Genomic DNA, 55663 nt, shown 5'->3' with positions numbered 1-55663 from the left:
TTCCACTGCAATTGCCAGCCGCGGGCGGGCAGGCCGTCGGGCAGGGCTGCGTTCAGCTTGCCGCCGAAGAAGCCCAGCTCGCTTATCTCCACCAACCAAGTGCCGGCCTCGGCATGGCGTAGTTGTGCGCGTGGCTGTTGCGGGCGAAGGCGCGCTTCACTGCGGCGCTCCAGCAGCGTCAGAAACTGTGACGCCAGGGTTCGTCCGCCGCTGACCTGCTCGGGGACCGGTTCGCCGCGCAGGAACGGCTGGTACAGCGCGGCGCAGGCTTCGCGGCGCTCGAACTGGGCCAGGTGATCGGCGCTCTGAATCAGGCTGTAGCGCCCCTGTGGGCAGGCGGCCGCGAACAATGCCTGCTCCCACGGCTGGGTGAAATGGTCGAACTCGCCGGCCAGTACCAGCGTCGGGCATTGCGGGTGCTGGCGGAAACCGGCGAAGTCGAGCAGGCGCTGGCTGTTCTGCCGGTAGCGGGCGATCTCGGCGGCCGACAGGCGTTGCATCTGTCGCAGCAGGGCCTTGCGAAACGCCGGGGCGACATCGGTGTGCTGCAGCTGTTGCGGGTTGAGCAGGTTGTTCAGGGCGGCCTGGGCGAAGGCCTGCTGGCGCCCTTCGGCGAGCAGGTTGAGGCCCTCCTCGAGAAGGCGCCGCGAGCCCGGGCGGCCGAAGGCGGTAATGCCCGACAGCAGCAGGCGGGCGCAGCGCTGCGGATGGCGGCTGGCGAACAGGGCGGCCAGGGTTGAGCCATAGGACAGGCCGATGGGCATCAGTGCTGGCAGGTTTAGACTGTCGGCAAAGCCGGCGATCAGATCGGCCAGTTCTTCCAGGCTGAGCTCGCCGGCTTCCTGAAGGTTGCCGCCCTGGCCAGGCAGATCGAGGAGAATCACCGGGTGTTCGGCCAGCAGTTCCTGCACCTCATTGGCGAAGGAGCGAAAGCTCTGGAAGGCGCCGCCGAGCATCAGGACCGGTTCGCGGGAGTCGCCAGGCGAGCTGGAAAACGCCAGGTAGTGCAGGCGCCACGGACCCAGTTCGAGCACATCCGGGGCTGCGCCAAGCAGGCTGGGGTTGAAGTCGGTGCGGTAGCGCATGGGCGGTCTCCGGCACTCCTGTGCCTTGTTGTTGTGTGCTGCCGTCGGCCTGAAACGCTATTGCGACGGAGGCTGTGAGGGTCAAGGTAAACATCGTCGGTGTTTTTGTTTACCCATCCTTCGGGTGGGGGAGGGTCTGCGGCGAGCGGCGGGTGTCACCGTTTCGCTGTCTTGGCCCTGTTTGCGGGGCTGGCGGGGTGACGCGAAGGTGCAGCGGGATGCACTGTCTACCATCTGGCCGGCATGGCTGGGCTTGCCGGGGCTGCGCGGCTATAATCGGCCGTTTTCCTTGAATGTCAGGCTTGATTGACCATGACCGAGTCCGTGCTCGACTACATGACCCGCCTGGGTCAGGCTGCCCGCGAAGCCTCGCGTGTGCTGGCCCGCGCCAGTACCGCCCAGAAGAACCGTGCCCTGCAGGCGGCTGCTGGCGCCCTGGATGCTGCCCGCCCCGAGCTGGTGGCGGCCAATGAGCTGGATCTGGCTGCCGCCCGGGCCAATGGTCTGGAACCGGCCATGGTTGACCGTCTGGCACTGACCCCTGCCGTCATTGACTCGATGATCGAAGGCTTGCGTCAGGTGGCGACCCTGCCGGACCCGATCGGCGAGATTCAGGGCATGCGTTACCTGCCGTCCGGCATTCAGGTCGGCAAGATGCGCGTGCCGCTGGGCGTGATCGGCATCATCTACGAGTCGCGGCCCAACGTGACCATCGATGCTGCCAGCCTGTGCCTGAAATCCGGCAACGCCACCATCCTGCGCGGCGGCTCCGAGGCCATTCATTCCAATCAGGCGATTGCCCGCTGCATCCAGCAGGGGCTGGCCGAGGCCGGTCTGCCGGCGGCGGCCGTGCAGGTGGTGGAAACCACCGACCGCGCCGCAGTTGGTGCTCTGATCAGCATGCCGGAGTTCGTCGATGTGATCGTGCCGCGTGGTGGCAAGGGACTGATCGAGCGCATCAGCCGAGACGCCAAGGTGCCGGTGATCAAGCACCTCGATGGCGTGTGCCACGTGTATATCGACGTGGCCGCCGATCTGGACAAGGCCATTCGCGTCGCCGACAACGCCAAGACCCAGCGCTACTCGCCGTGCAATGCCATGGAGACCCTGCTGGTGCACAGCGCGATTGCCGATCGCGTGTTGCCGCCGCTGGCGGCCATCTACCGCGACAAGGGCGTCGAGCTGCGCGGTTGCGAGCGTACCCGCGCGTTGTTGGGTGGCGATGTGCTGGTCGCGAGCGAGGATGACTGGTACGCCGAGTACAATGCGCCGATCCTGGCGATTCGCATTGTCGATTCGCTGGATGCGGCCATCGAGCACATCAACAAGTACGGCTCGCAGCACACCGACGCGATCATCACCGAGAACTTCACCGATGCGCGGCGCTTCCTCACCGAGGTGGATTCCAGCTCGGTGATGGTCAATGCCTCGACCCGTTTTGCCGACGGCTTCGAGTATGGCCTGGGGGCGGAGATCGGCATTTCCACCGACAAGCTGCATGCCCGTGGTCCGGTCGGTCTGGAAGGCCTTACCAGCGAGAAGTATGTGGTGTTCGGCGACGGGCACATTCGTACCTGATGGGGCGTACCTGATGGCCCGGCGCATCGGCGTCCTCGGCGGCACCTTTGATCCGATTCACATCGGTCATCTGCGTGGCGCACTGGAAGTGGCCGAACTCCTGGCGCTGGATGAGGTCCGACTGATCCCCAGCGCCCGTCCGCCGCACCGGGATACGCCACAGGTCACCGCCGAGCAGCGCCTGCAGCTGGTGCGTCTGGCGGCAGAGGGAGAACCGCTGCTGCGGGTGGATGACCGTGAGCTGGCCAGGGCGACGCCGTCCTGGACCATCGACACCCTGGAGTCGCTGCGCGCGGAGCTGGGTGTGGATGACCAGCTGTTTCTGCTGCTGGGCTGGGATGCCTTCTGCGGCTTGCCCAGCTGGCATCGCTGGACTGAACTGCTGCAGCACTGCCATCTGCTGGTGCTGCAACGCCCGGATGCCGACACTGAAGCGCCGGAAGCACTGCGTGATCTGCTGGCGGCACGCAGCGTGAACGAACCGGCAGCCCTGTGCGGGCCGGCCGGGCAGATTGCCTTTGTCTGGCAGACGCCGCTGGCGGTGTCTGCCACTGATATTCGTCGCCGTCTGGCGACAGGCCGCTCGGTGCGCTTTCTGCTGCCCGATGCGGTGTTGCACTACATCGATGCGCACGGACTGTACCGGGCGCCGAACTGATTACCGAGGACGTGTTACCCATGCAAAACGAACAACTGGTCCAGCTGGCGGTTGCCGCACTGGAAGATATGAAAGCTCAGGACATCACCGTGATCGATGTGCGGGGCAAGACCAGCGTCACCGACTTCATGGTGATCGCCAGCGGCTCCTCCAGTCGCCACGTCAAGTCGCTGGCCAACGAGGTGCTGGAAAAGGTCAAGGAGCAGGGCGTGCGCCCGATCGGCAGCGAAGGCCTGGAAGGTGGTGAGTGGGCTCTGCTCGACTTGGGTGATGTGGTCGTGCATGTGATGCAGACCGCTACCCGCCAGTTCTATGACCTCGAGCGTCTGTGGCAGGGTGCCGAGCAGAGCCGTGCCCAGCATGGTCCGGAACACGAGTAAGCCGCTGCCGTGCGCATTCGCCTGATTGCCGTCGGCTCGCGCATGCCGCGCTGGGTCGAGGAGGGTTGGCAGGAGTACGTCAAGCGCCTGCCGCCGGAGTTGCCTCTGGAACTGGTGGAAATTCCGCTCAACACCCGTGGCAAGAACGCCGATGTTGCCCGCCTGATCCGTCAGGAGGGTGAAGCCATGCTGAGCAAGGTGCAGCCCGGCGAGCGCATCGTCACCCTGGAAGTGCACGGCAAGCCGTGGAGTACCGAACAACTGGCGGCCGAGCTGGAGCGCTGGCGTCTGGATGCGCGTACGGTCAACCTGATGGTCGGCGGTCCGGAAGGGCTGGCGCCGGAGGTCTGTGCGCGCAGTGAGCAGCGCTGGTCGTTGTCACCGCTGACTCTGCCGCATCCTCTCGTGCGTATCCTGCTCGGTGAGCAGATCTACCGGGCCTGGACTGTCTTGTCCGGGCACCCGTACCACAAATAAGACCGCCGCCGATGCCGCAGCCGATCCGCCTCAAGGACCACGAACGAGACGCCCGTCTGGTCAGACGGCGCGTGGTGGTCGGCGCCGCGCTGGTGCTCATGCTGACGCTGGTACTGGTGGCGCGGGCCTATTACCTGCAGGTCATTCAGTACGACCACCACACCACCCTGGCGGAAAACAACCGCATCCATGTGCAGCCGATTCCGCCCACCCGCGGGCTGATCTTCGACCGCAACGGCGTGATCATCGCGGACAACCGGCCGAGTTTCAGCCTGACCGTGACCCGCGAGCGAGCCGGTGACTGGCAGGCGGTGCTGGATACCCTGGTTCAGGTATTGGAACTGACCGCCGAAGACAGGGCGATCTTCGAGAAGCGCTTCCGTCAGGGGCGACGGCCGTTCGAGCCGGTGCCGATTCTCTTCGAGCTGTCCGAGGAGCAGATTGCCCGCATCGCGGTGAACCAGTTCCGCCTGCCAGGCGTTGAGGTGACTGCGCAGTTGGTGCGGCACTATCCGCTGGGTGAGCACTTCGCTCAGTCGGTGGGGTATGTCGGGCGGATCAACGAGCAGGAGCTGAAAAAACTCGATCCGGTGGACTACAGCGGTACTCACCATATCGGCAAAACCGGTGCGGAAAAGTTCTACGAGAGCGTCCTGCATGGCCGAGTGGGCTATGAGGAAGTTGAAACCAATGCCCGCGGCCGTGTGTTGCGGGTGCTCAAACGGACCGAGCCGCAGTCCGGGCGTGATCTGACTCTGAATCTCGACCTCAAGCTGCAGCAAGCCGCGGAGGCGGCGCTGGCCGGGCGGCGCGGTGCGGTGGTGGCGATAGAGCCAGCCACCGGCGGCATCCTGGCGATGGCCAGTCAGCCGAGCTTCGACCCGAACCTGTTTGTTACCGGCATCAGCTTCAAGGATTATGCGGCGCTGCGTGATTCCATCGATCGTCCGCTGTACAACCGCGTGCTGCGCGGTCTGTATCCGCCGGGCTCGACCATCAAGCCGATGGTGGCTGCTGCGGGCCTTGATGCCGGGGTGATCACCGAGCGCAGCCGCATCTTCGATCCGGGTTATTACCAGTTGCCCAACTACGACCATAAATACCGCAACTGGAACCGCAACGGTGAAGGCTGGGTCGATCTGCAGCTGGCGATCATGCGTTCCAACGACACCTACTTCTATGATCTGGCGCTCAAGCTCGGTGTTCGCCGGCTACATGATTACCTGTATGGCATGGGTATCGGGCGCCGTGTGTCCATCGACCTGGGCGAGGAGGCCGAAGGGCTGATGCCGTCACCGGAGTGGAAGCGGGCACGCTACCGTCAGGCCTGGTACCCCGGTGAAACGCTGATTCTCGGTATCGGTCAGGGTTACATGCAGGCCACCCCTCTGCAGCTGGCTCAGGCCACGGCGCTGGTAGCCAACAAGGGACGCTGGGTACGCCCACGGCTGCTCCGTTCGGCCTCGGGTCTGACGCCTGAGCAACTGATGGCCGCTGGTGAGATCCCTCTGGTGGAGACACCACCGGACGTGGTGCTCAAGGATATGAAGTACTGGGATATGGTCAGCAACGGCATGCAGCAAGTGCTGCACAATCCGCGCGGTACAGCGTTCAAGGTCGGTTCTCAGGCCCTCTACCGCATCGCTGGCAAGAGCGGTACAGCGCAGGTGGTGGCGATCAAACAGGGCGAAAAATATGATCGCAGCAAGATTCATGAGCGTCATCGCGACCATGCGCTGTTCGTAGGCTTCGCTCCTGCGGAGAACCCGCAGATTGCCGTAGCGGTGATGGTGGAAAATGGCGAGTCCGGTTCCGGCGTCGCGGCGCCGGTGGTCAAACAGGTGATGGATGCCTGGCTGCTGGATGACAGTGGCCAGCTGAAGGCGCAGTTCCGTCCGGCGTTGCCTGCCGTGGAGAGTCACTGATGGGTAATTTTGACCGCACCCTGTCCAGCGAGGATGTGGTTCGCCGCCGCGCCACGCTGCTGCAGCGCCTGCATATCGATGGCTGGCTGCTCCTGATTCTCCTGGTGCTGGCGGCTGGCGGGCTGTTTGTCCTTTATTCGGCCAGTGGCAAAAACTGGGGCATCCTGCTTAAGCAGGCCAGTTCCTTTGGCCTCGGCCTCCTGGCGATGTTCATCGTGGCCCAGATCGAGCCCCGGTTCATGGCGCGCTGGGTGCCGCTGGCCTACCTGGGTGGCACAGGCATGCTGCTCTATGTGGAGCTGTTCGGTTACACGGCGATGGGCGCCACCCGCTGGATCCATATCCCCGGAATGATCCGCTTCCAGCCTTCGGAGTTCATGAAGCTGATCATGCCGGCGACCATCGCCTGGTACCTGGCGCGTGGCAGTTTGCCGCCGCGGTTCAAACATATCTGTATCAGTCTGTTGCTGATTGGCATTCCCTTTGTTCTGGTGCTGATCCAACCGGACCTGGGGACGTCCATGCTGATTCTGGCGTCCGGTGCTTTCGTTCTGTTCATGGGCGGTCTGCGCTGGCGCTGGATCCTGACCGCGGTGACGGCGGCCGTGCCGGTCGCGGTGGCCATGTGGCATTTTGTTCTGCACGACTATCAGAAGCGCCGGGTACACACCTTCCTTGATCCGGAAAGCGACCCGCTGGGCTCTGGCTGGAACATCATCCAGTCCAAGGCGGCGATCGGCTCGGGCGGGGTGTTCGGCAAGGGCTGGCTGCAGGGTACTCAGTCACACCTGGATTTTTTGCCGGAAAGCCACACGGACTTTATCATTGCCGTGCTCGGCGAGGAGTTCGGTCTGATTGGCATCTGCCTGCTGCTCATGGTCTATCTGGTACTGATCGGACGCGGGCTGTTCATCACGGCGCAGGCGCAGACGCTGTTCGGTAAACTGCTGGCCGGCAGCATCACCATGACGTTCTTCGTCTACGTATTCGTTAACATCGGCATGGTCAGTGGCCTGTTGCCGGTGGTGGGGGTTCCCCTGCCGTTCATCAGCTATGGCGGCACCTCGTTGGTGACCCTGATGACGGGCTTTGGGGTTTTGATGTCGGTCCACACGCACCGCAAGTGGATCGCGCAGGCATAACAAGGTTGGTTAATTTGAAAGACACATTTGGCGTGCGCAAACACCTCCGGGCTCTCGGCCTGGCCCTGCTCGGCAGTCTGGCCAGTCAGCCGTTGCTGGCCGCCGACTATGAGGGCGTACCGCAGGTCAGTGAGTTCATTGCCGGCATGACCCGTGATCATGGTTTTGCCAGTGAGCAGCTCACCGCGCTGTTTGCTCAGGCAGAGCGCAAGCAGGCCATTCTGGATGCCATCTCGCGTCCGGCCGAGCGGGTCAAGCCCTGGAGCGAATACCGGCCGATCTTCATCACCGATGCGCGGATTCAGAAGGGTGTGGCGTTCTGGCAGCAGCATGCCGAGGCACTGGCCCGCGCCGAGCAGAGCTACGGTGTACCGGCTCAGGTGATCGTCGCGATCATCGGCGTGGAAACCTTCTACGGTGGCAATACCGGCAGCTGGCGCGTGCTCGATGCCCTGTCGACCCTGTGTTTCGATTACCCGCCGCGCTCGCCGTTCTTCTGTCAGCAGCTCAAGGAGTTCCTGCTTCTGGCCCGCGAAGAGCAGGTTGATCCGCTCACACTCAAGGGTTCCTATGCCGGCGCGATGGGTTTGCCGCAATTCATGCCGAGCAGCTTTCGCGCGTATGCGGTGGATTTCGACGGTGACGGTCACATCAATATCTGGACCAATCCGGTGGATGCCATCGGCAGCGTGGCCAGCTACTTCAAGCACCATGGCTGGGCTCAGGGTGAGCCGGTGGTCAGCCGCGCGGATGTGCGTGGCGAGCAATACGAGAAGGGCCTCACCGTGGGGCTCGACCCGCAGCTGAATGTCGGCCAGTTGCGCACGTTGGGCTGGTCCAGCCATGATGCGCTGCGCGACGACCTGACAGTCAGTGCCTTCCGCTTTGATGGCGCGGCCGGCCCTGAATACTGGCTGGGGCTGCCGAACTTCTTTGTGATCACTCGCTACAACCGCAGCAACATGTACTCGATGGCCGTGTATCAGTTGTCCGAGGCCTTGCGTGCCGACCGGGAGAAAGCTCAGTGAGATTGCCGACGCTTGCACTTTACGCCGCTCTGGCCGCCCTGCTGGCCAGTTGCTCGAGCAGTCGTGCGCCGCAGCCCGTGCAGCCGGGAGCTGGCCCGATCAGCGGCCCGGGTGACTATGCCAGGCCACACCGCGATGGCTCGCCCTGGTGGGATGTCGATGTGTCGAAGATCCCCGATGCCGTGCCGATGCCGCATTACGGGCGCTACAAGGCCAATCCCTATTCGGTGATGGGCAAGACCTACTTCCCGTTGCAGGACGCCCGCCGTTACCGCGCCACGGGCACCGCCTCCTGGTATGGCACCAAGTTCCATGGCCAGGCTACCGCCAACGGCGAAACCTATGACCTGTACGGTATGACGGCGGCGCACAAGACCCTGCCGCTGCCCAGCTACGTCAAGGTGACCAATCTCGACAACGGCAAGAGCGTGATCTTGCGCGTCAACGACCGTGGTCCGTTCTATTCCGACCGCATCATCGACCTGTCCTTCGCCGCCGCAAAGAAGCTCGGCTATGCCGAAACCGGTACCGCGCGCGTGACGGTCGAGGGTATCGACCCGCATGAGTGGTGGGCCCAGCAGGGCCGTCCGGTGCCGCTGGTGCTGGCTGCCCCGCAGCAGGCCTCGAACAAGCCGCTGTCGCTGCCGGCTACCTCGGCTCAGCCTGTGCCGGCTCCGGTTGAGCAGTACACGCCGCCGCTGGAACAGCATGCCGCCGCTGTCCTGCCGGTGCAGATCGACGCAAAAAAAAACGCTTCAGCCGGGCTGTCTGGCCTGTATCTCCAGGTGGGCGCCTTCGCCAATCCGGACGCTGCGGAGCTGCTCAAGTCGAAGCTGGGCAGTCTGACGGCTGCCCCGGTGTTTATCAGCTCGGTGGCGCTGAATCAGCAGATCCTGCACCGCGTACGCCTGGGGCCGATCGACACGCAGGATGAGGCGCTGAAACTGCAGGACAGTATCCGCCTGGCCAATCTGGGGCAGCCGACCCTGGTCAAGCCGTAAGTCCGCACCACGATTCGCCCGCATCTTGCGGGCAGCACGGTCGCCCAGGGATGGGAGGCCGATCGACCATCATGAGTAACTGTCAGAGATTCGGATGAACATCAACACCCTGCAACGCCTGCTCCTTACCGTTCTGCTGCTCTGTGCGCCCAGCGCCTGGGCTGTCGATGCACTGCCTTCTCCGCCGCAACTGGCCGCCAAGTCCTACGTGCTGATGGATCACGCCAGTGGCAAGGTTCTGGTGGAGAACAATGGCGACCAGCGCCTGCCGCCGGCCAGCCTGACCAAACTGATGACCGCCTACATCGCGACCCTGGAAATCCGTAAGGGCAAGATCGGCGAGCAGGATCTGGTCACTGTGAGCGAGCATGCCTGGCGCACCGGTGGCGCTGCTTCGGGTGGTTCGACCATGTTCCTGCCGCTGAACAGTCAGGTGACAGTCGACGACCTGCTGCACGGCATCATCATTCAGTCGGGCAACGACGCCAGCATCGCTATTGCCGAGTACATCGCCGGCAGCGAGGATGCCTTCGCCGACATGATGAACGAGACCGCCGAGCGCCTGGGCATGAAGAACACCCACTTCATGAACGCCACCGGTCTGCCGCACCCGGAGCACTACTCCAGTGCCCACGACATGGCCATTCTGGCTCGCGCCATCATCAATGAGGATGCCGAGCACTATGCGATCTATTCGCAGAAAGAGTTCTTCTGGAACAACATCAAGCAGGGCAACCGTAACCTGCTGCTGTACCGCGACAAGACCGTCGACGGCCTGAAGACCGGTCACACCGAGGAAGCCGGCTTCTGTCTGGTGGCTTCTGCCGTCCGCGAAGGCGCTCGCATGATCACCTCGGTCTTCGGCACAGCCAATGAGTCGGCGCGTGCCGCTGAAACCCAGAAGCTGCTGACCTACGGCTTCCGCTTCTTCGAAACCAAGACCTTCTATCAGAAGGGTGCCGAGCTGGCCAAGGCGCAGGTCTGGAAGGGCACTGCCCGTGAAGTGAAGGCGGGCCTGGCCAGCGATCTCAGCCTGACCCTGCCCAAAGGCCAGTTGGCCAAGCTGCAGGCCAGCATGAGCCTGAATCCGCAACTGGTGGCCCCGATCAAGCAGGGCGATGTGATCGGCAGCGTACAGGTCAAGCTGGGTGAGGAAGTGGTGCACAGTGCCGATCTGGTGGCCCTGGAGGCTGTCGAAGAGGGCGGTTTCTTCCGCCGCCTGTGGGACGGTATTCGCCTGTTCTTCTTCGGTCTGTTCAACTGAGACTACTCAGCTGAGACCGAATGGACGCACCTGACCGTGCGTCCGCAAGCTGCAGCCCGGCCTTGAAAATCCCGAGGCCGGGCTTATTTATAGGGAAGCGCCCACTCCGGGCTGACTTCCTTCCGTGCAGCGCTCCCACTCTGGAGCCTGCCTCTGCCAACGGGCCAAAAGCCTGCCGATGCCATGACCGATAGCGACATTCAAGCCCCGAAAATCGAATTCCCCTGTCCGAACTACCCGATCAAGGTGATCGGTGAGGCCGGCGAAGACTTTGCCGATCTGGTCATTCAGGTCATTGGCCGCCATGCCCCAGGCCTCGACAGCAGCACGCTGGTGGTGCGCGACAGCCGCAACGGGCGCTTCCTGTCCGTTCAGGTACTGATCACCGCGACCGGTGTCGAGCAGTTGCAGGCCATCCATGTCGATCTGCGCGCCACCGGGCGCGTGCACATGGTGCTCTAGTGGCACCGCCCCTGCTGGTGCGTCATCTGGGGTTGGCGGATTACCTGCCGACGCTGGAGGCGATGCGTCGCCTGACGGACGAGCGTGACGAGCAGACGGTGGATGAAATCTGGCTGCTGCAGCATCCCCGGGTGTTCACCCAGGGGCAGGCCGGCAAGCCCGAACACCTGCTGGCGCCCGGTGATATTCCGGTTGTGCAGGTCGAGCGGGGTGGCCAGGTGACCTACCACGGCCCCGGCCAGCTGGTGGCCTATCTGATGCTGGACCTGCGACGCCTGGATCTGGGCGTGCGTGAGCTGGTTAGCGCCATGGAGTTGAGCCTGGTGGATGTGCTGGCCGGCTATGGCATCGAGGCGGCGCCCAAGGCCGAGGCTCCCGGTGTCTATGTGAAGGACGACAAGATTGCCTCGCTGGGCCTGCGGGTCAGGCGTGGCTGCTCGTTCCACGGTCTGGCACTGAATGTCGACATGGACATGACGCCCTTTCAGCGCATCAATCCCTGTGGCTATGCCGGCCTGAAGATGGTGCAGATGAAGGATTTGCTGGCGACGCCGCCTGTACTCGACGAAGTGGCGCAACGCCTGGAGCAGGCATTGCGTCAGCGTCTTGGCTACGAGTAACAGGCGTCGGCCAACGGTCTGAGCCTGGCAGGCTCAGTTCAGGTTCAGCGCCGGGATCAGGCTGCTGTCGAGTTCCTGGCCGGGGACCGGAACCGGTGCGGCCAGTCCCAGGTTGTTCTTCTCGAATACCCGGTCGGCACGGTAGCTGGAGCGCACCAGCGGACCGGCGGCGACCTCCATGAAGCCCTTTTCCAGACCGATCTCGCGGAAGCGGTTGAACTCTTCCGGGCTGACCCAGCGCCTGACCGGCAGGTGATTGCGCGTCGGTTGCAGGTATTGGCCCAAGGTGAGGATATCCACGCCAATGGCGCGCAGGTCATCCATGGTCTGCAGCACTTCCTCGTCGGTCTCGCCCAGACCCAGCATCAGACTGGTCTTGGTCAGTACCTGCGGGCGATGCTGTTTGGCGTGCTTGAGTACACGCAGGGTCTTCTCGTAGCCGGCGCGGGGATCACGTACTTCATGGGTGAGACGCTCGACGGTCTCGACGTTCTGGGCAAACACTTCAAGGCCCGAGTCCACGACCTGCTCGATGGCGTGCAGATCGCCGTCGAAGTCCGGGGTCAGTGCCTCGACCACGACCTGTGGGGTGTTCTGCTTGATGGCCCGCACGCAGGCCGCGTAGTGACTGGCGCCACCGTCGGCCAGGTCATCGCGGTCCACTGAGGTCAGCACGATGTAGCGCAGGGCCATCAGCTCCACCGACTTGGCGGTGTTCTGCGGTTCTTCCAGGTCCAGCCAGCCGTTGGGGTTGCCAGTGTCCACCGCGCAGAAGCGGCAGGCGCGGGTGCAGACCGAGCCCATCAGCATGATGGTGGCGGTGCCATTGGACCAGCATTCGCCCATGTTCGGGCAGTGCGATTCCTGACAGACCGTGCTCAGGCGATGTTCGCCGACATTGCGCTTGACCGCCTCGAAGCGGCTGCCACTGGGGGCCTTGACCCGCAACCACTTGGGCTTGGGTTCGAAAACCTGAGCCTCGCTCGACGCGCGGCGCTTCTGACCATCCTTGATCGCGGTAATGCCTTGGGCGGTGCGGAACTTCTCGCCGCTGGCTACGGGTTTGGACGGGGGCGTGTCGGACATCGGCGGTCTGGGCTCCGGGTGAGGCTCAGTGGGCGGGGCGGCTTGTGGCCGCCGCGCAGTTTATCACAGCCTGACCGGCTGGTCGGTTATGGGGTCAGCGCTTGCGCAGTTCAGTCAGCAGCTGCGGTGTCGGGTAGCCATCGGCCGGCCAGCCCAGCTGCTGCTGGGAGCCACGCACCGCGCGGCGGGTGTTGGCGCCGATGATGCCGTCGGCAATCCCCGGATCGAAGCCCAGCCGGCTCAGTTGCTCCTGCAGTTCGATGCGCTCGTGGCGCGAGAGCGGCTTGTCGCCGCGTGGCCACTGCAGGGCGAGCTGCTGGCCGCGAATGGCATCGCTGAGCAGGCCGATGGCCAGCGCGTAGGACGTCGAGTTGTTGTACTTGAGAATGCTGTTGAAGTTGCCGAAGACCAGGAACGCCGGGCCGCGATGCCCTGCGGGCAGCAGCAGATAGCCGCGGTCGCCGGCAGCCAGCCCCTGCGGTGTGCCCTTGATGCCGAGGGCGTTCCACTGGGCGTAGGTCTTGCGGATGCCGGTGTCGGCCAGGGCATAGTCGAAGTTATCCGGCAGGGCGACCTGGAAACCCCAGGGCTTACCGGCCTGCCAGCCGGAGGCGTGCAGATAGTGTGCGGCTGAACCCAGTGCGTCGCTGGCAGAATTCCAGATATCGCGGCGGCCATCGCCGTCGAAGTCCACCGCATGACTGGCATAGGTGGTCGGCATGAACTGGGTCTGGCCCATGGCGCCGGCCCAGGAGCCGATCATGCCGCGTGCGCTGATGTCGCCGGCATCGAGGATACGCAGTGCGGCGAGCAGCTGTTCCTGCCAGAAGCTGGCGCGGCGACCGGCATAGGCCAGGCTGGCCAGCGAGCGGATCACGTTCTTGTTGCCGATGTTGTGGCCGAAGGCACTTTCCATGCCCCAGACCGCCAGCAGCACCTGGGCATCCACGGCATAGCGTTGTTCGATGGCGCTGAGGGTGGCGGCATATTCGACCTGCAGTTGCTGACCTCGTTTTACCCGGCTGGCCGAGACGGCACCGTCCAGATACTCCCACACCGGGCGGGTAAATTCGGGTTGGCTGCTGTCGGCGGCAATGACCGCCGGATCGGGCTCAAGGCCGGCGAGGGCTTGGTCGAGAGTGGCGACGCTGATGCCCTGACTCAGAGCCAGGCGGCGGAAGTCGCTTTGCCAGGCGCTGAAGCTCTCATGGCGGGCCGGTGTGTCGGCCGGGCTGGTTGCGGCGCTCTTGGTCGCTGCGGCAGCGACCGGGGAGGGTGCTTGGGCCTGGCTGGTCGAGTTGCTCGTCGCGGGCGGTGTGCTGCTGCAGGAGCAGAGCAAGGCGAAGGCGATGGCAAAGCCAAGGCGGTTGGGGGACAGCATGGACATGGGTGTTCCTGAACCAGCGGACAGGTCGCTACCCTAGCACGAATGGGCTTTTCAGGCCGCCAGAAACACAGAAGCCTCCCAGTTTTGCTGGGAGGCTTCGCGGCGGTAACTGCCTTTGCCCTTCTTCGGTTGTTCCTGGCGGCAGCGGAACAGTGGTTGGGCAACCAGGGATTTGGCCTGATTCGGTCGTCGTTTGCGGGGCTTGGCCATGCGCGTGTTCCTCGATGAGCACCAGCGGGTTGCTGGCGTGCGGAGCATGCGCGGCTGGTCAAAAAATGTCCAGTTGCCGTTTACTCGGCGGGCAAGTGCAGGCGCTGACCGGCCAGCAGCAGGCACAGGCGGCTGAGACCGTTCCACGGCGAGCCTTCGGCCTGACCCTTGATCTGCGCGTCGATACGCTGGGCATCCCCCAGCATCTGCTGCCAGCGGGCATGCGGATGGCGCTGCAGGGCCTTGGACAGCAGCGGCCGGCGCTTATCCCAGACCGGCGGACGGCAACTGGCGAAGGCTTTGTCCAGTGGTACGCCGGCGGCGAACTGCTGGGCCAGACCCGCCAGCAGGCGGATCTCCCGGGCCAGTGCCCAGAGGATCACGGGTGCCTCGACGCCCTCGCCACGCAGCGCTTCGAGCATACGCAGGCTGTGCTGAGCCTCGCCGTTGAGGGCTGCATCGATCAGGCCGAACACGTCGAAGCGCGCACTGTCGGCCACCGCCGCCTGCACCGTGGCGGCGTCGATCTGGTTGCCCTCGGCCATCAGCTTGAGCTTCTCGATCTCCTGCTGGGCGGCCAGCAGGTTGCCTTCCACGCGGGCGGCGATCAGCTCGACTGCTTCGGGGCTGGCGGCCAGACCGGCGTTGGCCAGGCGCTGGCGAATCCAGGCAGGCAGCTGGCTGCTCTCCACCGGCCAGATCTGCACGAACTGGCTGTTCTGGCCTTCGATCAAGGCCTTGGCCCACTTGGTTTTCTGCGTGCTGCCATCGAGCTTGGGCAGGCTGATCAGCAGCAGGGTGTCCTCGGCCGGGCGAACCAGATAGTCGAGCAGGGCGGCAGCACCCTTGTCGCCCGGCTTGCCGCCATCGATACGCAGCTCGATGAGCTTCTTTTCGGCGAACAATGACAGGCTGGCACCGGCCGCATAGAGCTGGCCCCAGTCGAAGTTCTTGTCGACATGAAATACCTGGCGCTCGCTGAAACCCTGGGCCCGGCAGGCGGCGCGAATGGCGTCGCAGGCTTCCTGGCAGAGCAGGTGCTCATCGCCACTGACCACGTAGACCGGGGCCAGCTGGCTTTGCAGGTGTTTGCCGAGTTGCGCGGGGTTGAGTTTCATTGCGGAGCGAGCTTCGTCAGGAGTGAAAAGGGCCGGTTACCCGGCCCTTGTCTGCTTACTGGCCGATCGGCAGCTGGATCGGCGATTGCTGTGGCTGCTCGGCGCGTGCCTTGGCAGCTGCCGCACGGGCATCGGCTTCGGCCTTGGCCTTGGCGCGGGCGGTGGCTTCCAGCTCGGCCAGGCGCTCCGGGTTGATCAGCTGCAGGCGCATGGCCATCTGCTGAACCAGGTCGCGGCGGATCTCACCACGCAGCTGGGCGGCTTCTTCGTCGGAGCCGATCAGGTTGTTGCCGTCCTGCACATAGACCTTCTGCACTTCCACCTGATCCTGCAGCAGGAGCAGGCCGTCGCGGCTCTTGATCTGGTAGTCCAGAGTGCTGGTCAGCTGGGTTTCCGCGCTGCGGGTATTGGTGGTGTAGCTGGCGGTGCGCTGGCTTTCCTGTTCGTTGGCCAGGTCCAGGGTGTAGGGCGCGGCGGTGCTCACCTTGACCTGGCTGCTCTGCAGCAGGTCGCGCAGTTGCTTGTAGGTTTCGCCGTAGCTGTTGCGCGCGGTCAGGTTGATTTCCTTGATGGCGAACTGGGTGTCGCCGGTGCCGCGCAGCTGAAAGCCGCAGGCGCTGAGGACGGTGGCCAGGCCGATTACCAGCAGATTCCGTTTCATCATTCTTTCTTTCCCCTTGCTGAGTTCCGCCGCAGCGCGGGCTGCGACGGCCTGGATCAGTTGGCGACTATTCAGTTGGCAACAATGTTGACCAGTTTGCCTGGTACCACGATGACCTTGCGAATGGTCAGGTCGTCGAGGTAGCGCAGGACGTTTTCGTTGCCGCGTGCTGCCGCTTCGACTTCTTCGCGGCTGGCGGCGGCCGGGACTTCGATCTGGCCACGCAGTTTGCCGTTGACCTGGATGACCAGGGTCAGGCTGTCCTGCACCAGCGCGCTCTCGTCGACCTGAGGCCACTGGGCGTCGATGATGGCGCCGCTGTTGCCCAGTTCCTGCCACAGCGCATGGCTGATGTGCGGGGTGATCGGGGCCAGCAGCAGGGCTACGGTCTGCAGGCCTTCCTGCAGCAGGGCACGGTCCTGCGCGGTCGCGGTCGGTGCCTTTTCCAGCACGTTCATCAGGGTCATCACGGCGGCGATGGCGGTGTTGAACTTGTGGTGCAGGCCGACGTCATTGCTGGCCTGCTTGATGGCCAGGTGGATGGCGCGGCGCACGGCCTTCTGCTCGTCGCTCAGGCTGGCAACATCCAGTGCACCCGGCAGACCGGCGCTGACATGGCTGTGAGCCAGGCGCCAGACACGGCGCAGGAAGCGGCTGGCACCCTCGACGCCGGAGTCGGACCACTCCAAGCTCATGTCGGGCGGCGAGGCGAACATCATGAACAGGCGGCAGGTATCGGCGCCGTAGGCGTCGATCATGGCCTGCGGGTCCACGCCGTTGTTCTTCGACTTGGACATCTTCTCGGTGCCGCCGATCTCCACCGGCAGGCCGTCGGTTTTCAGCTTGGCGCCGATGACCTTGGCCTTGGCGTCACGCTCGACTTCCACGTCGGCCGGGTTGAACCAGTCCTTGCCGCCGTTTTCCAGGGTGCGGTAGTAGGTTTCAGCGACCACCATGCCCTGGGTCAGCAGGTTCTTGAACGGCTCATTCGAGCTGACCAGACCTTCGTCGCGCATCAGCTTGTGGAAGAAGCGCGCGTACAGCAGGTGCAGGATGGCGTGCTCGATGCCGCCGATGTACTGATCCACCGGCAGCCAGTGGTTGGCGGCCTGCGGGTCGACCATGCCGCCGGTGTATTGCGGCGAGGCATAGCGGGCGTAGTACCAGGAGCTTTCCACGAAGGTGTCCATGGTGTCGGTTTCGCGCTTGGCGTCGGCACCGCACTTCGGGCACTTGCACTGGTAGAACTCGGGCATCTTGGCCAGCGGGCTGCCGGCGCCGTCCGGTACCACGTCTTCGGGCAGGACCACCGGCAACTGGTCTTCCGGCACCGGCACGTCGCCACAGGTGTCGCAATGGATGATTGGGATCGGGCAGCCCCAGTAGCGCTGGCGGCTGATACCCCAGTCGCGCAGGCGGAACTGGGTCTTGCGCGCGCCATGGGCGCTGGCTTCCAGATCGGCAACGATGGCGTCGAAGGCGGCACCGAAGTCCTTGCCATCGTACTTGCCGGAATTGATGGTGGTCAGACCGGCCTTGTCGCCGTACCAGTCCTGCCAGGTGCTGGCATCGTAGGCTTTGCCTTCTGCCGCGTAGACCTGCTTGATCGGCAGGCCGTACTTGCTGGCGAACTCGAAGTCACGCTCGTCGTGTGCCGGCACGGCCATCACGGCACCTTCGCCGTAGCCCCACAGCACGTAGTTGGCGACGAATACCGGCAGCTTGTCGCCGGTCAGCGGATGGATGACGAATTGGCCGGTGGCCACGCCCTTCTTCTCCATGGTCGCCATATCGGCTTCTGCGACCGATCCTGCCTTGCATTCGGCAATGAACGCAGCGATGGCCGGATTGGTTTCGGCAGCGCGCTGCGACAGCGGGTGCTCGGCGGCCACGGCCACATAGGTGGCGCCCATCAGGGTGTCGGGGCGGGTCGAGTAGACCTTCAGCTGGCCTTCGATACCGATGCTGGCAACATCGTAGTCGAACACGATGTCGGCACCGAAGCTCTTGCCGATCCAGTTGCGCTGCATGGTCTTGACCTGCTCGGGCCAGCCTTCCAGTTCGTCCAGGCTGCTCAGCAGCTCTTCGGCGTAAGCGGTGATCTTGAAGTAGTACATCGGGATTTCGCGCTTCTCGATCAGCGCGCCTGAACGCCAGCCACGGCCATCAATGACCTGCTCGTTGGCCAGTACGGTCTGGTCGACCGGGTCCCAGTTCACGGTGCCGTTCTTGCGGTAGATCACGCCCTTCTCGAACAGGCGGGTGAACAGCCACTGTTCCCAGCGGTAGTAGTCCGGCTTGCAGGTGGTGACTTCGCGGGTCCAGTCGATGGCCAGGCCCAGCGATTTCAGCTGGGACTTCATGTAGTCGATGTTCTCGTAGGTCCACTTGGCCGGCGCGACCTTGTTCTTCATGGCGGCGTTTTCCGCCGGCATGCCGAAGGCGTCCCAGCCCATCGGCTGCAGCACGTTCTTGCCCTGCATGCGCTGGTAGCGGGCGATCACGTCACCGATGGTGTAGTTGCGCACGTGGCCCATGTGCAGCTTGCCGCTCGGGTAGGGGAACATCGACAGGCAATAGAAGGTGTCCTTGCCCGGTTGTTCACTCACGACAAAGGATTTCTGCGCGTCCCACTGGGACTGCGCGGCGGCTTCGATATCACGGGGCGAGTACTGTTCGTGCATGGCTTCTGGCGCTGGGAAAGGGGCTTACGGATAAACGCGGTAGGATACATGAGGCAGGCACTGCGAGGGAAATGCCGCCAGGCAGTGTCGGTTGGCTGACGGTTCTGTCGGTGGTGAGTGCGAGTCAGCAAATTTTTTGTCTTATTGGTCAGATTGTTGTGCCGTTTGTCGCGCTGCGACTGCGTCACGAAGAGTGCTGGCTAAGCTCATGACAATGGCCTCAGCGGCTTGTAGTACAGGGTTGTTGTCATGATGGAGTCGAGAAGGTCGGAACAGACTGGTGGATTGTACGGGCGATTGCTGCAGCGTCTCGCCCTGGCTCTGGATGAAGCCGAAAGCGCGCGCCGACTGCGCGATGTCGAACCGCAGCTGGTCGAACTCAAGGGGTTGACCAATGCCGAGATGGAGTTGATTCAGGCTTATCTGGAGCGCGACCTGCAGTGGCTGCAGGGCTGGCATGCTGCGGCCGCAGAGCTGGAACAGCTGGAGCATCAGGCCCTGCGACAGGCGCGTACGGCCGGTGTGCGCGGTGCTGGCAAGCCGTCGCGTCAGGCGACCAGTAAAGTGGCACCAGTCAAACCGCGCCTCAAGCGTCGCCAGCAACTGTGCTGCGCCATGTGCGGTACGGAAGTACCTTGGTTGCGCGGGCAGGGCGTGACGCCTTGCCCGGCCTGCGGCTCGCAGCTGTTTCGCGCAAGCACGCCACGTTAGCAGCCTGCTAGGCTAGCGCCCTCGTTCGGGAGGGCCTATGCCGATTAGATACCTCTTTAAGCAGTTGTTCCTGCCACCGGGGCTGTTCCTGCTCATGTTGCTGGCGGCCTGGTGGCTGCGTTGGCGTTATCCGCGGCTGGCCAGGGCCGGCTTTGTCGGTGGGTTACTGGGCTTGTGGCTGATGTCCCTGCCGATTGTGGTGGAGTGGGGCGGTCGGGCCCTAGAGAGCGAGGCGCCCTTGCCGCAGTCTGCCTGGACTCAGTTGCAGCGTGAGGCTCAGGCCATTGTGGTGCTGGGGGCAGGCCGCGAGCGCGGCGATCCGGCCTGGGAGGGCGATCAGCCCGGTCATCTGGCCAGTGAGCGCCTGCGTTACGCGGCACGTTTGGCCAAGGCCAGTGGTCTGCCTTTGCTCCTCACCGGTGGCATGCATTACGGTCAGCCACCCTCCGAGGCGGCCTTGATGGCGGAGAGTCTGGCCCGCGACTACGGCATTGTGGTGCGCTGGCGCGAGGAGCGTAGCCGCACCACCTTGGAGAATGCCCTGTTCAGCGCACCGTTGTTGCGCGAGGCCGGCGTGCAGCGCGTGGTGCTGGTGACGCAGGCGGCGCACATGCCGCGTGCTCGCTGGTGTTTCGAACGGCAGGGGCTGCAGGTGCTGGCCGCGCCAGTCGGCTTTCTCGGTGTAGACAATGCCCGGCCCGTCGGTGGCTGGCTGCCAGAGGGCAAAGCCTTCTGGCAGAACGCGCAGCTGTTGAATGAGGCGCTGGGTCGCCTGCTGTATCCCCTGCTGTATTAGCCGGCCTTAGAGCCTGATTACGATCTTCTGGATTAGAGCCAGGCAAGGCAAAAACGGTCGAGGAAGCGCAGTTTACGAACGGTAAATGAGCATTCCGAGATCGTTTTTAACGCTGCATGGCTGACAGCCAGGAGATCGTAAACCGGCTCTTACAGCGCCTTGCTCAGCCGGCTGCTCAGTCGCGCCCACAGCAGCAAGGCCAGACACAGGCTGATCAGCGGCCAGCTGCCGTAGCGCAGGTAGGGCGTGAGCCCCTGCATGGCGCTGACTTCGCCCTGCAGGACGGCGCGCTGGAACTGCGGCACCTGACGGGTGATCTGTCCCTGGGGATCGATCAGCGCGGTGACGCCGTTGTTGGTGGCGCGGATCATCCAGCGGCCGGCTTCGAGGGCCCGCATCTGTGCCATCTGCAGGTGCTGCAACGGGCCAATGGACCGACCGAACCAGGTGTCGTTGCTGACCGTCAGCAGCAGGTCGCTGTCGGCAGCCATGCTGGCGGCGAACTCCGGATAGACCACCTCGTAGCAGATGTAGGAGGCGATCTTCAGACCTTTGGCCTCAAGCAGCGGCTGGTCGGCCGGGCCGCGGGCGAAGTCCGACATCGGCAGGTCGAAGAAGGCGATCAGGCCACGCAGCAGGTCCTGCAGGGGTACGTACTCGCCGAACGGCACCAGTTTCTGCTTGAGGTAAGTGCCGCTGCCTTCGCCCACCACGGTGATGCCGTTGTAGTAGCGCTTCTCGCCGTGCTCGTTGACCTGACGCACCGGTACGCCGGTGATCAGCGCCGACTGGCGATCACGGGCGAACATTGCCATCACGTTCAGATAACCCTCGGCGTATTCCTTGAGTACCGGTACGGCGGTTTCCGGCCATACCAGCAGATCGGCCCTGGGGCTGTTGAAACTCAGCTGGCGATAGAGGTCGAGCTGCATTTCCAGCTGCCTAGGGTCCCACTTCAGCTGCTGTTCGATATTGCCCTGAATGGCCGCCACCGACAGCGGCTCACCCTTGCTCTGGGTCCAGGCATGGCCCTGGAGCGCCAGGCTGGCCAGCCAAGGCGCAACCAGCAGGGTGATCGCAGCCAGCAGGACGGGTTTGCGGCTCAGCAGACGCGGCAGGTTGATCAGCAGGGCGGCGCTGAGGGCCAGGATGAAGGTGATCAGCCAGACGCCGCCCAGCGGCGCGAGCGGTGCCAGCGGGCCATCCAGCTGGCTGTAGCCGGCGTAGAGCCAGGGAAAACCGGTGAGGAACCAGCCGCGGAAGGCATCCAGCGCCACCCACAGGGCGGCGAACGCCAGGGCATCGGCCAGTGGCGCTTCGGGGCGGCGCAGCCAGCGCGCCCACAGGGCGGCAGGCAGGGCGAAGAAGAAGGCGATGGCCATGGAGAACGCCAGCATCAGCAGGCCGGCCAGTGCCGGTGATGCCGCGCCGTAATCGTGGATGCTGACGTAGATCCAACTGGTGCCGGCGGCGAAGGTGCCCAGGCCGTACCACCAGCCGCGCCAGAGAGCAGCGCGGGTCGGCAGCTCGCGCAGGCCGAGGTAGATCAGGCCCAGTGACAGCAGAGCCAGCGGCCACCAGCCGAAGGGCGCCAGGCTCGGCGTCATCAGGGCGCCGGCGGCTGCGGCGAGCAGGTGTCCGGGCCAGCCGGGGGCAGTAATCCAGCGCATAGCGATCCTTGAGGGTGGTGCAAGGCCGCCAAGGCTACTGGTCGAAGGCTAAAAGCAAAAGCCCCCGCAGGCGGGGGCTTGGTATCACGGCATTGCCGGTGCTCAGCGTTCCAGCGGCGTCAGGCGCAGCAGGTGGATACGGCGGCTGTCGGCGTTGATCACGCGGAAGCGGTAGCCGGCCAGTTCGCGGGTTTCATTGCGCTTGGGCACGCGGCCGAACTCGTCCATCAACAGGCCGCCGATGCTGGTGCAGGCGTCGCTTTTCAGGTCGGTATCGAAATGCTCGTTGAAGCTGGCCAGCGGGGTTTGTGCCTTGACGATGAAGTCGCCGCTGGGCAGGTCCTTGAAGTAGCCGTCCTGCTCGACGTCGTGCTCGTCCTCGATATCGCCGACGATCTGTTCCAGCACGTCCTCGATGGTCACCAGACCGGCGACGCTGCCGTATTCGTCGATGACGATGGCCATGTGGTGGCGGTTGGCGCGGAACTCGCGCAGCAGCACGTTGAGACGCTTGGATTCGGGAACGAAAGTGGCCGGGCGCAGCATTTCGCGGATGTTGAAGTCTTCGCGACCACGCAGCAGCAGGGGGAGCAGGTCCTTGGCCAGAAGGATGCCGAGCACATCGTCGGCACCGTCGCCGATCACCGGGTAACGCGAGTGCGCCGAGCTGGTGACCGCCGGGAGGAATTCCTCGGGGCTCTGGCTGGCCTTGATGCTGATCATCTGCGAGCGCGGAATCATGATGTCGCGCACCTGCAGGTCGGCGACCTGAATGGCGCCTTCGACAATCGACAGGGCTTCGCTGTCGAGCAACTTGTTCTGGTGCGCCTCGCGCAGCAGCTCCAGCAGCTCCTGGCGGTTCTTCGGTTCATGGGCAAAGGCCTGGAAGATTTTACTCAGCCAGGACCTGTGCCCGTTACTCGATCGGTCTTCGCTCATGCGGTGTTACTCGGTCTCTTCGTCGTCGCGGTAAGGGTCGGGATAACCCAGTTCCGCCAGCAATTGTCGTTCCAGGCTTTCCATTTCCTCGGCTTCCTCATCGTCGATGTGGTCGTAGCCGAGCAGGTGTAGGCAGCCGTGGATGACCAGATGGGCCCAGTGGGCCTCCAGCGCCTTGTTCTGTTCGCGGGCCTCGCGCTCGACCACCGGGACGCAGATCACCAGATCGCCCAGCAGTGGAATGTCGAGCAAGCCCTCGGGCACCTCGGCGGGAAAGGACAGCACGTTGGTGGCGTAGTCCTTGTGCCGGTAGGTGCGGTTGAGCTCCTGGCCTTCTTCGGCATCGACCAGACGAATGGTCAGCTCGGAGTCGGCCGTGCGCTGGCGCAGGGCCAGTTCCACCCAGCGGCGCAGTTGCGCCTCTGCGGGCAGGTCGCCGGCCTCGGTGGCCAGCTGCAGGTCGAGTTCGATCACGGGCGCGGCTCCTGATCCTGGCGGGCGGCCTGGCGTTCGGCCCGCTCACGCTCGGCGGCGCTGTCGAAACGCTCATAGGCTTCGACGATGCGTTGCACCAGCGGGTGGCGCACCACGTCCTTGGATTCGAAATGGGTGAAACCGATACCCGGTACGTCCTTGAGCACCTCGATCACATGGCGCAGGCCGCTCTTGGTGCCGCGTGGCAGGTCGACCTGGGTGATATCGCCGGTAATGACCGCTGTCGATCCGAAGCCAATCCGGGTGAGGAACATCTTCATCTGCTCGGTGGTGGTGTTCTGACTCTCGTCGAGAATGATGAAGCTGTTATTAAGGGTACGGCCGCGCATGTAGGCCAGTGGGGCGACTTCGATCACCTGCTTCTCGATCAGCTTCGCCACCTGCTCGAAGCCGAGCATCTCGTACAGCGCGTCGTACAGCGGGCGCAGGTAGGGGTCGATCTTCTGCGACAGGTCGCCGGGCAGGAAACCGAGTTTCTCGCCGGCCTCGACCGCCGGGCGCACCAGCAGGATGCGGCGGATTTCCTCGCGCAGCAGGGCATCCACCGCGCAGGCCACGGCCAGGTAGGTTTTGCCGGTGCCGGCCGGGCCGATGCCGAAGTTGATGTCGTGGGCGAGGATCGATTTGACGTAGCGCTGCTGGTTGGCGCCGCGCGGCTTGATCATGCCCTTGCGCGTCTTCAGCGAGACCATCTGCTCGGACGCTGAGTTATTCAGTGCCTCCACGCCGGACTCCTGCAGGTACAGGTGAACCAGATCCGGCGACAGCTCGGTGGCTTCCGTTTCACGGTACAAGCGGCGCAGCAGCAGCTCGGCGGCATGGCTGCGGTGCCCCTCGCCGACCACTTCGAACTGGTTGCCGCGGTTGCGGATTTCCAGGCCGAGGCGTTGCTCGATCAGGCGCAGGTGTTCATCGAACTGCCCGCACAGGTTGGCGAAGCGCTTGGCTTCGAAAGGGTCGAGGGTGAAGCGGTGCAGTTCCAGATTCGCGTTCAATGTGCTGTTTGGCCGAGGGCGATGGGAGTTCAGGATAAACCCGACCGGCGCAGGGGGAAAGTTCCGCCGGCCCGGGCTTTAGATCAGACTTTGGTCGAGAAGGCTGCCGCGCAGCGAGTGGGGCAGGGCGTCGTCGATGTGCACGTCGACGAACTGACCGATCAGGCTCGGGGTGCTGCAGCGGAAGTTGACCACGCGGTTGCTCTCGGTGCGGCCCTGGAGCATGCCTGGGTCCTTCTTCGAATAGTCGGTGACCAGAATGCGCTGGGTGGTGCCGACCATGCGCCGGCTGTTCTCGAAACCCAGCTGGGCGATGCGCGTCTGCAGAATCGACAGGCGCTGCTTCTTCACTTCTTCCGGGGTGTCGTCGGCCAGATCGGCCGCCGGGGTGCCGGGGCGCGCGCTGTAGACGAAGGAGTAGGAGAAGTCGAAGCCGACGTCTTCGATCAGCTTCATGGTCTGCTCGAAGTCTTTCTCGGTTTCGCCGGGGAAACCGACGATGAAGTCGGTGCTGAGCAGAATGTCCGGCACCGCCGCCTTGAGCTTGCGGATGCGCGACTTGTATTCCAGTGCGGTGTGGTTGCGCTTCATGGCCGCGAGAATGCGGTCCGAGCCGGACTGCACCGGCAGGTGCAGGTACTTCACCAGTTTCGGAATGTCGGCATGGGCCTGGATGATGGCATCGGAGAACTCCAGCGGGTGGCTGGTGGTGTAGCGGATGCGCTCGATGCCGTCGATCTCGGCCACTGCGTAGAGCAGCTCGGCGAAGTAGGCGATATGACCATCCGGGGTCGGGCCGCGGTAGCCGTTAACGTTCTGCCCGAGCAGGGTCACTTCCTTCACGCCCTTTTCGGCCAGCTGGGTGATTTCCAGCAGCACATCGGCCAGCGGCCGGCTGACTTCCTCGCCGCGGGTGTAGGGCACCACGCAGAAGGTGCAGTACTTGCTGCAGCCTTCCATCACCGAGACGAAGGCGCTGGGGCCGTCGACGCGGGCTTCGGGCAGGTGATCGAACTTCTCGATCTCGGGGAAGCTGATGTCGACCTGCGCGGTTTTCGTGGTGCGCGCCGCGTCGATCATTTCCGGCAGGCGGTGCAGGGTCTGCGGACCGAACACCACGTCGACATAGGGTGCGCGGTCGCGGATCGCCGCGCCTTCCTGGCTGGCCACGCAGCCACCAACGCCAATCACCAGTTCCGGGTTTTCCAGCTTCAGCTCACGCCAGCGGCCCAGTTGGGAGAACACCTTGTCCTGGGCCTTCTCGCGGATGGAACAGGTGTTGAGCAGGATCACGTCAGCTTCGGCCGGATTTTCAGTGACTTCCATGGCCTGGTGTTCGCCCAGCAGATCGACCATGCGCGAGCTGTCGTACTCGTTCATCTGGCAACCGTGGGTTTCGATGTAAAGCTTCTTGGCCATGGGTGTTTCACTGGGGGTAATGACAGGACCGCGCATTATAGTGACCGTCGGGCAGCCTTCCTAGCTCCGTGTGTCCACTGACTGCTATGATTCGCGCCCCGTTTTTCCGGCGTTACTTCCCCAGCATGAACAAGCGTGAAAACCCCATCTTCAAGGTGATCTTCCAGAGCCAGGGCCAGGTCTTCGAGATCTATGCCAAGCAGATCTTCCAGAGCGAACTGTGGGGCTTTCTCGAGGTGGAGGAACTGGTCTTCGGCGAGCGCAGTCAGATGCTGGTCGACCCCAGCGAGGAGCGGCTCAAGGCCCAGTTCGATGGCGTGCTGCGCAGCTTCATCCCGATGCCCAGCATCATCCGCATCGACGAAGTCGAGCGCATCGGCACACCCAAGGTGACCGAAGCGCAGGTCGGCAATGTCATGCCCTTCCCGATGCCGCCGATTCCCCAGCGCTGATCGGCCCGGCCTTACTCGCTGCCCTGCAGCAGGTCCAGCGCCTGCTCGAGCACCCGCATCGACTCGGCGTGATCGCCGCTCTTGTGCAGGGCCTCGCCCTCAGCGCGCAGGCGCTGCACCTCGGCCGTCACCTCGGCGCTGGCCGGCGGGTTGGTCTTCAGCAGTTCGTCGATTCGTGCCATGTCCTGCGGGCAGTGCATGGCCCAGATCGGGGCGCTGAGCAGGGTGGCGCATACCAGGGTGGCAAGACGGCGCATGGCGATATTCCTCCAGTGGTGGTGTGGCCAGTCTAGATCGCGCGGGCATGCCGCCGCTCTTTGGCGCTGAACGGTCAAAAAAGACCCCGCCGGGGCGGGGTCTGAAACGTGCCAGGGGCACGCACCTTAAGTCTTGGCAGTCGGGCGACTGACCCGGTCGAGCAGATAGACCAGTGAGTGGTAGTCGATGCCGCTGTGAGTCGACAGGCCGATCTCGCAGGTGCGGCTGGTCGAGATGCCTTCCCCGCAGATCTGCACCGCGTCCTTCAGCGAACGCAGCGCATGGGCGTTCAGCTCCGGCGTGGTAAAGCCCTTGTCGCCGGCGAAGCCGCAGCAGTGGATGCCCTCCGGAATCACCACTGTCTTCGCGCAGCGCCGGGCGATCTCGATCAGGTGCTCGGCCTCGCCCAGATGCTGGGTAGAGCAGGTTACGTGCACCGCCACCGGCGCTTCCTGTGGCGTGATCTCGAGCTTATCCAGCAGCTCTTCGCGAATGAATTTCACCGGGTCGTACAGGCGCAGACGGCGGTCGGCGTTGCCCTGCACCAGGCGCAGTGTGCAGGGGCTGGTGTCGCAGTAGATGGGGTCCTGGCCATTGCGGCTGGCGCTGAGCAGGGCGGCGAGCAGCTCGTCGCGCTTGGCGTCGCCCTGCTTGGCATAGCCCTTGGAGGTGAAGGGCTGGCCGCAGCACAGGTTGTCCAGCCCCGCGGGGAAGATCACCTCGAAGCCGGCCTTCTCCAGCAGGGCGCGGGTCTTGTCCAGCAGGCTGGTCTGTTCGGCATCGGCGAAGGCCGGGCCCATGGCTCGCGACACGCAGGCGGGCAGGTAGACCACCCGTGGCTTTTCGCTGGGCGCCGGTGACACCCATTTCAGCGGCTGCGCCACTTGAGGCATGGCCGCTGTCCACAGTGGCGTGCCGAACTGCTGATGCAGACCGGCGGCCCAGCGCGCCAGGCGCGGCGCGCCGAGCAGGCGGCGGGCCGTATCAGCTGCAAGCAGGCCGAGGCGGGCGCTTTCAGGGCGGTGGCGAAATGCCCGGCCAGCCAGCCGGCCGTGCCGTTGTGCTGCACCTGCTGGCCGCGCAGCTGGCGCACCAGCTCGCCGGTGTTGATGCCCACCGGGCAGCGTTGGGCGCAAAGGCCGGTGGCCGCGCAGGTGTCGAGGCCGTGGTGCTGGTAGGCGGCTTCCAGTTCGGTGGTGTCGATACCGGCACGCTTGCGCGCCTGGATATCGCGCCATATCACGATGCGCTGGCGCGGTGTCAGGGTCAGGCCGCGCGAGGGGCACACCGGCTCGCAGAAGCCGCACTCGATGCACTTGTCGACAATCTCGTCGGCGGCCGGCAGCGGCTTGAGGTTCTTCAGGTGCAGCTCGCGGTCCTCGGAAAGGATCACGTCCGGGTTGAGGATGCCCTGCGGGTCGAGCAGGCGCTTGATCGCCCACATCAGCTGGTAGGCCTCGCGGCCCCATTCGAGTTCCACAAAGGGTGCCATATTGCGCCCGGTGCCGTGCTCGGCCTTGAGCGCGCCGCCGAACTCCACCGCCACCAGCTGCGCCACCTCGCCCATGAAGGCGTCGTAGCGGGCGACCTGAGCCGGGTCGTCGAAGCCCTGGGTGAAGACAAAGTGCAGGTTGCCTTCCAGAGCGTGGCCGAAAATGATCGCCTCGTTATAGCCGTGACGGTCGAACAGTCCGAGCAGGCGGTTGACCCCCTCGGCCAGGGCTTCGACCGGGAAGGTGACGTCCTCGATGATCACCGTGGTGCCGGTGGCACGCACCGCGCCGACGGCGGGGAAGGTGTCCTTGCGCATCTTCCACAGCTGGTTGTACACGGCCGGGTCGCTGCTGAAGTCGACGCGCTTCTCCAGCGGGAATTCGGCGATGGAGGCCATGATCCGTTCGATCTGTTCGGCCAGCACGGAGGCCGTGGCGGCGCGCGACTCGATCAGCAGGGCGCAGGCACCGTTCGAGAGGCTTTTGACCCACTCCGGCATGCCGGGCTTGTCCTGCACCGAGCGCAGGCTGCGCCGGTCCAGCAGCTCCACGGCCGAAACCGGCTGCTGCCTGAGCACAGGCACGGCGCGGCAGCAGCTTTCCACATCGGGGAACACCAGCAGGGCGCTGGCCTTGTGCGGGTGCTCCGGCACGGTGTGGTAGGTCACCGCGCTGATAAAGCCCAGGGTGCCTTCGGAACCGACCATCAGGTGGCTCAAGATATCCAGCGGTTCATCGAAATCGACCAGTGCGTTGAGCGACAGGCCGGTGGTGTTCTTCAGCCGGTACTTGTGGCGGATCTTCGCCGCCAGTTCGGTGTTGGCGCGGGTCTGCCGGCCCAGTTCGGCCAGCTGCGCCAGCAGCCCGGCATGGCTGGCGCGGAAGGCCGCGACGCTGGCTTCGTCCTCGGTATCCACGAGCGTGCCGTCGGCCAGCACCAGGCGCAGGCCGGCCAGGGTGTGGTAGCTGTTCTGCGCGGTACCGCAGCACATGCCGCTGGAGTTGTTGGCGACGATGCCGCCGATCTTCGCCGAGGCGATGGACGCCGGGTCGGGGCCGATCTTGCGCTGCAGCGGGGCCAGTACGGCGTTGGCGCTGGAGCCGATCACGCCCGGCTGCAGGCGGATCTGCGCGCCGCCCGCGCGAATCTCCCGGCCGTTCCAGTTGTCGCCCAGCACGATCAGCACCGAGTCGGAAATCGCCTGCCCGGAGAGGCTGGTGCCGGCGGCGCGGAAGGTCACCGGCACGCGGTGGGCGCCGGCCAGCTTGAGCAGTTCGACCACCTCTCGCTCGCTTTCCACACGGACCACCAGCTTGGGGATCAGCCGGTAGAAGCTGGCGTCGGTGCCGAAGGCCAGGGTCGACAGCGGGTCGTCGAAACGCCGCTCTTGCGGGATCAGGCGGGCGGTGGCTTGGAGAAAGGCAGCGGGCAGGCTCATGGCGGCTCCGGGGTCAGGACGCGGCGTGGCGCAGTTCGCGCACCAGCGAATCTGCACTGATCTCGCCGATTGAGCGGGCGCCGGTGAGGGTCATGGCCACACGCATCTCCTTGTCGAAAAGCTCCAGCAGGTTACTCACTCCCGCACCGCCGGCGGCGGCCAGGGCGTAGACGAAGGCGCGGCCGAGCATCACACCATCGGCGCCGAGGGCGAGCATGCGCACCACGTCCAGGCCGGTGCGGATGCCAGAGTCGGCGAGAATCTTCAGCTCGCCCTTCACCGCGTCGGCGATGGCCGGCAGGGCGCGGGCGCTGGACAGCACGCCGTCGAGCTGGCGGCCGCCGTGGTTGGACACGACGATGCCGTCGGCGCCGAACTTCACTGCGTCGCGGGCGTCCTCGGGGTCGAGGATACCCTTGATCACCATTGGCCCGTCCCAGAAGTCGCGGATCCATTCGAGGTCCTTCCAGGAGATCGACGGGTCGAAGTTCTCGCCCAGCCAGCCGATGTAGTCGGCCAGCCCGGTGGGGTTGCCGCGATAGGCGGAGATGTTGCCCAGATCATGGGGCTTGCCCAGCAGGCCCACGTCCCAGGCCCAGGCCGGGTGGGTCATGGCCTGCAGTACGCGGCGCAGTGGCGCGTTCGGCCCGCTCATGCCGGAGTGGGCATCGCGGTAGCGGGCCCCGGGCACCGGCATGTCGACGGTGAACACCAGGGTGGTGACGCCAGCGACCTTGGCCCGTTCCAGGGCGTTGCGCATGAAACCGCGGTCCTTCAGCACGTAGAGCTGGAACCACATCGGCCGGTCGATGGCTGGCGCGACTTCCTCGATCGGGCACACCGACACGGTGGACAGGGTAAAGGGGATGCCCTTGGCCGCCGCCGCGCGGGCGGCCTGCACCTCGCCACGACGGGCATACATGCCGGTCAGGCCGACCGGAGCCAGAGCCACCGGCATGGCCAGTTTCTCGCCGAACAGCTCGGTGGACAGGTCCAGCTCCGACATGTTCTTCAGCACGCGCTGGCGCAGGGCGATGTCGGCCAGATCGGCGACGTTGCGCTTGAGTGTGTGCTCGGCATAGGCGCCGCCGTCGATGTAGTGGAACAGGAAGGGCGGCAACTTGCGCCGGGCAGCTTCGCGGTAGTCGGTAGAGGCGGAAATGATCATGGCAGCAATGTTCCCGGAACTGAGGCCGGGCCTTACGGCCCGGCGGTAAACCTTAGTGCACCAGCATGCCGGTCAGCCAATAGGCCTGGACCAGGGTGATCAGGCCGACGAAGGTGGCGAAGATCAGGCTGTGCTTGAGGGTGAAGCGGAACAGATCGGATTCCTTGCCGACCATGCCGGTGGCGGCGCAGGCCACGGCGATGGACTGCGGCGAGATCATCTTGCCGGTCACGCCGCCGCTGGTATTGGCGGCCACCAGCAGGGTGTCGTTGACCCCGATCTGATGCGCGGTGGTGGCCTGCAGCGAGCCGAACAGGGCGTTGGACGAGGTGTCCGAGCCGGTTAGGAACACGCCCAGCCAGCCGAGGAACGGCGAGAAGAACGGGAACAGGGCGCCGGTACCGGCCAGCACCAGGGCCAGGGTGGTGGACATGCCGGAGAAGTTGGTGACGAAGGCGAAGGCCAGCACCATGCCGATGGAGAGGATCGGCCACTTCAGCTCGATGAAGGTTTCCTTGAGGGTGGCTAGTCCGTTCTTCAGGTCGATCTTCAGCACCAGCATGGAAATCAGCGCGGAGAAGAAGATCGCCGTGCCGGTGGCCGAGATCGGGTCGAGCTTGAAGATGGCCGGGATGGCCGTCGCGTTGCTCACGATCGGCGCGACCTTGATCACCAGTTGGTCTAGGTGCGGGATGGCGAACAGAAACACCAGCTGTTCGAGCGCACCGCCGGGGGCAAACAGCGCCTTGAACGGCTTGAGGGTCCAGATCGTCACCAGCACGGTGAGAATGAGGAACGGCGACCAGGCCTTGAGGATCTGACCGAAGCTGTAGGGCGACGGGGTAGCGCCGGTGTGGCCGCCGAAGCCGCCGAGGGTGGCGGCACCGCCGGATACGCCGATCACTTCGCTTTCTTCAGCGCGGCGCGGGCTCCAGACCTTGAGGAACAGGGTCAGGCAGATCAGGCTGACCAGCGCCGAGGTGATATCCGGCAGTTCCGGGCCGATGAAGTTGGAGGTGAAGAACTGGGTAACGGCGAAGCTGCCGCCAGCGACCAGCGCGGCCGGCCAGGTTTCCTTCACGCCTTTCCAGCCATCCATCATCGCCACCAGCCAGAACGGCACGATGATCGACAGCAGTGGCAGCTGGCGACCGGTCATGGCGCCGATCTTGAACGGGTCGATGCCGGTGACCTGGCCGGCCACGGTGATCGGAATACCCAGGGCGCCGAAGGCCACCGGCGCGGTGTTGGCGATCAGGCACAGGCCGGCGGCATACAGCGGGTTGAAACCGAGGCCGACCAGCAGGGCGGCGGTGATCGCCACCGGCGCGCCGAAGCCAGCCGCTCCTTCAAGGAATGCTCCAAAGGAGAAACCGATCAGCAGCACCTGCAGGCGCTGGTCGTCGGTGATCGACAGCACCGAGCTGCGGATCACCTCGAACTGGCCGCTCTTGACCGTGAGTTTGTAGAGGAACACCGCAGCGACGATGATCCAGGCAATCGGCCACAGACCATAGGCGAAGCCATACCCCGCGGCAGCAAAGGCCATGTCGGCGGGCATGCCGTAGGCGAGGATGGCCACGCCCAGCGACAGCGCCAGGGTGATGCTGCCGGCGATATGGCCCTTCATGCGGAACACCGCCAGGGCGAGGAAGAAGAAAATGATCGGGATCAGCGCGACCAGCGCCGAGAGTCCCAGTCCGCCAAGCGGGGTGTAGAGCTGCTGCCAGGTGTTCATGGTGGTGGCTTCCGGATTGTTGTTGGCTTGCCGTTCTGGCCGGGTGTCGCGGGTGAGGGCAGCGCGCACCGGGCAGAGTTGCTGGTTAATTGGTAATACCAATTTACAAGACTGCCCGGTCAGAGTAAGAGTGACGTCCCGGCCTGTCAATTTGTCGGGCTTCGACTTTGGTCGCAGGAGTGCTTCTTGCCGTGCTCTGCGTGGCGGCGATAGGCTTGACGACAGGGCCGGAACAGAGCCATTGAACTGGTCAAACCAGTGGGAGAGGGATGATGGAAGTGGGTCAGGTGCGACAGCGCCGTCTGTCGGATGACATCGTCCAGCAGCTGGAAGCCATGATCTTCGAGGGCAGCCTCAAAGCCGGCGAGCGCCTGCCTGCCGAACGTGTGCTGGCCGAGCGCTTTGGCGTGTCACGGCCGTCCCTGCGCGAGGCGATCCAGAAGCTGGTGGCGCGCGGCCTGCTGGTCAGCCGTCAGGGCGGTGGCAACTACGTGGCCGAGCAGGTTGGCTCGACCTTCAGCGACCCGCTGCTGCACCTGCTCGAAGGTCACCCCGGTGCTCAGCGCGACCTGCTGGAGTTCCGTCATACCCTGGAAGGCTCCTGTGCCTACTACGCCGCACTGCGTGCCACGCCGCCGGATCACCAGCGCCTGCGTGAGGCCTACGAGGCGCTGCAGGCCTGTTATGAATCAGGCAGTCCCGCCAGTCAGTCCGAGGAGGGGGCCGCCGATGCGCGCTTTCATCTGGCCATTGCCGAAGCCAGCCACAACGCCGTGCTGCTGCACACCATTCGCGGTCTGTTCGACCTGCTCAAGCACAATGTGGTGACCAATATCGGCGGCCTCTATCTGCAGCGTAGCGAGACCCGCGAACGCCTGCGCGAGCAGCACCGGCAGCTGTTCGAGGCGATCATCGAGGGGCGTGCCGAGGATGCGCGCGAGTGCTCGCAGCGGCATATCGACTATGTGCAGGAAGTGCTGCATGAGGGCGGCGAGGAGGCCAAGCGTCTGGCAAGGGCGCAGCGCCGCCAGGGGCACTGAGGCGTCAGCTCTCCGACGGGGCGCGGCCAAGACCGCGCCAGTGCTTGCCACCGATCATGATGAAGCGCAGTTGCTGGGTGATCTTGGCTTCGGGCTGCAGGTGCACCGGCAGGTTGTCCGCCGGCGGGTCGATCAGTTCCGGCAGGGTGGCGAACACGGTTTTCACCACCAGGTCGGCGACCACGTCCATGGCCGCGTCGTCCAGCTGCGGCATGCGATTCATCAGTTTGAGGTCGGCGGCCAGATCGTCGGTAATGCGCTGGCGCATGGCGGCGATGGCCTGACGCACGCGCTGCGAGCCGCCGTACTGTTCGCGGGCGAGAAAGAGAAACTGTGAGCGGTTGGCACTGACCGCGTCGAGGAAGATCCGCGTGCTGGCCTCGACGATGCCGCCCAGCTCGAATTCGTTCTGCCGCACCACGCGCAGTGTGTCGCGGAAGGTGCCGCCGACCTCGGCCACCAGGGCCAGGCCCAGCTCGTCCATCTCCTGGAAGTGCCGGTAGAAGGCGGTGGGCACCACCCCAGCCTCGCGGGTGACCTCGCGCAGGCTCAGGCTGCCGAAGCCGCGCCCGCTGTCCATCAGACGGCGGGCGGCATCCATCAGGGCCAGACGGGTTTGCTGTTTCTGTTCGGCACGGGCAGACATGACGGTTCCAACGGACGAATTGCGCCGCACTCTAACAAAAAAGCTCCGCCCGGCGTCACTGGCTGAGTGATGGGCAGCTTTGCCTCCTAGTCGTCCTGGCGGGCGAGTGCTGTCTGGCGGCCTAGCAGCTGCAGGGCGCGGTCGGGGTAGTCGGTGATGAGCCCTTGGGCACCCATTGCGAGCAAGCGCTGCATGTCGGCCTGCTCATTGATGGTCCAGAGTTGAACGTGCAAGCCACGTTCTCTGGCATTGGCAATCAGGTCTGCACTGGCAATCGGCAGTCCGTCGTGCTCTTCCGGCACCTGCAGGGCTTCATAGCTCGGGCTGAGGAGGTCACTCAGGCCGAGCCAGTTGAGTACCACCAGCAACTTGACTGAGCTCGGGCCAGCGGATGTAGCGACCTGCGGGCAGACTTCGCGAAAGCGTTGCAGGCTGCGCTCGTAGAAGCTGCCCACAATCACTCGCTGGGTTTGCCCTTGTGCCTGCAACTGCTGGCACAGCTGCGTTTCGAGGTCGGCATCAGGCACTTTGATTTCGATGACTTTGGTCTGGCGGGGATGTGCCTTCAGTACTTCGTCGAGAGTGGGAATGCGGATGCCCTGGCCCCGGTAGGGGAAGCTCTGGCCGCCGTCGGCTGTCCAGCGGTAGCCGGCATCGAGTGCCTGCAGTTGGCTGAGATCCAGATCGCGGATGCGGCCTTGTCCATCAGTTGTACGGTCAACACGGCGGTCATGAATCACCACCAGGTGGCCATCACGGGAACGGTGGATATCCATTTCCAGCACGTCAACACCCAGGTCGCTTGCTCTCTGGAAGGCGAACTGGGTATTTTCCGGCCACAGTCCACGGCCACCCCGATGGGCGATTACCAGTGGTCGATCAGTCAGACCGTTGAGCGCTTCAGGTGTGCTGGCAGGAGAACTGGACAGAGCAATTGCCACGCCGATGCAGGCCAGCAGGCACAGGGGGATCAACAGGAAGCGGGCCAGTTTCAACATGGGCAGACGGGTTCCGTAAAAAGCTCGAAGCACAGCACAGGTCGATGACGCTGTTATGACAGCGGGTCCTGATGGACCCGCTGGTGTGACCTCAGTGAGCCAGCAGCCAGATCCCGGCACCCGCACTGCCAATTCCGGCCAAACGGATCAGCGGTGCGGCAGCTTGAGGCAGGTAGCGAACCAGTGCATAGCCAACAGCATGCAATGCTGCGGTGGCGGCGAGGAAGCCCAGGGCGTAGCCGATCGGCTCGGCCATCTCCGGCAGCTCAAGTCCGTGGGCCACGCCATGGCTGAGCGCGAACAGGCTGGTCAGCGACAGAGCAACCGCCATTGGCAGACGAGCGGCCACCGCTACCAGCAGCCCGAACGCCAGTACCGAGGCGGCGATGCCGCTTTCCAGTCCGGGAACTTGCAGGCCGTCGAAGCCAGCCAGGCCGCCGAACAGCATGCTGATCACGAAGGTCAGTGGCAGCGCCCAGCGGGCAGTGCCTTTTTGCTGCGCAGCCCACAAGCCGACAGCCAGCATGGCCAGCAGGTGGTCGAGGCCGCCGATGGGGTGTGCCAGGCCCGCGAGCAGGCCGGAGTGGTCGTGACCGCTGTGGGCGAACGCGGCAGCAGGGAAAAAGCAGAGGGCGAGGGTGGCAAGTTGTTGGCGCAGATTCATGGTGGTCTCCTTGACTGGTGCGGGGCTTCAGGCAGCGCTGAGCATGCCGTGGCGTTCGATGAAGGCGATGATTTCGTCCAGGCCCTGACCGATCTTCTGGTTGCTGAAGACGAAGGGCTTGTCGCCGCGCATCTTCTTCGCGTCGCGCTCCATCACCTCCAGAGAGGCGCCGACCATGGGGGCCAGATCGACCTTGTTGATCACCAGCAGGTCGGACTTGCAGATGCCCGGCCCGCCCTTGCGCGGCAGCTTGTCGCCGGCCGATACGTCGATCACGTACAGGGTCAGATCGGACAACTCCGGGCTGAAGGTGGCCGAGAGGTTGTCGCCACCGGATTCGACGATGATCAGCTGCAGGCCTGGGAAGCGGCGGTTGAGTTGCTCCACGGCTTCCAGATTGATCGAAGCGTCCTCGCGGATGGCCGTGTGCGGGCAGCCGCCGGTTTCCACGCCGATGATCCGCTCTGGTGCCAGTGCCTCGTTACGTACCAGAAACTGGGCATCTTCCTGGGTGTAGATGTCGTTGGTCACCACGGCGATGTTGTAGCGCTCGCGCAGGGCCAGGCAGAGGGCCAGGGTCAGGGCGGTCTTGCCGGAGCCGACCGGGCCGCCGATACCGACCCGCAGAGGTTGACTGTGCATGTTGAGGTTCCTTGTCATGAGCGGAAGAGACGCGAGTACTGGCGCTCATGCGCCATGCTCGCCAGGGCCAGGCCAAATACGGCACTGCCCCAGTGTTCGGAGGGATGCTGGCTGGCCAGCTGTTGTGCCTGCTGCAACGTGGGCAGCAGCTCGGAGGTCAGACGCTGGGCGGCCTGCTGGCCCAGCGGCAGACTTTTCATCAGCACGGCCAGCTGGTTTTCCAGCCAGCCCCAGAGCCAGGCGGCCAGGGCGTCGGCCGGGGTGATCTGCCAGGCCCGCGCAGCCAGTGCCCAGGCCGGAGCCAGTCCGGGTTCGGGCAGTGCTGCCAGAAAATCCCGTGCGCTCGCGTCCAGTTCGGGCAAACCGTCGAGCAGTTGCTTGAGCGAGTAGCCCATCTGCCGGCTTTCCTGGGCCAGCTCGCGGGTCTCGCGGCTGGCCAGGTGTTCGGCGGCGAGGCTGGCCAGACGTGCCCAGTCCTCCTCCGCGGCAGCCTGGCAGTGAGCCAGCAGCAGCGGGGCCTCGAAGCGACCGAGGTTGAGCAACAGCTGATCCTCAAGCCAGCGCCGGGCACTGCCGGCGTCATGCACCAGCCCCTGATCAATCACCAGTTCCAGCCCCTGGGAGTAGCTGTAGCCGCCAATCGGCAGCTGCGGGCTGGCCAGGCGCAGCAGTTGCCAGGCCGGGTTCACAGACGCACGCCAAACTGGTGCAGGCGCGGCGCGTAGTTGAACTCGGCCTCGCCGGCGTGGGAGTGGTGATGGCCGCCGCCATAGGCTCCCTGTTCCGGCTGGAACGGCGCTTCGATCAGCACGACCTGCGCGCCCAGCTGTTCGAGCATGGCCTGCAGTACATAGTCCTGCGGCAGCCGCAGCCAGCCTTCACCCAGTTGCAGGGCCACATGGCGATTGCCCAGGTGGTAGGCAGCGCGCATCAGCTCGAAACTGTTGGCGCAGGTCACATGCATCAGCGCCTCCGGGCTGGCGATGACGCGCACCACGCGGCCGTCGGCGGCTTGCAGGCAGTCGCCGTCAGCCAGGGCTGGTTGGCCGCGTTCGAGGAACAGACCGGTTTCTTCGCCGGCGGTGCTGAAACAGCGCAGACGACTTTTGCTGCGTGCCTCGAAACTGAGCAGCAGTTCGGCGTCCCAGTCGGTCTGGGTGGGGATGCGTTGATGGATGACCAGCATTTGGAACCTGAGTGTTCAGATGATGCTGGTGCTTCAGCAAGAGGCTTGCCAAGACCGAGCCGCCACAGGTCAAGGCTATTGATCCTGGGATGCACAATTTCCGTGCCTTGCATTGGTGCGCATATGGCTTGGTGCCTCTATTTGGTGCGATGTCTGCATGGTGAGTTGCAACTGCTAGAGTCAGAGAGCACGTGTGACGGAGGTGACAATGATCAGCAAGGCAGTGCTTAAGCCGGTTGGTTTGCTGTGTCTGGCGTGGATGAGCGGGGCTGCGGTAGCCACAGAGTGTGTGGGCGTCATACCCGGTGGTGGTAGTTCCGCTTACTGGAATCTGGTGAGAGATGGTGCTCTGGAGGCGGGCAAAGAGCATCAGGTGAACGTGTATTTTCGAGGTCCTGCTCGTGAGGCAGACAGTGTGGCTCAGCAGCAGGTGATTGACCGGGTGGTGGCACAGGGTTGTCGCGCACTGGTTATTGCCCCGGCCGGCAAATCGATTGGTGCTCGTGCTGCCCGGTTGCGTGAGCAGGGAATACAGACCCTCTATATCGATCGTGACATGGGGGGGGATGCGGTTCTGACGGTACTGGCCACCGACAACTATCAGGCAGGCCAGCAAGCGGGCAGGGTTATGGCCAGGGCTCTTGGGCACAAAGGCCGGGTTTTGCTGTTTCGTTTGTCAGGCGATGTGCTCTCTACGGTGCAGCGTGAAGAGGGCTTTTTGCAGGCAGCACGAGCCGGTGGGTTAACCGTTGATGATGAGGGTTTTATTGGTGCTGACAGCCCACAGATGAAACATGTGTTCGAGCAGGCTGGTGAGCACTACTACGCCGGGCTGTTCACTCCGGATGCCACCACGACCACGGCCGCTTATGTGGCGCTCAAGCGGCTGAAGTGGCTTGGGCAGCAAGTTCATGTCGGATTCGATAGCAGTGATCTGCTGGTCGGAGCGCTTGCGCGAGGAGAGATTCACGCCTTGGTTTTGCAGCAGGCCTGGCAGATGGGCTACCAAGGTGTTACCCAAGCGGTTCAAGCCATGCAGGGGAAACTTCCGCTGCAGCCAAGATCGCAGGGGCTGCCAGTGCAAATTGCTACAACCGATAACCTGCAACAACCTCAAGTCCGTGTGCTGTTGGGTTATCCCCCGCTCCCTTGAACGGTGCCACTCAGGTTGGTGTGTTTTGGCGGCGCTGGCGCCATTGGCCCAGTTCAAAACCCAGTACGACCACAATGGCCAGAGCAAAGGGCAGTAGCAGGTAAAAACCACGGAATACGATCAGAGCAGCCAATACATCGACTGTGGGTATTTCGGGCATGGCACTGATGAAGGTCACCTCCAGCACTCCCAGTCCCCCTGGGGCGTGCGAGAGCAGGGCTAGCGAGAACGAGGCCAGGAAGACGCCGAGCACCACGAGAAAGCCTGGGTGGTTGGCCTCCGGCAGTGCGAAATAGATGATTGCAGCCGCGCAGACCAGTTCCAGTGGGCCCGCCAGCAATTGACGGGCGACGATACCCAGTCGTGGGTATTCAACGTGCAGTTTGCCCCAGGTCCAGGGTTTGAACTGGCGCCAGGAGCCCAGCACATACAGTGTCACCAGTCCCAGCAGCAGGCTGCCAATGGCTATCGAAACCCAGGGGGTGATGTCGGCCACCCGCTTGATCAGGTCTGGTTGGCCAACCAGTACAACGCCACCTGCCAGCAGGGTGCCCAGGGCAAAGGTAAATGAGCAGAAGACAATGAGGATTCCGATTTCCTGGGGGGAAAGATCCTTGGTCCTGTACGCGCGGTAGCGAACCAGCGCGCCGGAAAACACCGATGCGCCGATGTTGTGGGCCAGTGCGTAAGTGGTGAAGGAACAAAGGGTAATGAACCACCAGGAAATCTTCTTGCCCAGATGGGCAATAGCAATCCGGTCATACCAGGCCAGTGCCGTATAGGCACCCAGTGTCGCTCCGGCGGCCAGCAGCCAGTTGCTGAAGGGAATCGCACGCAGGCTGTCAGCCAGCTCGGCCAACGAGATGGTGCGAATTTCCTTGTAGAGCAGATAGCAGGACAGCACCACCGCCAGCAGGCCGATGAGGGTCCAGGCCAGATCGCTCTTTTTAACCATGGGGTAATCCTTGAAACACACGTCGGCGCTGGGTTGCCGGTCGGGGCTTGGCGCAGGCTGAAACTCTTCTGAGGGTAGCAGCGGCGCGATCAACGGCGCGCAGTATCGGTGACACGACTGTGTTACACAATATAAGTCGGCCGCTCATGCATGGTCGCTTGATCCGGGTCAGCACAATGGACGTTCGTTTCAGCGGCGGCAAAAGCGTTCATTTGACCTATGCTTGGCCCTTGTAATGTGGAGCTTTGGCGAATGAGTAAGGGCTTGCAAAAGCTATTGCTGCTGACCGTAATGTGCTGGGTGCTACCCGGTATGGCAGCGCCTGTGCGGCTCCTTACAGAGGATGCCCCTCCCATGAGTTTTATGCAGGCGGGCGGGGTCGAGGGAATGTCCGTTGATGTGGTGCGTGAACTGGCCCGACGCCTCGGTGAGGATATCGAGATAGAGTTGGTGCCCTGGACGCGAGCCTATCTGTTGGCTCAGCAGCAGGCTGATACCGCCGTCTTTTCTACGGTACGTACACCAGAACGGGAAGCGCTGTTCCAATGGGTAGGGCCATTGGTTCGCGGTAAGACTCGCTTCTATTCGCTCAAGTCCAGTGGCCTTCAGGTCCGTAATCTGCAGGAGGCGGCAAGCATCGGCTGGGTGGCAGTGCCGCGTGAGTGGTACACCTATCAGACGCTTCGTGGGCATGGTCTTAACAATGTGTACGGGACCAGCGGATCCCGGCAAATGGTTAACCTCTTGAAGCACGGTCGCGCGAGTCTGATTGCCACCGAAGATATAACTCTGGCTCAGGAGCTGGCTGCTGGGGGGCTGGATCCTGATCAGGTCCAGGCACACTTCAGCTTTATGAGTTCCGATTACTACATTGCCTTTTCCCGGCAAACCGATTCTCAGCGTGTCCTGAAATGGCAAACGATGCTGGAAGCCATGCGGGCGGATGGCTCACTCAAGCGCATCGTGCAGCGTTGGTTGCCAGGTGTGATGCCCCTCTAGAGTGCGTCATCGCCATGGCCTGCTAATCTGCAGGGGCATTGGGTAATCCAGGGTGGCTTATGGCCTTGCGTGTGCTCTTGTCTCTCTTGCTGCTGTTCTGCCTGCCACTACGGGCGGCAGAGTTGTTGCTGTACACCGAGGAGGGGCCGCCTCTTAACTTTACCCGTGACGGTCATTTAACCGGCTATGCCGTAGAACTCGTGCAAGCGTTGCAACAGCGCACGGGCGATCAGGTTCGTATCGAGTTGGTGCCGTGGAGCCGTGGTTATGCGCTGGCCCGCGATAAAGCCAATGTCGGATTGTTTTCGATGGCGCTTATTGCCGAGCGGGAAGGGCTTTTCCAGTGGGTCGGGCCTTTTATGCTTTCGCATAATCGCTTCTACACGCGCAAAGGCAGCAGTTTGCGGATTGAGTCATTGGATCAGGCGAAAGGCTTGCGCATCGCCTTGCCACGTCAGTGGTATACCCTTCAGTACCTCAATGCACAGGGCTTTCGCGACATCTTTACAGTGTCCAGCGCGCTGGATATGGCGAGCCTATTCAGCAAAGGACGCACCGACGTGCTGATTGTGAGTGACATCAGCCTGCCGATGCTTTTGGCGGAAGTTGACATGAGCCCAGAAGATGTCGAGGGGCAGTTCAGTTTTCTGCAGCATCAGTCTTACCTGGGGTTCTCCCTGACCACTGATCCCGAGCTGGTTGTTCGTTGGCAAACCGCCCTGGATGACATGAAACGAGATGGCAGTTTTGGTCGTATATACCAGCGCTGGTTTAGCCATCTGCCAATGCACGAGAGCCTAATGCAGACCCAGCCGTCTCCCCATGAGTAAGGTGCCCGTCCTGCTGCCGTTACAGCAGCGTGCTGAACTCTTCGCGCATTTGGCTGCCATGGAGCAAGCCGGTGTGCCGGTTGGTCAGGCTTTGCGCACGTTGCATCTGGGAAGCAACAGGCAGTCAGCAATAGCACGTCTGCAACGCGAGGTAGAGACAGGGCGCAGCCTGGCTGTAGCGGGGCGCCTGAGCGGTCTGTTCAGCCCGCTGGAGGTCAGTCTGCTGCAGGCTGCCGAGCAGGCTGGCAGCCCGGCGCGCCTGTATCAGCGCCTGGCCAGTCAATACGCCGAGCAGGCCCGGCAGCGCAAGGCCATGCAGTCTCGCCTGTACCTGCCCGGTGCGACCCTGCTGCTGGCGCTGTTGATCCAGCCGCTGCCGGCGCTGGTGGGCGGAAGCCTGAGTATGGCCGGCTATCTGTGGGCGGTACTGCAGCCGCTGCTCTGGCTGGCACTGGCTGTCTGGGGCTGGGCACGGTTGCGCCGCCAGGGGGAGCAGGGTCTGCTGGCGACGAATCCGCGTGTGGCGGGCTTTTGCCTGCGGCTGCCGGTGCTGGGTGTGAGTCTGGCGCGCCGCGCGGTTCGCGACTATTTCACCAGCCTCGGCCTGCTGCAGGAGGCTGGCGTGGCGCTGTTCGAGGCCATGCCGCTGGCCGTGGCGAGTCTGGGCAATGCCGCGCTGCGCGAGGACTTCGTGGCGTTACAGGCGCGGGTGGTGGCGGGTCAGCCTCTGGCGCTGGCGCTGCAGAACATGGACTTTCCCGGCCAGCCGCAGCTGCGCGCTCTGGTGGCCAGCGGCGAGGCGAGCGGCACACTGCCGGCGGTGCTGCTTGGATTTGCCCAGCGGCAGGGCCAGCAGCAGGCCGGTTTCGAGGAACAACTGGCCACCTGGCTGCCGCGCCTGGCCTACCTGCTGGTGGCGTTGTGGATTGCCCATGGCCTGATCAGCGGCGCGGGTATCGGCCCGAGCGTGCCGGCGGATCTGCGTTAGCCGGCGTAGCGGGCTGCTTCAGCGGCGCACTATGTGTCTTGCCGGGCGCGGGTGACGACTCACTCTGTATCCCTGTTGCCGGAACCCATCATGCAAAGACCTTCCCATCACCAGTTGCGCCAGGATTTCCGGGCGTTGCTGGCCTCGTCCTCCTGTTATCACACCGCGTCGGTGTTTGACCCGATGTCGGCGCGGATTGCCGCCGATCTCGGTTTCGAGGTCGGCATCCTGGGTGGTTCGGTGGCCGCGTTGCAGGTGTTGGCAGCGCCGGATTTTGCGCTGATCACCCTCAGTGAGTTCGTCGAACAGGCCAGCCGCATCGGCCGGGTGGCGAGCCTGCCGGTGATCGCCGATGCCGATCACGGTTATGGCAATGCGCTCAACGTGATGCGCACGGTGGTCGAGCTGGAGCGTGCCGGCGTTGCGGCGCTGACTCTGGAAGACACCCTGTTGCCGGCGCAGTTCGGGCGCAAGTCCACTGACCTGATCGGCATCGACGAGGGCGTCGGCAAGCTCCGCGCGGCGCTGGAAGCGCGGGTCGATACGGCGCTGGCCATCATCGCCCGCACCCATGCCGGCGTGCTCAGCGTGGAGGAGGTGATCGAGCGGACTGTCGCTTATCAGCAAGCCGGAGCGGATGGCATCTGCCTGGTCGGGGTGCGCGACTTCAACCATCTGGAGCAGATCGCCAGCCAGCTGCAGGTGCCGCTGATGCTGGTCAGCTATGGCAACCCGGCGTTGCGCGACGATGCCCGTCTGGCCAGCCTCGGCGTACGCATCGTGGTCGACGGGCATGCGGCCTACTTTGCCGCGATCAAGGCCACTTACGACTGTCTGCGCGAGCAGCGTGGCGTGGCGACCTGCGACCTGAATGCCACCGAGTTGACGCACAAGTACACCCAGCCGGAGGATTACTTCGTCTGGGCGCGTGACTACATGAACGTACAGGAATAGCGCGGGGCAAGGCCCCTTGCCCGTCGCGGAGGACAACAGCATGGCTGGAGGCTGGAGCACTGACGGCGCCGTACAGGAGCAGATCGACGACAGCATCGAGGATGCCATTGCCCGGGCGCGCAGCCAGCTGCCGCAGGGTGACAGCCTTCACGCGTGCGAAGAGTGCGCGCAGCCGATTCCCGAGGCGCGGCGCCAGGCGCTGCCCGGTGTGCGGCTGTGCGTGGCCTGCCAGCGCGAGCACGACAAGGAGCAGGCGAAGTTTGCCGGCTACAACCGACGCGGCAGCAAGGACAGCCAGCTGCGCTGAGAGTGCTGGCCTTTGGTCGTAACCTGACCGATCGGACTGGATCGGGCGCTGGCAAATCATTAGCATGCTTAGCCTGCTAATTATGTGTCGGGTAACTTTCTGTGCCGCACCGTCCTCACCCCGGGCTGGGCATTGCCCTGATCCTCGCATCCGGTCTGCTTCTGTCCAGTCAGGATGCGCTGTCGAAGACCCTCACGGCGGTGTACCCGGTGCTTCTGGTGATGTGGCTGCGCTACCTGTCGCAGAACCTGCTGATGCTGGCGCTGTTTGCGCCGCGCATGGGCTGGAATCTGGTGCGCACCCGGCGTCCCTGGCTGCAGCTGGCGCGCGGCTTCAGTCTGGTGGCCATCACCCTGCTGTTCTACAGTGCGCTGCGGTTTATTCCTTTGGGTGAGGCCACGGCGGTGATCTTCCTGGCGCCGCTGGTGGTCATCGTGCTGTCGGCCACCGTGCTCAAGGAACACATCAGCCGGAGTCTGTGGCTGTCGGTGGGCTGTGGCCTGTTGGGCGTACTGCTGATCGTGCGGCCGGGCGGGGCGCTGTTCACCCGGGCCATTCTGCTGCCGCTGGGCGCGGCCTTCTGTTTCGGCCTGTACCAGTTGCTGACCCGCCGCCTCAATGGCACCGACCATCCGGCTACCAGCAACTTTCTCTCGGCGCTGGTCGGCACCCTCTGCATGAGCGTGCTGCTGCCCTGGACCTGGCAGCCGCTGCCGCTGACCGATGCTCTGCTGATGGCGCTGCTGGGCGCCACGGCGATGTCCGGGCATATGCTGCTGACCCACGCCTACCGCTATGGCAGCGCTGCGAGTCTGGCTCCCTTCACTTACGTGCAGATCGTGACCGCCACCCTGCTGGGCATGCTGTTTTTCGACCATGTGCCGGATGCCTGGTCGATGCTCGGCATGGCAGTGATCATCCTCAGCGGTGCGGCGTTGGCGTGGGGGCAGCACCGGACGGCGGCCTGACGCGGAGTCAGGGCCGCCCCTCAGTTGCGTGCCGGAGCCCCTTCAGAACAGAAAGTAGCGCTGTGCCAGCGGCAGCACTTCGGCCGGCTCACACCAGAGCAGCTGACCGTCGGCCCTGACCTGATAGTTCTGCGGGTCGACTTCGATGCTGGGCAGGTAGTCGTTGTGGATCAGGTCGGCCTTGGTTACGGAGCGGCAGCCTTTGACCACGCCGATCTGCTTCTGCAGACCGAGTTGTTCAGGCACCCCGGCGTCGAACGCCGCCTGGCTGATAAAGGTCAGGCTGGTGGCGTGCAGCATGCCGGCATAGCTGCCGAACATGGGGCGGTAGTGCACCGGTTGCGGGGTCGGAATCGAGGCGTTGGCGTCGCCCATCAGGCTGGCGGCAATTGCCCCGCCCTTGAGAATCAGCGTCGGTTTCACGCCAAAGAAGGCCGGGCGCCAGAGCACCAGGTCGGCGAATTTGCCCACTTCGATGGAGCCCACTTCGTGGCTGATGCCGTGGGTGATGGCCGGGTTGATGGTGTACTTGGCGATGTAGCGTTTGACGCGGAAGTTGTCGTTGCCCGGTGCATCTTCGGGCAGCGGACCGCGCTGCTGCTTCATCTTGTCGGCGGTCTGCCAGGTGCGGGTGATCACCTCGCCGACGCGGCCCATGGCCTGGCTGTCGGAGCTGATCATGCTGAACGCGCCGAGGTCATGCAGGATGTCTTCCGCCGCAATCGTTTCCCTGCGGATGCGGCTCTCGGCAAACGCCACGTCCTCGGCAATGCTCGGGTCGAGGTGGTGGCAGACCATCAGCATGTCCAGATGTTCGTCGATGGTGTTGCGGGTGAACGGCCGGGTCGGGTTGGTCGAACTGGGCAGCACGTTGGGGAAGCCGCAGGCCTTGATGATGTCCGGCGCATGGCCGCCGCCGGCGCCTTCGGTGTGGTAGGTGTGGATGGTTCGGCCCTTGAACGCGCCCAGCGTGGTCTCGACGAAACCGGACTCGTTGAGGGTGTCGGTGTGGATCGCCACCTGAATGTCGTACTGGTCGGCCACGGAGAGGCAGTTGTCGATGGCCGCCGGGGTGGTGCCCCAGTCTTCATGCAGCTTCAGGCCGATGGCGCCGGCCCTGACCTGCTCGATCAAGGGCTCGGGCAGTGAGACGTTGCCCTTGCCGGTAAAACCGATGTTCATCGGGAAGGCGTCGGCGGCCTTGAGCATCATCGCCATATGCCACGGGCCCGGGGTCACGGTAGTGGCGTAGGTACCGGTGGCCGGGCCGGTGCCGCCACCGATCATGGTGGTGGTGCCGCTCATCAGGGCTTCTTCGATCTGCTGCGGGCAGATGAAGTGGATATGGGTGTCGACGCCGCCGGCGGTTAGGATCATGCCTTCGCCGGCGATGACTTCGGTCGCACCGCCCACGGCGATGGTCACGTTCGGCTGGATGTCCGGGTTGCCGGCCTTGCCGATGGCGGCGATGCGCCCGCCCTTGAGACCGACGTCGGCCTTGACGATGCCCCAGTGATCGATGATCAGCGCATTGGTGATCACCGTGTCGACCACGTCGGCGGCGCACAGCTGGCTCTGGCCCATGCCGTCGCGGATGACCTTGCCGCCGCCGAACTTCACTTCATCGCCGTAGGTGGTGAAATCCTTTTCCACCTCGATCCACAGGTTGGTGTCGGCCAGGCGCACCTTGTCGCCGACGGTGGGGCCGAACATGTCGGCATAGGCTTGGCGGGAAATCTTCATCACAGCGCTCCCATGATGCGGCCGGCAAAACCGTAGACGCGGCGGTCACCCGCCAGCTCAACCAGCTCGACCTCACGCGACTGGCCCGGCTCGAAGCGCACGGCGGTGCCGGCGGCGATATTCAGGCGCATACCGCGCGTGGGTTCACGGTCAAAGGTCAGGGCGTCGTTGGTTTCGAAGAAGTGAAAGTGCGAGCCGACCTGGATCGGCCGGTCGCCGCTGTTGGCCACGGTCACGCGCAGGGTGCGGCGCCCGGCGTTGAGTTCGATCTCGCCGTCCTGGATCAGGTATTCACCGGGGATCATGGGCGTTACTCCAGAATCAGTTGCATGAAAGTGAGGTCCAGCCAGCGGCCGAACTTGCGGCCGACCTGGGGCATCTGCCCGGTCACGACAAATCCGCTGCGCTGGTGCAGGGCGATGGAGGCCAGGTTGCCGCTTTCGATGGCGGCGACCATTACGTGCAGGCCCTGGGTCTTGGCGCGGGTGATCAGCGCCTGCAGCAGGCGGGTGCCCAGCCCCTGTCCGTGACAGTCCGGGCGCACATAGACCGAGTGTTCGACGGTGTGGCGAAAGCCTTCGATGGCGCGCCAGGGGCCGTAGCTGGCGTAGCCGACGACCTCGTCCGCGTCATTGCGGGCGACCAGCACCGGGAAACCGGCACTCTGGCGCTCGCTCAGCCAGGCCTGTCGGTTGGCCAGACCGACCCGGGTTTCATTCCAGATGGCGGTGGTGTGCTCGACCGCATCGTTGTAGATGGCCAGGATGCCCGGCAGGTCGGCGCTGATGGCGTCTTGAATGGTCATGGTCAGGCAATCGGCTGGTGCACGGTGACCAGCTTGGTGCCATCCGGGAAGGTGGCTTCAATCTGGATTTCCGGAATCATTTCCGGCACGCCTTCCATCACCTGTTCACGACTCAGCAGGGTGGTGCCGAAGTGCATCAGCTCGGCCACGGTCTGGCCATCGCGGGCGCCTTCGAGCAGGGCCGCGCTGATGTAGGCCATGGCCTCCGGGTAGTTCAGCTTCAGCCCACGGGCCAGGCGCCGCTCGGCGACCAGACCGGCAGTGAAGATCAGCAGTTTGTCCTTCTCGCGGGGCGAAAGATCCATGGCGAGTCCTTCAGTTGTTCAAGTCAGTGCGTTGTGGTTTGGCGGCTTGCCGGGCAAGGCGCGTGCCGACGGTAAGGGTCATTCCCTTGCCGAGGTGCGCAACGCTGCCTGGCGAGGCGCCAAGCCGTAACCCGAAGGGCCGGTTATGTGAATTGCTCATATTCGTCTCCATGGATAGGCGCGCTGATCGGAACGGCTGATGGCCTCGCCTAGGTACTCCAGATTCGTGGGGGCACGGCGTCGCGCCCGAGTAGTGCGGGGCGCAGCAGGCGCCAGAGTTCGATCAGCCAGGCGCGCGCCTGCAGGGCCTCGCCGGCGAGGCAGCGGGCGACGATCAGACCCGGCAGTTGAGTCAGGTCGCCGCGCAGCATCTGGCCGTCCGGGCCGGGTAGCTCGCGGCAGTGTTCCAGCAGTTCGGCGGAGAGTTCGCCGGTCATCAGCAGGGTGGCAAACACCGGATGCCCGGCCAGGCCGATGGGCGAGTCGAGCAGGCCGTCGCCACCGACCACGCGCTGGCGTTCATGCCAGAGCAGGCGGCCGTCGCGGCGGATATCCAGATGTGCCTGGAAGTAACCCGTGTCAAAACGCTCGCCGGCTGCCGGCCGGCCCAGCGCGACCATGTCCCAGTAACAAAGCCGGGCATCGCCTTCGAGGTCGATGCGCGTGGTCAGTTCGGCCTGCGCGCCGGCATAGACGATGGTTTCCTGTGGCAGCCATTCCAGCGTCGCGCCGGGCGCCACGCGCAGGTTGACCTGCTGGCTCGCGGCGCTGCGCGCGCGGTACCACTTGGCGGCACCGGGGCTGGTCAGTTGCGCCCAGGCGCCTTCGTCCACGCGGGCATCGATCTGCAGGCGATCGCCGCCGGCAATGCCGGCAGGCGGGTGCACGATGATGTGCTGACATACTTCGGGGCCTTCGGCGTACAGGTGCTTCTGCACGCGCAGCGGGCCGCGGTGGCGGCGCAGCACCGGGCGGGTGGCATCCCCCTGGCGCGCATAGCCGAGCTCCAGCTCGGCGTGCCAGCTGGGGGTGAACAGGACGGGAGGAAGGGCGGCGTTCATGGGCTGTCTTGTATCAGATTGCCACCAGCCCGCGCACGCCATCGGCTTCCATGGTGTCGCCGCGGCCCTGCTGGATGATCTCGCCGCGGCTCATCACCAGATACTGGTCGGCTAGCTCGGCGGCGAAATCGTAGAACTGCTCGACCAGCAGGATGGCCATATCGCCGCGCTCGGCGAGTTTTCTGATGACCACGCCGATCTCCTTGATCACCGAGGGCTGGATGCCTTCGGTGGGCTCATCGAGGATCAGCAGGCGCGGCTGGCTGGCCAGCGCGCGGCCGATGGCCAGCTGCTGCTGTTGTCCGCCGGAGAGGTCGCCGCCGCGGCGCTGCTTCATCTCGCGTAGCACCGGGAACAGCTCGTAGATGAACTCGGGGACGGTCTTGGCTTCGCTGGCGCCGAAACGGGACAGGCCCATCAGCAGATTCTCTTCCACTGTCAGGCGCGGGAAGATTTCCCGGCCCTGGGGCACATAGGCAATTCCGGCGTGCACCCGCTGGTGCGGCTTGAAGCCGTTGATGCGCTGACCTTCCCACTCGACCTTGCCGTCCTTGGCCGGTATCAGACCCATCAGGCACTTGAGCAGGGTGGTTTTGCCCACGCCGTTGCGGCCGAGCAGGCAGGTGACTTCGCCGACCCTGGCCTCGAAGGAGAGGCCGCGCAGGATGTGGCTGCCGCCGTAGTATTGGTGCAGTTGTTCGACTTTCAGCATGCTTCAGCGCCCCAGATAGACTTCGATCACCCGCTCGTTGCTTTGCACCTGCTCCAGCGAGCCTTCGGCCAGCACGCTGCCCTGATGCAGCACGGTGACGTGGTCGGCGATGGTGCCGACAAAGCCCATGTCGTGCTCCACCACCATCAGCGAGTGCTTGCGTGCCAGCGACTTGAACAGCTCGGCGGTGAACTCGGTTTCGGCGTCGGTCATGCCCGCTACCGGTTCGTCGAGCAGCAGCAGTTGCGGCTCCTGCACCAGCAGCATGCCGATTTCCAGGAACTGCTTCTGGCCGTGGGAGAGCAGGCCGGCCGGGCGATGCCGCGAACCTTCCAGGCGAATGGTGTGCAGCACTTCATCGATGCGGTCCTTCTGGGCGCCGGAGAGTCTGGCGCGCAGGCTGGCCCACACCGACTTGTCGGTTTTCAGTGCCAGCTCCAGATTCTCGAACACCGACAGGGCTTCAAACACCGTGGGTTTCTGGAACTTGCGGCCGATGCCGGCCTGGGCGATTTCGACTTCGCTCAGGCGCGTCAGGTCGAGGGTTTCACCGAAGAAGGCGCTGCCGCTGGTGGGGCGGGTCTTGCCGGTGATTACGTCCATCATGGTGGTCTTGCCGGCACCGTTGGGGCCGATGATGCAGCGCAGCTCACCGACCCCGATGTACAGGGTCAGGTTGGTCAGGGCCTTGAAACCGTCAAAGCTGACGTTGATGTCTTCCAGGGTCAGGATGGTGCCGTGGCGCACATCCAGGCCCTTGCCGGCGGAACTGCCAAGGCCGACCGCCTCACGGCTGCCGCCCGGGTCACGGTTGGGGTCGAGCAGGGCTTCCGGGATGGGGGCGGCTCTCATTGCTCTTTCTCCTTGCGCAAAAGTCCGATGACGCCCTTGGGCAGGTAGAGGGTGACGACAATAAAAAGTGCGCCGAGGGCGAACAGCCAGTATTCCGGGAAGGCCACGGTGAACCAGCTCTTCATGCCGTTGACCAGCCCGGCGCCCAGCAGCGGGCCGATCAGGGTGCCGCGACCGCCGAGGGCGACCCACACGGCGGCCTCGATGGAGTTGGTCGGCGACATCTCGCTGGGGTTGATGATGCCCACCTGCGGCACGTACAGCGCGCCGGCCAGGCCGCACAGCACCGCACTCAGCACCCAGATGAACAGCTTGTAGCCGCGCGGGTCGTAGCCGCAGAACATCAGGCGGTTTTCCGCATCGCGCAGGGCCGTCAGTACCCGGCCGAACTTGCTGCGCGCCAGGCGGAAGCCCAGGTACAGGCTGCCGGTGAGCAGGGCCACGGTGCACAGGAAGAGCACGGCGCGGGTGCCCTGGGCGGTGATGTCGAAGCCCAGAATCGTGCGGAAATTGGTGAAGCCGTTATTGCCGCCAAAGCCGGTTTCGTTGCGGAAGAACAGCAGCATGCCGGCGAAGGTCAGGGCCTGGGTGATGATCGAGAAGTACACGCCCTTGATCCGCGAGCGGAAGGCGAAGTAGCCGAACACCAGCGCCAGCAGCCCGGGGACCAGCACCACCAGGCACATGGCCCAGAGGAAACTGCTGGTGCCGTACCAGTACCAGGGCAGCTCATTCCAGGCGAGGAAGCTCATGAAGGCCGGCAGCCCGTCTCCCGCGCTCTGGCGCATCAGGTACATGCCCATGGCGTAACCGCCGAGGGCAAAGAACAGGCCGTGGCCGAGTGACAGCAGGCCGGCATAGCCCCACACCAGATCGAGCGCGAGGGCGACGATGGCATAGCAGAGGATCTTGCCCACCAGCGTCAGGGTGTACGCCGACACATGCAGGGCACTGTCGGCGGGCAGCAGGTGCAGCAGTGGCAGGGCCAGCAGGATGGCAAGCACCAGCCCGCCAACGGCCAGGCTGAGGCGTGGGCCGGCTTTCTGGGCCAGCGTGATGGTCATGGGCTGGTTCATCAGTCGATCACCCGTCCTTTCAATGCGAACAGCCCCTGCGGACGCTTCTGGATGAACAGAATGATCAGCGCAAGGATGAGGATCTTGCCGAGTACGGCACCGATCTGCGGCTCCAGCAGCTTGTTGGCAATCCCCAGACCGAAGGCAGCCAGCACGCTGCCGGCCAGTTGGCCGACACCGCCGAGCACCACCACCAGGAAGGAGTCGATGATGTAGCTCTGGCCGAGATCCGGGCCGACGTTGCCGATCTGCGACAGGGCTACGCCGCCGAGGCCGGCGATACCGGAGCCGAGGCCGAAGGCGAGCATGTCCACGCGGCCGGTGGGCACGCCGCAGCAGGCGGCCATATTTCGGTTCTGGGTCACGGCGCGCACGTTCAGACCCAGGCGGGTCTTGTTCAGCAGCAGCCAGGTCAGGGCGACGACAAACAGGGCAAAGCCGATGATGATGATGCGGCTGTAAGGCAGCACCAGGTTCGGCAGGACCTGCAGGCCACCGGACAGCCATTCCGGATTGGCGACTTCGACGTTCTGTGCGCCGAAGATCACCCGCACCAGCTGGATCAGGATCAGGCTGATACCCCAGGTGGCCAGCAGGGTTTCCAGCGGCCGGCCGTAGAGGTGGCGGATCACCGTGCGCTCCAGCGCCATGCCGATGGCGGCGGTGACGAAGAAGGCCACCGGCAGGGCGGCCAGCGGGTAGAGCGCAAGGTAACCGGGGGCGAGTTTCTGGAAAGCGATCTGCACCATGTAGGTGGTGTAGGCGCCCAGCATCAGCATCTCACCGTGGGCCATGTTGATCACGCCTAGGAGACCGAAGGTGATGGCCAGACCGAGGGCGGCCAGCAGCAGGATGCTGCCCAGACTCAGGCCGCTGAAGGCCTGGCCCAGCAGTTCGCCAACCAGCAGGCGGCGCTTGACCTGGGCCAGGCTGGTTTCGGCCGCGGTACGCACGCCGGCATCGGTTTCGCTGTCGCTGTCGAGCAGGGCTTCCAGGCGGGTGCGGGCCAGGGGCTCACCGGTTTCGCCGAGCAGGCGGACGGCCTGCAGGCGCACGGCCGGGTCGGGATCGACCAGTTGCAGGTTGGCCAGAGCCAGCGCCAGGGCATCGCGCACGGCGGCATCCTGTTCGCTGGCGACGCGGGCATTGAGTAGCTCAAGCTGCGCCGGCTTGGCGCTCTTCTGCAGTTGCTGGGCCGCGGCCAGACGCACGCTGGCTTCGCTGGCGAGCAACTGGTGGCTGGCCTGGGCGGTCTGCAGCAGACCGCGCAGGCGGTTGTTCAGGCGCAGCTTCTTCGGCGGGCTGGCCGGTTCGGCCTCGCCCTCGGCGGCGCTGAAATTGCCGGCTTCTTCGATAAAGGCGGTCTTGCTGCTGTCCGCGGCGACCCGGCCCTGTTGCAGGGCATCGAGCAGCGGCTGACGGGCCGGGTCGGGTTGCGCGGCCCAGCTTTCCAGCAGTTTGGCCTGCTTGGCGGGGTTGGCGGCAACGAAGTCATTGGCATCACCGGCCTGGCTGGCCAATGGCCACAGCAGGGCCAGGGCCATGAGTATTCTGGGAAGGGAGGCGGGCATCACGGAGTCCTTCTGTGTGAGCCTACAAAACACCCGGTCCGGCGTTCGTGGTCACCGGACCGGGTCAGTGTGCCCGGCATGAGGCCGGGCGGTACGCGTGTTACCCCTGTTCCGGTCTGCCGCTTCGGACCCTCTCGGGCGCCGGCACGGCAGACCGATTGCAGGTTGTTAGTTGGACTTCACGGCATAGTCCGGCTTCTTGTCGTTGCCGGGAATGAAGGGGCTCCACGGTTGGGCGCGCAGCGGGCCTTCGGTCTGCCAGACGATGGAGAACTGACCGTCCTCCTGAACTTCGCCGATCATCACCGGCTTGTGCAGGTGGTGGTTGGTCTTGTCCATGGTCAGGGTGTAGCCGCTGGGCGCGGCAAAGGTCTGGCCGGCGAGGGCTTCACGTACCTTGTCGACGTCGGTGGTACCGGCCTTGGTGACGGCCTGGGCCCACATGTTGATGCCGACGTAGGTGGCTTCCATCGGGTCGTTGGTTACCGCGGTCTGGTAGTTCGGCAGGTTCTTGGCCTTGGCGTAGGCCTTCCACTTGGTGACGAACTCGGTGTTGACCGGGTTTTCCACCGACTGGAAGTAGTTCCAGGCGGCCAGTTGGCCAACCAGCGGCTTGGTGTCGATGCCTCGCAGTTCTTCTTCACCCACGGAGAAGGCCACCACCGGGATATCGGTGGCTTCCAGGCCCTGGCTGCCCAGTTCCTTGTAGAACGGTACGTTGGAGTCGCCGTTGACGGTGGAGATCACAGCCGTCTTGCCACCAGCCGAGAACTTCTTGATGTTGGCGACGATGGTCTGGTAATCGCTGTGGCCGAACGGGGTGTAGACCTCTTCGATGTCCTTGTCCTGTACGCCCTTGGAGTGCAGGAACGCGCGCAGGATCTTGTTGGTGGTACGCGGGTAGACATAGTCGGTACCCAGCAGGAAGAAGCGCTTGGCGCTGCCACCGTCTTCGCTCATCAGGTATTCCACTGCCGGGATGGCCTGCTGGTTAGGCGCGGCGCCGGTGTAGAAGACGTTGGGCGACATCTCTTCGCCTTCGTACTGAACCGGGTAGAACAGCAGGCCGTTGAGCTCTTCGAAGACCGGCAGCACGGATTTGCGCGAGACCGAGGTCCAGCAGCCAAACACCACGTCCACCTTGTCTTGGGTCAGCAGCTGGCGGCTCTTCTCGGCGAACAGCGGCCAGTTGGAGGCCGGGTCGACCACCACCGGTTCGAGCTTCTTGCCCAGCAGACCGCCTTTGGCATTGATCTCGTCGATGGTCATCAGCGCCATGTCTTTCAGCGAAGTCTCGGAAATGGCCATGGTGCCGGACAGCGAATGCAGGATGCCGACCTTGATGGTCTCGGCGGCCTGCGCGGTATACGGAAACAGGCCGGTCAGCAGCAGGGCACTGGCGGCGAGGGTAGATTGCAGAAAGGGACGGCGTTTCATGTAGAGCCTCCTTGGCTGTCCATGCGCGATTGTGGGAAGGACCAAAAGGGTCGTCAGGTCTATCGCAGAAATCGTGCCAAATGAAAAAAACGTTTAATAACAAGTGGATAGACTTTGCTTGCGGAGCGACGCCGGTTTTTTCGCACCGTCGCGGGGCTACATTTGGAGTCGCAGATGAACTTGCACCAAAGCGATGCGCGCCCGACCTTTCGTCTGGCTCAGTGAACAGTTGTTGACTGAATGATGCTGCTCGGGCAGTTTAGTGAACAAATGTTCACTGTGAGGCGATCATGCCGCTGCTTCCCCTGCGTCTGACGATTCCCCTGCATCCCCTGTTGCTTCCTCTGCGTTGGCTGGCTGCGCACCACTGGTTGCGTGAGTCCGATGTCGATGCCTGTCTGGGCTTTGTGCAACCGGCCTGGGCGCTCACGCGCATTCATGCGCGGGTCGAGGCACGGCGCTGGGTTGCCGAGGACATGCTGGCCATCCGTCTGCGCCCCAATGGCAACTGGCCCGGTGCGCAGGCCGGGCAGCATGTGCAGCTGTTCATCGAACGAAATGGCGTGCGCCTGTCGCGCAGCTACAGCCTGACGGCTCAGGCCGATGGTTGTATCGAGATTGCCGTGCGCCGCCAGCCAGAAGGGCGGGTGTCGGCCTGGCTGTGCGAGTACCTGAGCGTTGGTGACTGTGTCGAGCTGGGCTCGCCCTATGGCGAGCTGCGCTGGCCGCAGGAGGGCGCCGTGCTGCTGGCGGCGGCGGGCAGTGGCATCACGCCTCTGCTCGGTCTGCTGCGCGACGCGCTGGGCCGGGGATTCAGCGCGCCGGTGCGGCTGCTGCATTTCGTCCGCGAGCAGGGCCGGCGTGCCTTTGTCGAGGAGCTGCAGCAGTTGCAGGCGCGTTACCCCAACCTGGCCGTCGAGTGGGCGGTCACGGCGGGGCCTTCCGGTCAGCGTCTGAATGCCGAGCAATTGCACGAATGGCGCGAGGCCCATGTGCTGAGCTGTGGCCCGGCGGGTTTTGTCGAGCAGTTGCGCGAGCTGGTCGAGGGGCAGGCGGCCAGTTTGCAGGTGGAAAGCTTCACCCCGCCGCAGTGGCGCGCCGAGGGTGAGCGCCGCCCGGTACGCCTGCAGTTTGTGCGCAGCCGGCAGGAAACGGTGGGCGATAACCAGTCCAGTCTGCTGGAGCAGGCCGAGGCAGCCGGGCTGAAACCCGAACATGGCTGCCGCCAGGGCATCTGCACCCAGTGCACCTGTCAGTTGCTGGAAGGGGCGGTGCGCGATCTGCGCAGTGGCGAAATCAGCCACGAGCCGGGCCAGTCCATTCGAATCTGTGTCAGCGCGCCGCTCGGCGATGTGCGCGTCGATCTGTAAGGAGAGTTGCAGCATGCGTGAAGACCGCCAACTGAGTCGCGAGGAGATCGACGCCTTCGGCG

56 protein-coding genes and 1 pseudogene (2 of these 57 cut by a window edge) are annotated in these 55663 nt (G+C 64.3%); 24 read left to right on the top strand and 33 right to left on the bottom strand.

The window, feature by feature from the left end; all coding sequences use genetic code 11:
* On the bottom strand, positions 1-1085 hold the 5' portion of the coding sequence (locus tag CK486_RS10545; protein ID WP_095940251.1) for an alpha/beta fold hydrolase. The gene continues 139 nt to the left of window position 1, outside the view; the window shows 1085 of its 1224 coding nt (coding positions 1-1085); the start codon lies at positions 1083-1085; its stop codon lies off the left edge, out of view.
* 312 nt (positions 1086-1397) lie between these two features.
* Here CK486_RS10545 and CK486_RS10540 point away from each other — a divergent pair, with 312 nt between their 5' ends.
* From CK486_RS10540 to lipB, 11 genes are all read left to right on the top strand, one after another.
* Entirely contained in the window at positions 1398-2663 is a 1266-nt protein-coding gene (locus CK486_RS10540; protein WP_095940250.1) for a glutamate-5-semialdehyde dehydrogenase, read from the top strand.
* 13 nt (positions 2664-2676) lie between these two features.
* The gene (gene nadD, locus CK486_RS10535; RefSeq protein WP_095940249.1) at positions 2677-3321 is read left to right on the top strand and encodes a nicotinate-nucleotide adenylyltransferase; all 645 of its coding nucleotides are present in this window, start codon (positions 2677-2679) and stop codon (positions 3319-3321) included.
* A gap of 20 nt (positions 3322-3341) precedes the next feature.
* Entirely contained in the window at positions 3342-3701 is a 360-nt protein-coding gene (gene rsfS, locus CK486_RS10530) for a ribosome silencing factor (protein ID WP_095940248.1), read from the top strand.
* Positions 3702-3710: 9 nt separating this feature from the next.
* Positions 3711-4178: a 23S rRNA (pseudouridine(1915)-N(3))-methyltransferase RlmH gene (gene rlmH, locus CK486_RS10525; RefSeq protein ID WP_095940247.1), complete on the top strand. Its 468-nt coding sequence runs from the start codon at positions 3711-3713 to the stop codon at positions 4176-4178.
* A gap of 11 nt (positions 4179-4189) precedes the next feature.
* Positions 4190-6103 carry a penicillin-binding protein 2 gene (gene mrdA / locus CK486_RS10520; RefSeq protein ID WP_095940246.1) on the top strand — a complete coding sequence of 638 codons (1914 nt, stop codon included), beginning with the start codon at positions 4190-4192 and terminating at the stop codon, positions 6101-6103.
* Complete coding sequence (gene rodA, locus CK486_RS10515) at positions 6103-7245, top strand: rod shape-determining protein RodA (RefSeq protein ID WP_176481692.1); 1143 nt, start codon at positions 6103-6105, stop codon at positions 7243-7245. Before mrdA ends, rodA begins: the two co-directional genes overlap by 1 nt.
* A 32-nt stretch (positions 7246-7277) precedes the next feature.
* Positions 7278-8273, top strand: coding sequence for a lytic murein transglycosylase B (mltB, locus tag CK486_RS10510; protein ID WP_256574402.1), 996 nt, complete (start codon positions 7278-7280; stop codon positions 8271-8273).
* The gene (locus CK486_RS10505; RefSeq protein ID WP_095940243.1) at positions 8270-9274 is read left to right on the top strand and encodes a septal ring lytic transglycosylase RlpA family protein; all 1005 of its coding nucleotides are present in this window, start codon (positions 8270-8272) and stop codon (positions 9272-9274) included. The genes mltB and CK486_RS10505 overlap by 4 nt, the downstream gene beginning before the upstream one ends.
* Before the next feature lie 94 nt (positions 9275-9368).
* On the top strand, positions 9369-10538 hold the full coding sequence (locus tag CK486_RS10500; RefSeq protein ID WP_095940242.1) for a D-alanyl-D-alanine carboxypeptidase family protein: 1170 nt from the start codon (positions 9369-9371) through the stop codon (positions 10536-10538).
* A gap of 183 nt (positions 10539-10721) precedes the next feature.
* A complete protein-coding gene (locus CK486_RS10495) occupies positions 10722-11000 on the top strand; it encodes a DUF493 domain-containing protein (protein ID WP_095940241.1) in 279 nt (92 codons plus the stop codon).
* Positions 11000-11620: a lipoyl(octanoyl) transferase LipB gene (lipB, locus tag CK486_RS10490; RefSeq protein ID WP_095940240.1), complete on the top strand. Its 621-nt coding sequence runs from the start codon at positions 11000-11002 to the stop codon at positions 11618-11620. Before CK486_RS10495 ends, lipB begins: the two co-directional genes overlap by 1 nt.
* Before the next feature lie 33 nt (positions 11621-11653).
* On the opposite strand, the gene lipA is transcribed toward lipB, so the two are convergent.
* The 6 genes from lipA to leuS all read right to left on the bottom strand — a co-directional run bounded on the left by lipA (position 11654) and on the right by leuS (position 18766).
* Complete coding sequence (lipA, locus tag CK486_RS10485) at positions 11654-12706, bottom strand: lipoyl synthase (RefSeq protein WP_095940239.1); 1053 nt, start codon at positions 12704-12706, stop codon at positions 11654-11656.
* A gap of 94 nt (positions 12707-12800) precedes the next feature.
* Positions 12801-14093, bottom strand: coding sequence for a lytic murein transglycosylase (locus CK486_RS10480; protein ID WP_095940238.1), 1293 nt, complete (start codon positions 14091-14093; stop codon positions 12801-12803).
* Positions 14094-14144: 51 nt separating this feature from the next.
* Entirely contained in the window at positions 14145-14303 is a 159-nt protein-coding gene (arfA, locus tag CK486_RS10475) for an alternative ribosome rescue factor ArfA (protein WP_095940237.1), read from the bottom strand.
* An 80-nt stretch (positions 14304-14383) separates the two neighbouring features.
* Positions 14384-15421 carry a DNA polymerase III subunit delta gene (gene holA, locus CK486_RS10470; RefSeq protein WP_095940236.1) on the bottom strand — a complete coding sequence of 346 codons (1038 nt, stop codon included), beginning with the start codon at positions 15419-15421 and terminating at the stop codon, positions 14384-14386.
* 55 nt (positions 15422-15476) lie between these two features.
* On the bottom strand, positions 15477-16085 hold the full coding sequence (lptE, locus tag CK486_RS10465) for an LPS assembly lipoprotein LptE (RefSeq protein WP_095940235.1): 609 nt from the start codon (positions 16083-16085) through the stop codon (positions 15477-15479).
* A 68-nt stretch (positions 16086-16153) separates the two neighbouring features.
* Complete coding sequence (gene leuS, locus CK486_RS10460; protein ID WP_095940234.1) at positions 16154-18766, bottom strand: leucine--tRNA ligase; 2613 nt, start codon at positions 18764-18766, stop codon at positions 16154-16156.
* A gap of 249 nt (positions 18767-19015) precedes the next feature.
* Between leuS and CK486_RS10455 the strand changes: the two genes are divergently transcribed.
* Positions 19016-19477 carry a hypothetical protein gene (locus tag CK486_RS10455; RefSeq protein WP_095940233.1) on the top strand — a complete coding sequence of 154 codons (462 nt, stop codon included), beginning with the start codon at positions 19016-19018 and terminating at the stop codon, positions 19475-19477.
* A gap of 37 nt (positions 19478-19514) precedes the next feature.
* Positions 19515-20273, top strand: coding sequence for a YdcF family protein (locus CK486_RS10450; protein ID WP_095940232.1), 759 nt, complete (start codon positions 19515-19517; stop codon positions 20271-20273).
* A 149-nt stretch (positions 20274-20422) separates the two neighbouring features.
* On the opposite strand, the gene lnt is transcribed toward CK486_RS10450, so the two are convergent.
* The 5 genes from lnt to miaB form a co-directional block, all read right to left on the bottom strand.
* Positions 20423-21943 (bottom strand): apolipoprotein N-acyltransferase, encoded by a 1521-nt coding sequence (gene lnt / locus CK486_RS10445; protein WP_095940231.1) that lies wholly within the window; start codon positions 21941-21943, stop codon positions 20423-20425.
* Between the two features lie 102 nt (positions 21944-22045).
* Positions 22046-22882, bottom strand: coding sequence for an HlyC/CorC family transporter (locus tag CK486_RS10440; RefSeq protein WP_095940230.1), 837 nt, complete (start codon positions 22880-22882; stop codon positions 22046-22048).
* A 6-nt stretch (positions 22883-22888) separates the two neighbouring features.
* The gene (ybeY, locus tag CK486_RS10435) at positions 22889-23356 is read right to left on the bottom strand and encodes an rRNA maturation RNase YbeY (protein WP_095940229.1); all 468 of its coding nucleotides are present in this window, start codon (positions 23354-23356) and stop codon (positions 22889-22891) included.
* A complete protein-coding gene (locus CK486_RS10430; RefSeq protein WP_095940228.1) occupies positions 23353-24372 on the bottom strand; it encodes a PhoH family protein in 1020 nt (339 codons plus the stop codon). The genes ybeY and CK486_RS10430 overlap by 4 nt, the downstream gene beginning before the upstream one ends.
* A 78-nt stretch (positions 24373-24450) precedes the next feature.
* Positions 24451-25791 (bottom strand): tRNA (N6-isopentenyl adenosine(37)-C2)-methylthiotransferase MiaB, encoded by a 1341-nt coding sequence (miaB, locus tag CK486_RS10425; RefSeq protein ID WP_095940227.1) that lies wholly within the window; start codon positions 25789-25791, stop codon positions 24451-24453.
* Between the two features lie 125 nt (positions 25792-25916).
* Between miaB and CK486_RS10420 the strand changes: the two genes are divergently transcribed.
* Positions 25917-26243 (top strand): DUF1820 family protein, encoded by a 327-nt coding sequence (locus tag CK486_RS10420; protein WP_095940226.1) that lies wholly within the window; start codon positions 25917-25919, stop codon positions 26241-26243.
* 11 nt (positions 26244-26254) lie between these two features.
* Here CK486_RS10420 and CK486_RS10415 read toward each other — a convergent pair whose 3' ends face one another.
* The 4 genes and pseudogenes from CK486_RS10415 to CK486_RS10400 form a co-directional block, all read right to left on the bottom strand.
* Positions 26255-26500, bottom strand: a complete 246-nt coding sequence (locus CK486_RS10415; RefSeq protein WP_095940225.1) for a hypothetical protein — start codon at positions 26498-26500, stop codon at positions 26255-26257.
* Positions 26501-26626: 126 nt separating this feature from the next.
* Positions 26627-29433, bottom strand: a pseudogene (locus CK486_RS10410) (FAD-binding and (Fe-S)-binding domain-containing protein).
* 13 nt (positions 29434-29446) lie between these two features.
* Positions 29447-30601 (bottom strand): FMN-dependent L-lactate dehydrogenase LldD, encoded by a 1155-nt coding sequence (lldD, locus tag CK486_RS10405; RefSeq protein ID WP_095940224.1) that lies wholly within the window; start codon positions 30599-30601, stop codon positions 29447-29449.
* A 52-nt stretch (positions 30602-30653) separates the two neighbouring features.
* A complete protein-coding gene (locus tag CK486_RS10400) occupies positions 30654-32339 on the bottom strand; it encodes a lactate permease LctP family transporter (RefSeq protein WP_095940355.1) in 1686 nt (561 codons plus the stop codon).
* 272 nt (positions 32340-32611) lie between these two features.
* On the opposite strand from CK486_RS10400, the gene CK486_RS10395 reads away from it, so the two are divergent.
* Complete coding sequence (locus CK486_RS10395) at positions 32612-33379, top strand: FCD domain-containing protein (RefSeq protein ID WP_095940223.1); 768 nt, start codon at positions 32612-32614, stop codon at positions 33377-33379.
* A 4-nt stretch (positions 33380-33383) separates the two neighbouring features.
* Here CK486_RS10395 and fabR read toward each other — a convergent pair whose 3' ends face one another.
* From fabR to ureE, 6 genes are all read right to left on the bottom strand, one after another.
* A complete protein-coding gene (gene fabR / locus CK486_RS10390; RefSeq protein WP_095940222.1) occupies positions 33384-34025 on the bottom strand; it encodes an HTH-type transcriptional repressor FabR in 642 nt (213 codons plus the stop codon).
* 86 nt (positions 34026-34111) lie between these two features.
* Positions 34112-35023: a glycerophosphodiester phosphodiesterase gene (locus CK486_RS10385; RefSeq protein WP_095940221.1), complete on the bottom strand. Its 912-nt coding sequence runs from the start codon at positions 35021-35023 to the stop codon at positions 34112-34114.
* 91 nt (positions 35024-35114) lie between these two features.
* Positions 35115-35687, bottom strand: coding sequence for a HupE/UreJ family protein (locus tag CK486_RS10380; protein WP_095940220.1), 573 nt, complete (start codon positions 35685-35687; stop codon positions 35115-35117).
* Between the two features lie 27 nt (positions 35688-35714).
* A complete protein-coding gene (gene ureG, locus CK486_RS10375) occupies positions 35715-36329 on the bottom strand; it encodes an urease accessory protein UreG (RefSeq protein WP_095940219.1) in 615 nt (204 codons plus the stop codon).
* Positions 36330-36343: 14 nt separating this feature from the next.
* Positions 36344-37018, bottom strand: coding sequence for an urease accessory protein UreF (locus CK486_RS10370; protein WP_095940218.1), 675 nt, complete (start codon positions 37016-37018; stop codon positions 36344-36346).
* Positions 37015-37515, bottom strand: a complete 501-nt coding sequence (ureE, locus tag CK486_RS10365) for an urease accessory protein UreE (RefSeq protein ID WP_095940217.1) — start codon at positions 37513-37515, stop codon at positions 37015-37017. Before ureE ends, CK486_RS10370 begins: the two co-directional genes overlap by 4 nt.
* A 208-nt stretch (positions 37516-37723) precedes the next feature.
* On the opposite strand from ureE, the gene CK486_RS10360 reads away from it, so the two are divergent.
* Positions 37724-38668 carry a substrate-binding domain-containing protein gene (locus CK486_RS10360; RefSeq protein ID WP_095940216.1) on the top strand — a complete coding sequence of 315 codons (945 nt, stop codon included), beginning with the start codon at positions 37724-37726 and terminating at the stop codon, positions 38666-38668.
* A 10-nt stretch (positions 38669-38678) separates the two neighbouring features.
* Here CK486_RS10360 and CK486_RS10355 read toward each other — a convergent pair whose 3' ends face one another.
* Positions 38679-39623 carry a YbhN family protein gene (locus tag CK486_RS10355; RefSeq protein ID WP_095940215.1) on the bottom strand — a complete coding sequence of 315 codons (945 nt, stop codon included), beginning with the start codon at positions 39621-39623 and terminating at the stop codon, positions 38679-38681.
* Positions 39624-39842: 219 nt separating this feature from the next.
* Between CK486_RS10355 and CK486_RS10350 the strand changes: the two genes are divergently transcribed.
* The 6 genes from CK486_RS10350 to CK486_RS10325 all read left to right on the top strand — a co-directional run bounded on the left by CK486_RS10350 (position 39843) and on the right by CK486_RS10325 (position 44669).
* A complete protein-coding gene (locus tag CK486_RS10350; protein ID WP_371915495.1) occupies positions 39843-40622 on the top strand; it encodes a substrate-binding periplasmic protein in 780 nt (259 codons plus the stop codon).
* A 59-nt stretch (positions 40623-40681) separates the two neighbouring features.
* Entirely contained in the window at positions 40682-41452 is a 771-nt protein-coding gene (locus CK486_RS10345) for an ABC transporter substrate-binding protein (RefSeq protein ID WP_095940213.1), read from the top strand.
* The gene (locus CK486_RS10340; RefSeq protein ID WP_095940212.1) at positions 41445-42440 is read left to right on the top strand and encodes a type II secretion system F family protein; all 996 of its coding nucleotides are present in this window, start codon (positions 41445-41447) and stop codon (positions 42438-42440) included. The genes CK486_RS10345 and CK486_RS10340 overlap by 8 nt, the downstream gene beginning before the upstream one ends.
* Before the next feature lie 90 nt (positions 42441-42530).
* Positions 42531-43394, top strand: coding sequence for an oxaloacetate decarboxylase (locus CK486_RS10335; protein WP_095940211.1), 864 nt, complete (start codon positions 42531-42533; stop codon positions 43392-43394).
* Between the two features lie 40 nt (positions 43395-43434).
* The gene (locus CK486_RS10330) at positions 43435-43701 is read left to right on the top strand and encodes a DksA/TraR family C4-type zinc finger protein (protein WP_095940210.1); all 267 of its coding nucleotides are present in this window, start codon (positions 43435-43437) and stop codon (positions 43699-43701) included.
* Between the two features lie 101 nt (positions 43702-43802).
* Positions 43803-44669: a DMT family transporter gene (locus CK486_RS10325; protein ID WP_095940209.1), complete on the top strand. Its 867-nt coding sequence runs from the start codon at positions 43803-43805 to the stop codon at positions 44667-44669.
* A gap of 42 nt (positions 44670-44711) precedes the next feature.
* On the opposite strand, the gene ureC is transcribed toward CK486_RS10325, so the two are convergent.
* From ureC to urtA, 10 genes are all read right to left on the bottom strand, one after another.
* On the bottom strand, positions 44712-46412 hold the full coding sequence (ureC, locus tag CK486_RS10320; protein WP_095940208.1) for an urease subunit alpha: 1701 nt from the start codon (positions 46410-46412) through the stop codon (positions 44712-44714).
* On the bottom strand, positions 46412-46717 hold the full coding sequence (locus CK486_RS10315) for an urease subunit beta (protein ID WP_095940207.1): 306 nt from the start codon (positions 46715-46717) through the stop codon (positions 46412-46414). Before CK486_RS10315 ends, ureC begins: the two co-directional genes overlap by 1 nt.
* Before the next feature lie 5 nt (positions 46718-46722).
* The gene (locus tag CK486_RS10310) at positions 46723-47217 is read right to left on the bottom strand and encodes an N-acetyltransferase family protein (protein ID WP_371915494.1); all 495 of its coding nucleotides are present in this window, start codon (positions 47215-47217) and stop codon (positions 46723-46725) included.
* Between the two features lie 2 nt (positions 47218-47219).
* Positions 47220-47522, bottom strand: a complete 303-nt coding sequence (gene ureA / locus CK486_RS10305; protein WP_095940205.1) for an urease subunit gamma — start codon at positions 47520-47522, stop codon at positions 47220-47222.
* 209 nt (positions 47523-47731) lie between these two features.
* Positions 47732-48583 carry an urease accessory protein UreD gene (locus tag CK486_RS10300; protein WP_095940204.1) on the bottom strand — a complete coding sequence of 284 codons (852 nt, stop codon included), beginning with the start codon at positions 48581-48583 and terminating at the stop codon, positions 47732-47734.
* A 13-nt stretch (positions 48584-48596) separates the two neighbouring features.
* Entirely contained in the window at positions 48597-49295 is a 699-nt protein-coding gene (gene urtE, locus CK486_RS10295; RefSeq protein WP_095940203.1) for an urea ABC transporter ATP-binding subunit UrtE, read from the bottom strand.
* A gap of 3 nt (positions 49296-49298) precedes the next feature.
* Complete coding sequence (gene urtD, locus CK486_RS10290; RefSeq protein WP_095940202.1) at positions 49299-50147, bottom strand: urea ABC transporter ATP-binding protein UrtD; 849 nt, start codon at positions 50145-50147, stop codon at positions 49299-49301.
* Positions 50144-51223 carry an urea ABC transporter permease subunit UrtC gene (gene urtC / locus CK486_RS10285; RefSeq protein WP_095940201.1) on the bottom strand — a complete coding sequence of 360 codons (1080 nt, stop codon included), beginning with the start codon at positions 51221-51223 and terminating at the stop codon, positions 50144-50146. The genes urtD and urtC overlap by 4 nt, the downstream gene beginning before the upstream one ends.
* Positions 51223-52767, bottom strand: a complete 1545-nt coding sequence (gene urtB, locus CK486_RS10280) for an urea ABC transporter permease subunit UrtB (RefSeq protein WP_371915499.1) — start codon at positions 52765-52767, stop codon at positions 51223-51225. The genes urtC and urtB overlap by 1 nt, the downstream gene beginning before the upstream one ends.
* Positions 52768-52962: 195 nt before the next feature.
* Entirely contained in the window at positions 52963-54231 is a 1269-nt protein-coding gene (gene urtA, locus CK486_RS10275; RefSeq protein ID WP_095940199.1) for an urea ABC transporter substrate-binding protein, read from the bottom strand.
* 290 nt (positions 54232-54521) lie between these two features.
* On the opposite strand from urtA, the gene CK486_RS10270 reads away from it, so the two are divergent.
* Both CK486_RS10270 and CK486_RS10265 read left to right on the top strand, forming a co-directional pair.
* Positions 54522-55601, top strand: a complete 1080-nt coding sequence (locus tag CK486_RS10270; RefSeq protein WP_095940198.1) for a ferredoxin reductase — start codon at positions 54522-54524, stop codon at positions 55599-55601.
* Positions 55582-55663 carry the 5' end (the start) of a fatty acid desaturase gene (locus CK486_RS10265; RefSeq protein WP_176481691.1) on the top strand. 1022 nt of this gene lie beyond the right edge of the window, so 82 of the gene's 1104 nt are visible here — the first part of the coding sequence; its start codon is at positions 55582-55584; its stop codon lies off the right edge, out of view. Before CK486_RS10270 ends, CK486_RS10265 begins: the two co-directional genes overlap by 20 nt.

The organism is Pseudomonas sp. HAR-UPW-AIA-41, assembly GCF_002304225.1.
Lineage (GTDB): Bacteria > Pseudomonadota > Gammaproteobacteria > Pseudomonadales > Pseudomonadaceae > Aquipseudomonas.
Note: the sequence above shows the minus strand (reverse complement) of the source record. Positions and strands in the feature narration are given on the sequence as shown.

Coding starts and splice junctions, on each gene's coding strand:
- CK486_RS10495 (WP_095940241.1), top strand. CDS start 10,722: ATGACCGATAGCGACATTCAAGCCCCGAAAATCGAATTCCCCTGTCCG.
- CK486_RS10300 (WP_095940204.1), bottom strand. CDS start 48,583: ATGAACGCCGCCCTTCCTCCCGTCCTGTTCACCCCCAGCTGGCACGCC.
- CK486_RS10310 (WP_371915494.1), bottom strand. CDS start 47,217: ATGACCATTCAAGACGCCATCAGCGCCGACCTGCCGGGCATCCTGGCC.
- rodA (WP_176481692.1), top strand. CDS start 6,103: ATGGGTAATTTTGACCGCACCCTGTCCAGCGAGGATGTGGTTCGCCGC.
- ureG (WP_095940219.1), bottom strand. CDS start 36,329: ATGCACAGTCAACCTCTGCGGGTCGGTATCGGCGGCCCGGTCGGCTCC.
- holA (WP_095940236.1), bottom strand. CDS start 15,421: ATGAAACTCAACCCCGCGCAACTCGGCAAACACCTGCAAAGCCAGCTG.
- CK486_RS10335 (WP_095940211.1), top strand. CDS start 42,531: ATGCAAAGACCTTCCCATCACCAGTTGCGCCAGGATTTCCGGGCGTTG.
- lipA (WP_095940239.1), bottom strand. CDS start 12,706: ATGTCCGACACGCCCCCGTCCAAACCCGTAGCCAGCGGCGAGAAGTTC.
- CK486_RS10380 (WP_095940220.1), bottom strand. CDS start 35,687: ATGAATCTGCGCCAACAACTTGCCACCCTCGCCCTCTGCTTTTTCCCT.
- CK486_RS10315 (WP_095940207.1), bottom strand. CDS start 46,717: ATGATCCCCGGTGAATACCTGATCCAGGACGGCGAGATCGAACTCAAC.
- CK486_RS10270 (WP_095940198.1), top strand. CDS start 54,522: ATGCCGCTGCTTCCCCTGCGTCTGACGATTCCCCTGCATCCCCTGTTG.
- CK486_RS10540 (WP_095940250.1), top strand. CDS start 1,398: ATGACCGAGTCCGTGCTCGACTACATGACCCGCCTGGGTCAGGCTGCC.
- CK486_RS10395 (WP_095940223.1), top strand. CDS start 32,612: ATGGAAGTGGGTCAGGTGCGACAGCGCCGTCTGTCGGATGACATCGTC.
- CK486_RS10340 (WP_095940212.1), top strand. CDS start 41,445: ATGAGTAAGGTGCCCGTCCTGCTGCCGTTACAGCAGCGTGCTGAACTC.
- CK486_RS10330 (WP_095940210.1), top strand. CDS start 43,435: ATGGCTGGAGGCTGGAGCACTGACGGCGCCGTACAGGAGCAGATCGAC.
- CK486_RS10420 (WP_095940226.1), top strand. CDS start 25,917: ATGAACAAGCGTGAAAACCCCATCTTCAAGGTGATCTTCCAGAGCCAG.
- CK486_RS10415 (WP_095940225.1), bottom strand. CDS start 26,500: ATGCGCCGTCTTGCCACCCTGGTATGCGCCACCCTGCTCAGCGCCCCG.
- nadD (WP_095940249.1), top strand. CDS start 2,677: ATGGCCCGGCGCATCGGCGTCCTCGGCGGCACCTTTGATCCGATTCAC.
- lnt (WP_095940231.1), bottom strand. CDS start 21,943: ATGCGCTGGATTACTGCCCCCGGCTGGCCCGGACACCTGCTCGCCGCA.
- CK486_RS10360 (WP_095940216.1), top strand. CDS start 37,724: ATGATCAGCAAGGCAGTGCTTAAGCCGGTTGGTTTGCTGTGTCTGGCG.
- ureE (WP_095940217.1), bottom strand. CDS start 37,515: ATGCTGGTCATCCATCAACGCATCCCCACCCAGACCGACTGGGACGCC.
- CK486_RS10440 (WP_095940230.1), bottom strand. CDS start 22,882: ATGAGCGAAGACCGATCGAGTAACGGGCACAGGTCCTGGCTGAGTAAA.
- ureC (WP_095940208.1), bottom strand. CDS start 46,412: ATGAAGATTTCCCGCCAAGCCTATGCCGACATGTTCGGCCCCACCGTC.
- CK486_RS10355 (WP_095940215.1), bottom strand. CDS start 39,623: ATGGTTAAAAAGAGCGATCTGGCCTGGACCCTCATCGGCCTGCTGGCG.
- rsfS (WP_095940248.1), top strand. CDS start 3,342: ATGCAAAACGAACAACTGGTCCAGCTGGCGGTTGCCGCACTGGAAGAT.
- CK486_RS10480 (WP_095940238.1), bottom strand. CDS start 14,093: ATGTCCATGCTGTCCCCCAACCGCCTTGGCTTTGCCATCGCCTTCGCC.
- CK486_RS10400 (WP_095940355.1), bottom strand. CDS start 32,339: ATGAACACCTGGCAGCAGCTCTACACCCCGCTTGGCGGACTGGGACTC.
- CK486_RS10385 (WP_095940221.1), bottom strand. CDS start 35,023: ATGTTGAAACTGGCCCGCTTCCTGTTGATCCCCCTGTGCCTGCTGGCC.
- mrdA (WP_095940246.1), top strand. CDS start 4,190: ATGCCGCAGCCGATCCGCCTCAAGGACCACGAACGAGACGCCCGTCTG.
- arfA (WP_095940237.1), bottom strand. CDS start 14,303: ATGGCCAAGCCCCGCAAACGACGACCGAATCAGGCCAAATCCCTGGTT.
- fabR (WP_095940222.1), bottom strand. CDS start 34,025: ATGTCTGCCCGTGCCGAACAGAAACAGCAAACCCGTCTGGCCCTGATG.
- CK486_RS10350 (WP_371915495.1), top strand. CDS start 39,843: ATGCTTGGCCCTTGTAATGTGGAGCTTTGGCGAATGAGTAAGGGCTTG.
- miaB (WP_095940227.1), bottom strand. CDS start 25,791: ATGGCCAAGAAGCTTTACATCGAAACCCACGGTTGCCAGATGAACGAG.
- urtE (WP_095940203.1), bottom strand. CDS start 49,295: ATGCTGAAAGTCGAACAACTGCACCAATACTACGGCGGCAGCCACATC.
- urtB (WP_371915499.1), bottom strand. CDS start 52,767: ATGGCCCTGGCCCTGCTGTGGCCATTGGCCAGCCAGGCCGGTGATGCC.
- urtD (WP_095940202.1), bottom strand. CDS start 50,147: ATGAGAGCCGCCCCCATCCCGGAAGCCCTGCTCGACCCCAACCGTGAC.
- CK486_RS10455 (WP_095940233.1), top strand. CDS start 19,016: ATGATGGAGTCGAGAAGGTCGGAACAGACTGGTGGATTGTACGGGCGA.
- ureA (WP_095940205.1), bottom strand. CDS start 47,522: ATGGATCTTTCGCCCCGCGAGAAGGACAAACTGCTGATCTTCACTGCC.
- lptE (WP_095940235.1), bottom strand. CDS start 16,085: ATGATGAAACGGAATCTGCTGGTAATCGGCCTGGCCACCGTCCTCAGC.
- leuS (WP_095940234.1), bottom strand. CDS start 18,766: ATGCACGAACAGTACTCGCCCCGTGATATCGAAGCCGCCGCGCAGTCC.
- urtC (WP_095940201.1), bottom strand. CDS start 51,223: ATGAACCAGCCCATGACCATCACGCTGGCCCAGAAAGCCGGCCCACGC.
- CK486_RS10450 (WP_095940232.1), top strand. CDS start 19,515: ATGCCGATTAGATACCTCTTTAAGCAGTTGTTCCTGCCACCGGGGCTG.
- CK486_RS10345 (WP_095940213.1), top strand. CDS start 40,682: ATGGCCTTGCGTGTGCTCTTGTCTCTCTTGCTGCTGTTCTGCCTGCCA.
- lldD (WP_095940224.1), bottom strand. CDS start 30,601: ATGATCATTTCCGCCTCTACCGACTACCGCGAAGCTGCCCGGCGCAAG.
- urtA (WP_095940199.1), bottom strand. CDS start 54,231: ATGAAACGCCGTCCCTTTCTGCAATCTACCCTCGCCGCCAGTGCCCTG.
- CK486_RS10500 (WP_095940242.1), top strand. CDS start 9,369: ATGAACATCAACACCCTGCAACGCCTGCTCCTTACCGTTCTGCTGCTC.